Here is a 54,160-nt window from a genome sequence, read left to right as displayed (position 1 = left end):
GGGACGAAGCGCGATCCGGTATCGACGTTCTCGCTCGGGCGCATCTCTTCGAGCGGCGCCCGCTGACCGTAAGCATCCGGGATTTGACGAGCGGTGGATTCCTGATGGAAACATCGATCGACGTACCGATCGATACGCCGCTCTATCTACAATTGCCTGGGTTGCAGATGGCGGCGGCGCGCGTGATCTGGAGCAACAACCATTATACCGGCTGCCAGTTCACGACGCCGCTCAGCGTCTCAGAACTCGGATGGATCGAGGATTCCGCCTGGCGGATCTGAACCCATTGGCAGATGAGGATGGCGATGCGCTTGGTATCGGCTGTTTTCCCGTCCCCTTCGATGCGGAAGGCCCGGAAGAGATCCGGATGCGCAAGATTGGCGGCCATCTGTTCGGCTATATCTAGTGTCGTTACCATGCAGACCGATAGTGCTTGGGTTCCGGCCCGGCCATCAGGGGAGCTTGGATCATGACACTGATGACGGACTTTATCGGCGGACGATCTCCGCCTGAGCTTTACGAGACGTATCTGTCACCCGGCGTGTTCGCGCCGTTTGCCGACGATCTGCTGGCACGCCAGCCACCGACGGGCGACTGTCTCGACATTGCTTGCGGAACGGGTGTGGTATCCCGAAAGCTTGCTCGTCATGACGCAGTCGAACGCGTATCCGCCATCGACGTCGCCGCGCCAATGATCGCGCATGCCACCACGCTCGCGACAGCCGAAGGCCTGGCCGACCGGATCGAGTACAACGTCGCAAGCGCGCTCGACCTGCCCTTTTGCGACGACCGGTTCGACACTGCCTATTGCCAGCAAGGCATCCAGTTCTTCCCGGATCGCGTTCAGGCGCTGCGCGAGGTGCGGCGTGTTCTCAGGCCCGGCGGCCGGTTAGGCGCGGCGGTCTGGACGGCTGCTTCCGATGGCAATCCCGTATTCGCCGCATTTGAAGCGATACTCGCGCGCCGCTTCGGAGACGATCTGGCACCACTCGGGCCATTCGCATTCGGTAGCCGGCGTGCATTGCAATCGATCTTCGAGGAGTCCGGATTGGCGCTGCAATCGCTGGAGCGCCACGAAGCGGATGCCAAGCTGCCGGGCGTCGCCTCCTTCGTCCTGTTCGATCTGATGTTTGTCGGCCGCCCCGGCGCGGACGGCGAGCTTCAACCGATAATCGCGCCTGACGACCCATCCGCCGACGGCGAGATCCGGGAGATAATCGCAGAAATGGAAAATGCGCTGCAGGCCTATGTTCAAAACGACGGGTCGCTACTCGCACCGATGACCGCGCATATCATGCTCGCGGAAGCCTGATATCGGGCAAACAACACTCCTGACACAAGGCTGTCAGGAGGGGTGTGCGATTGGAGCATCGGTCCCAACCCGATAAGGAGAGAACCGATGACCGACCAATATCCGAACCGTATCGTCTGGGCGGAAATTCCCGTGACCGATCTCGATCGCGCGACCGCATTTTACGAAACCGTGCTTGGCGAGAAGCTGACCCGCGACGACACCGGGCCCAATCCGATGGCGATGTTGCCCTATCCGGGCGGCACCGGCGCCGCCGGGCATCTCTATCCGGGGACGCCGGCGAAAAAGGGCGAAGGCATCACCGCGCATCTCGCGGTCGACGCCGAGCTCGACGATGCGATGGCGCGCGTCGGCGAAGGCGGCGGCGAAATCGTTTCCGACGTGATCACCATCCCGGCGGGGTCGTTCTTCTACGCGATCGATACCGAGGGAAACTCTATCGGCGTGTTCAAGGTCTAGTGGATGCGACGCGCCGACCGCCTGTTCCAGATCGTACAGTATCTGCGCGGCGGTCGGCTCGTCACGGCGGCGATACTTGCCGAGCGGCTCGAAGTGTCCGAGCGTACCATCTATCGCGATATCGCCGATCTGCAGTCGACGGGCGTACCGATCGATGGCGAGGCGGGCGTCGGTTACGTAATGCGCGGCGGGTTCGACCTCCCTCCCCTCATGTTCACGCATGACGAGATCGTCGCTCTTGTCGCCGGCGCACGCGTAGTCCGGTCCTGGGGCGGCATAGCCATGGCGCGTGCCGCGGAAGAAGCGCTCGTCAAGATCGAGGCCGTGCTGCCTGAAGCAGAGCGGGCGCGCGTCAACGATGCAAAGATATTCGCGCCCTATATGGGCATCAGCGATTCCGTACGCGCGTTGATCGACCGGTGCGAAGCGGCAGTCGAAAAGCGCGAAGTGCTTACCTTCGACTATCGCGACGAACACGGCACACCGACGCGCCGCGACATTCAGCCGCTCGGGCTCTGGTTCTGGGGCAAGGTCTGGACGGTCATGGCCTGGTGCGAACTGCGCCAGGATTTCCGCATGTTCCGGCTCGACCGGATGTCAGACGTCGAAGCGGCCGGCCGCACCTATCGCCCCGCACCCGAGCGATCACTCGCCGAATGCCTGCGTCAGATCGAAGCCAAATATGGTCCGCAGCGCTAGGCCGCGATTATCCGCCGATCAAACAGGCGTTTTGCCGCGAATCAGGTGCAGCACCAGGAAAACGAGGAACAGGATACCCGCGCCATAGGCAAGGAACATCGCGAAGTCCGCGACCCCGCCAAGCCCGAGCAACGCGGCAATTACCGCAATCGCGAGGAAGATGAGTGCCCAACGTAGCATAATCTGTCTCCTTCTATGCCCCCAACGCGCAGCGCTCGAAAAAGGTCCGATGTTATCGCGTCGTCGGGCGCAACAGTGGGTCAGCGGAAATGGCGGGGCATTAGCTTTTGCTTATGCGAGCGAAGAAGCTGTCGGCTAGCTTTCGAAACATGGCGATCTGTCTGACGCGGGGTTTGCCGGCGTGGAACGGTCGACCATGTGTCGAGAGGAGTAGCCGATCATGGATATCGTCGACCGACTGAAGAGCGATCACCGTACGCTCAAAAATTTCCTGGAGGTCATGACCGATGACGGAACTTCGGCGGATGCACGCCGGCGATCGCTCCACCATTTCGAGAGCCTGTACTACGCGCACACGGTCGCCGAAGAGATGGTCGTCTATAACGCGCTCGACGGTAAGGGCGCGGACTGGGAGGATCTCAGCCATATCGGCCATACCGAGCATAAGGTCGCGACCACGATGATCGCCCGGCTGCTGAAAATGGACGACGCGCAGAGCGAAGAATGGCAGCATGAAGCCTATTTGCTGCGCGACATCGTCGATCATCATATCGATGCGGAAGAAGCGGAAATGATTCCGGAAGTCAGCGCCGTTTTCGGAGCGCCGGAACGGACCTCGATGGTCGGCCGCTACGATGATGCGAAGAAGCGGGCGCTGCTCGAACGCGGCTAGGCCGTCGACGGCGGGAACCAGCTCGAATCCACCGTCCGGTATCGATCCGTAAAGGACGAAATTTCGAGCAGATAGTCCTCGCGCACAATCTCGATGGTCCGCCCGGCGCGGCTGATCGCGCCGTCGTCCTGCTCCAGTTCGCGTAGCAATCGGTTCACATGAATTTTGTTCAGGCCGGTCGCGTCGCCGATATCGGCCTGCGTGAGCCGCATTTCGAAACTTGACAGGTCCGCATTCTGCGAGGCGCGCAACCGGCTGAGCACTTCCAAGATGAAACCGGCCAGCCGCCCCTTGCCGCCCGAGCTGCCCAGCACTTTCAAACGATCGGAGAGCGCGATGTTTTCGAGCATGCCGATCGCGTAGAAAAGTGCGGCGAGCCGCGGATGGTCGTCGAATATCTTGCCGAGCGCGCTTTTCGGGAAACGGCACAAGGTGGCGTCGCCTCCGGCGACCACACTCGAACTCGCCTCGTTGAACGCGATGCTCGCCGTACCCAATATGTCGCCCGGATAATGGAGCAGGAGGATCTGGCGGCCGCCATCGGCAAGATCGTTGCTCGAATGTAGCCAGCCGTCCTGGACGACGTAGAGCGTATCGGCATCGTCGCCTTCCGAGATTATCGTCGTGCCGCTGGAATAGCTTTTCGGCGAGCGCTCCAGAACGGCCAAGGCTGTCTTTTCGGCGTCAGTCAGCGGCAGATAGTTTTCGAGCTTATGGACAAGGCAGGATTCGACCATTTTCCCCTCTCGCTCCGTTTTGCCTGACAATTGCTCCAACTGCGATCGGAACTATGCCCTTGCGGCGAACGGTTTAATCTGATCGCACAATCGACGGCAGCACGATAGTAGAAGTTTCCGGGGCGCGTATACGGGAGGACAGCATAGCCGGACGCAGAATATTTCTTCTGGGCGCGACAGGTACTATCGGTCGAGCCACGGCGCATGCACTAGCGGGCCGAGGGCACGAGCTGACGGCGTTCGTGAGACGCGAGCATGCCGAGGCGCCGCCAGCCGCCATTGCCGAACTGAAGTCATGCACGCAGCTGCGATATGGCGATGTCGGCGATCCGGAATCACTGGAGAAGGACGGCTTTCGCGGCGAGCATTTCGATGCGGTACTATCCTGCATGGCATCGCGCACCGGGGCACCGAAAGACGCCTGGGCCATCGACCATGCGGCGCATATGAATACACTGGCCGCGGCGAAGAAAGTGGGCGTTTCGCACTTCATCCTGCTCTCCGCGATGTGCGTTCAGAAGCCGCTACTCGCCTTTCAACGGGCAAAACTCGCTTTTGAAAATGCGCTCATCGAGTCCGGCCTCACCTATTCCATCGTCCGGCCTACGGCCTTCTTCAAATCCCTGTCCGGCCAAGTCGCGCGTGTGCAAAACGGCAAGCCATTTCTGCTCTTCGGCGACGGCGAACTGACCGCCTGCAAGCCGATCAGCGATGGCGACCTCGCCGCCTATCTTGCCGACTGTATCGATGACTCGGAGCTGCAGAACCGGGTCTTGCCGATCGGCGGTCCCGGCGAGGCGATAACGCCGCGACAACAGGGCGAGCATCTCTTCGCGCTGCTGGGCCGGGAAACTCGCTTCCGACATGTGCCGGTCAAAATGCTCGATGCCATTGCGGGAACGCTGGGCCTGATCGGCAAGCTCGTCCCTGCCGCGGCGGAGAAGGCCGAACTGGCGCGTATCGGCCGCTATTATGCCACCGAGTCGATGCTGCTGCTCGATCCGGAAACCGGACGATACGACGCCGACGCCACGCCCTCCACGGGCACGGAGACCCTTTTCGACTTCTACGCTGAGCTGATCGCCGGCGAAACATCGGTCGACCGTGGCGATCATGCCGTGTTTTGACTAGCGCTATGCGAGGCCAGCTTTGGCAAGATAGGCGCTGCGGTCCGGCATGGCGGCGATCTCATGTGTAAACGTGTCGGTCATCTGTTTGAGCAGCGGTGCGATACGGCGCATATCCATGGCGTCGACCCGCGGGTCGTAACGTTGGGGCACGATGCCGAAAGCAATCATCATGTCGATCCAGCTCTGACGATCGAAAAGCTCGCCGTCGAACGTCACGAAGCGTCCGCGGCTGCGGAATTGTTCGAGCCGGATCGCCAGACTCTCCGGTGGTTCGACCGGCCGAATACCCGACCATGGCGCATCGTTTCGTCCGTTGAGCAGGAACGGTACGGCGATAAAATCGCGCAACTGTTGGGCGGCACCCCGTTGCGCATAATTGAACGCGGTCGCTTCGACCGTCATCTCGCGCCTCGCCGGAATGTAGCGAACGAGGTGGAGCGCCTGTTCGTGCAACAACCGCATGTCCGCCGAAAGATACGGCCCAAACACGGCCGATGCGGGCCCCAGCCGCGCGATATTTCCCGTCCAGGGTGTATGCGAATAGAAGGCGGAGAAAGGCGCCGACGGGTCGCCGGAATTCACCAGCTTCCGCTCCGCGCTCTCCGCTATCGTTTCCGACGAGAAGAGCAGTTCGGAGTAGACCGTGTCGCGAACCGGAGTCTCGAACAGCAGCCCGCCTGCCAGTGCGTGCGCGCTGGCATGGCCTGCTACCGACTGCGCCTGGGCATCCCCGCGCACGATGCGATCGAAAGCGACGATATCGGATAGCGACCGTCCGCCCGCGTCAAAGCTTTCCGGAAGGAGCTCCATGAGAGTGCCCGATACATCGACAAACAAATCGGCGGAAATTTCTTCCCCGCTATCCAAAATGACTTTACCGATATGCCCCGCGCCCGCATCGGTCGATACGCGGACCGGCCGACCGCGCACTACCCTCGCCCTGTCTGCCGGGACCCTGTCTTTCAGCATCGCTGCATAGGCCGCGCGTCCGCACTGCACCGTCGGTCCCAGCATGGCGCGCGGCGAGTCGGCATCGTCAGCCGGATCGGCAAATTTCCCGGCCTCCGCCGCGCGGGCCGCGAAGCGGAAGGGCTGCAACAGATAGTCCAACCGGTCCGCATCCTCGTACATGCACGCCGCGCGCAGCATAACATGGTGAAGCGCGACGCCGTTGATCGCCGGCAATGTGCCGGAGGGCGCGAGGAAGAAGCGGCTGCCCTCGCCCCGCCAGTCGCGCAGCTCGACGCCGAGCCCGAATATGCCGTTGCAGTTTTTCGCCAGATCGTGCGGCGTCAGGCCGATCGCCTCGTGAAACCGGCTCTGCCAAGGCAACACAAGCCCCGCATGATCGACGGTATCGCCCTCTTCCTCGATCAGGATCAGTTCGATCCGATCGGGCAGGTTTTGTGCCAATATGCTCGCCACGGGCCACAGCGCATGGCGGCGGCCGAACACGGCAATCGATGCGAGCGGTTTTTCCTGGTCCGTCATGCGGACACCGGCCCCGCGCCTTCATATCGCGCGCCGTAACCGTCGAGAAAATCCGAATGCCCACTGGTCCGCTGCACGCGATCGGCAATATCCGCGTGGATCCGTTCGAGCGCGGCGCTGCGCGCGCCGTCATCCATAATGTCGGCGCGCGGATCGCAGGTTTCCGGCAGGATATTCTGGCCGATGAACACCGACAGCCAGCTCGGCGGCTGAAAAAGCCCGCTTTCATATTCAGGCACGATTCCACGCCGCCGGAAGGCCTCGATCTTCTCCGCCAGGCTGTCCGGCCAGTCCATCTCGCGCATATCGCGCCAGAGCGGCGTGTCGCGTTCGGTCGCGACATAGTGCAGCATCAGGAAATCACGAATACGCGCGAACTCCAGGTCCATCAGCCGGTTATACTCGGCAACGTCGCTTTGGGCGCAATCGCGTTCGGGCCAGAGTTCGATCAGGTTGGTGATGCCGCTCTGGATCAGATCGATACTCGTCGATTCGAGCGGTTCGAGAAACCCGCCGGACAGGCCGATCGCGACGCAGTTCCGGTTCCACAGCTTTCGTCGCTTCCCGGTCTTGAAGAAAAGCTGCTTGGGATCGGCCAGCGGCTCGCCTTCCAGCGTCGTCATCAGCTGGTCGACGGCCTCCTGATCGCTGATGTACCGATCGCAATAGACATGGCCGTTGCCTACCCGATGCTGGAGCGGAATACGCCACTGCCAGCCGCCATCGCGCGCCGTCGCCCGCGTGTAAGGGCCGACGGTATCCTCGGTCTTGCACGGCACGGCATAGGCGCGGTTGCACGGCAGATAGTCGCTCCAATCCTCATAGCCTGTGGCCATTTCCTGCTCGATGAGCAGACCGCGAAAGCCCGAACAGTCGACGAAGAGATCGCCTGCGATTTTCACGCCGGATTCCAAGGTGACAGCTTCGATGAAGCCGCTTTCGCCATTCGATCGAACGGAGACCACCTTCCCTTCCACGCGCTGGGCGCCGCGCTTCTGCGCGTAATCCGCGAGGAACGCGCCATAGAGGCTCGCATCGAACTGAAACGCATAGGAGAAGGCAGCCAGCGCGGAATCCGGATTCTCTTCCGGCAGCGCGAACCTGTCGTTCCAGGCTGCAACGATCGGATAGCAATAGCTGCCGAACGGCTCGACTTGCCCGGCTTTCTGCTGCTTTACCCAATAATGATGGAAGTCCGCCGCGCCGATATCGTCGCCATGCGCGCCGAACGGATGGATGTAGCGGTCGCCCGGCCTGCTCCAGTCGCGAAACTCGATGCCGAGCTTTATCGTCGCGGCGGTGCGCGCCATCATCTCGGCCTCGTCTATGCCGAGCGCCTGATTGAAATAGCGGATATGCGGCAGCGTGGCCTCGCCGACCCCCACCGTCCCGATTTCGGCGGATTCTATCAGTGTTATGGAGACGCCTGTCGCGGCGAGGCGATGCGCCAGGGCAGCGGCCGTCATCCAGCCGGCCGTGCCGCCGCCTATAATGACGACGGAGCGCACCATCCGATCCGGCGCGCTATCCAACGCCGCACTCAGCGCGATTGCGAAACGCGAACCACGGTTCGTTTAGAAAGGCAGGAAGTCGCTGGTGCATGGACACCGGAACGCTAGTCTCTAATACCGTATCGATACAATCCCATTTCCCTCGGTCCGTAACCTTTTACTAGAGCGGAGCGAAGCTCGGCCATCATATCTCTCCAGCAGGGGCAATTTCATGGATACCACCACTCGTCGCGCTGCCGTCTTCGTTGCCGCAGCCCTGATCCTCAGCGTCGTCACCCAGATCGTCTATATGCTTGCGCTCGGCGGGCCGTCCGCGTCCGATCCCAGCGTCGGGGTCACCAATGCCGATCGCGCGGCCTATTTCACCGATCGCTGGGCCGAAATCGCGATGGTCTGGACCATCGAGCTGGCGCTTTTCACCGGCCTCGCCGCCGCCGCGTTCGTGGCCCTGGCGCGCGGCAATGCGCTGCCGACGACCTGGGCGGCACTCGCGCTGTCAGGCATCTTCAACGTGATCCAGCTTGGCATCGGGCTCACGATGTTCGCGCCAGCCGCAACCGCCGGCGAAGCGCTTTCCCCGCTGCTCACAACCGTTCTGGGCGGCGCCTTTTTCTTCTATTTCCTCGCCAAGGTTCTGATCGGGCTCGCCGGGATCGGCTTCGGACTAGCGCTGCTTGCGAAAGGCAGCACGGCGATAAAGGCTGTCGGCCTGCTGAGTATCCTGGTCGGTCTTGGCGCCGCGGCGATCAACATTCTCGCCATTCCGCAGGGCCTGGCGATGGTCTTCATGGCCGGCGCAGCGGGCACCGTGGCCGCACTGACGACGGGCATCGCGATCTGGCTGGCCGCGCGGACGCAGGACTAAGCGTTCCTTTGCGGGACATCCGGTAAATCTGGATCACCGTCTCGCCTGACGATGCAAAGCGCTGTAAAGCGGGCGCGAAAAGTTTGGCGAAGAGGAACCAGAATACATGTCTGCCGGATTTTACGCGCGGGTCGACGACACATTGCAGGATATCGCGGATCAGGGGCTGACCAAGCCCGAACGGATATTGGCATCGCACCAGAGCGCCGAGATCGAAGTGCAACAGGATGGAGAAACGCACTCCGTCCTCAATTTCTGTGCGAACAACTATCTCGGCCTCGCCGATCATCCCGCGCTGAAGGAGGCCGCCGCGGCGGCGATGGACAGCCGTGGTTACGGCATGGCATCCGTCCGCTTCATCTGCGGGACGCAAGACCTGCATCGCGAACTTGAACAGCGGATAGCCGCGTTCTTCGGCTATGATGACGCGATCACCTTCGCCGCCTGTTTCGACGCGAACGCCGCGGTGTTCGAACCGCTGCTCGGGTCCGAGGACGCGATCATCTCGGACAGCCTCAACCATGCCTCGATCATCGACGGGGTGCGGCTGTGCAAGGCCGCGCGCTATCGCTTCGCGAACAACGATATGGATGATCTGAAGAGCAAGCTCGAAGAGGCGCGGGGCAATGGCGCGCGCACGATTCTGATTGTCACGGACGGCGTATTCTCGATGGACGGCACGATCGCAAATCTCCCCGCCATTTGCGATCTCGCCGAGAGGTATGATGCGCTGACGATGATCGACGATTGCCATGCAAGCGGTTTTCTCGGGGCGAATGGCCGCGGTTCGGCCGAATATCGCGGCGTCGAAGGCCGGATCGATATATTGACGGGCACGCTCGGCAAGGCACTGGGCGGCGGCATGGGCGGTTTTATCTGCGCGCGGCAGAATGTCATCGACCTGCTCAAACAGCGCGCCCGGCCCTATCTCTTCTCCAACGCCATCGCCCCGCCCCTTGTCGCCGCCTCGATCAAGGTGTTCGATCTCGTCGAGCAGGGCGACGATCTGCGCGCAAAACTCATCCATAATTCGCAACGGTTCCGGGCCGGCATGGAGGCGGCCGGATTCACCCTGCTGCCCGGCGAACATCCGATCATCCCGGTTATGCTAGGCGATGCGAAACTCGCGCAGGATATGGCCGCGCGGCTGCTCGAAGAAGGTATTTACGTGATCGGTTTCTCCTTCCCCGTCGTACCCAAGGGCGAGGCGCGTATACGGACGCAGATGTCGGCCGCGCACAGCGACGAGCAGATCGACCGGGCTATCGCTGCCTTCACCAAGGTCGGGCAGGAACTCGGCCTTGTGCCGGAAGGAGCCGCCGCATGAAATCCCTCGTCAAAGCGAAAAGCGAGCCCGGCCTCTGGATGGAAGACAGCCCGATGCCGACTACCGGGCCGAACGACCTGCTGATCCGCGTGAAGAAGACCGCGATCTGCGGCACCGACATGCACATCTATAACTGGGACGATTGGGCGCAGCGGACCATTCCCGTTCCGATGATCGTTGGCCATGAATTTATGGGCGAGATCGTCGAAATGGGCTCCGAAGTGCGCGGCTTTGCCATCGGCGACCGGGTATCTGCGGAAGGCCATATCACCTGCGGCCATTGCCGGAATTGCCGGGCCGGAAACCGGCATCTGTGCCGCAATACCGAGGGGATCGGCGTCAACCGCACGGGCGCGTTCGCCGAATATATCTCCGTCCCCGCCTTCAACGCCTACAAGCTGCCCGACGAGGTGACGGACGATATCGCCGCGCTGTTCGATCCGTTCGGCAACGCCGTGCACACGGCGCTGGCGCAGGACATGGTCGGCGAGGATGTGCTGATCACGGGTGCCGGTCCGATCGGCGCGATGGCTGCTGCGGTCTCGAAGCATGTCGGGGCGCAGAATGTCGTGGTGACGGACGTCAACGATTACCGGCTCGATCTCGCCAAAACGCTGGGTGCCACGCGGACCGTGAACGTCGCGAACGAGGATCTGCGCGACGTGATGGCCGATCTCGGCATGACCGAAGGCTTCGATGTCGGGCTCGAAATGTCGGGCGCGCCATCGGGGTTCGAGCAGATGCTGGACGTGATGAACCATGGCGGACGGATCGCGCTGCTCGGGCTGCTGCCGGAGGGCACCGGCATCAACTGGGATCATGTGATCTTCAAGGGTCTCGAAATCCGCGGCATTTACGGGCGGCGGATGTTCGAGACCTGGTACAAGATGAGCGCTATGATCAAAAGCGGCCTCAATATCGATCCGATCATCACCCACCGGATGGGCGCAGAGGAATTCGAGACCGGGTTCGAAACGATCAATACGGGCAAGTCCGGCAAGGTCATTCTGGACTGGGCGGCCTGACCCGGCGGCTCATGCAGCTTCGCGATTTCGACAGCGATAGCTTTCTGCGCGATCATTGGCAGAAGGCGCCCGCGCTGATCCGCAATCCCTGGACCGCTTGGGAGAATCCACTCGCTCCCGAGGAACTGGCGGGGCTGGCCTGCGAAGAAGAAATCGAGGCGCGGCTGGTCGTGCACGCGGACGGCGACTGGTCCGTCGAGCATGGCCCATTGCCCGAAGCACGGTTCGATACGCTGGGCGAAGCTCCATGGACGCTGCTCGTGCAGGCCGTCGATCATCATGTGCCGGACGTGGCGGCGCTGATCGCACCGTTTCGCTTTGTGCCCAATTGGCGCATCGACGATGTTATGGTCAGCTATGCGAGCGACGGCGGCGGTGTCGGGCCGCATTTCGATCAATATGACGTCTTTCTGATCCAGGGCCTCGGCCAGAGGCGCTGGCAGATCGGGCAGCCATGCGACGACACGAGTGCGCTGCGCCCGCACGACGAGCTCCGCCTGCTCGCGGATTTCGAGACGACGGACGAATGGGTGCTGGAGCCCGGCGATATGCTCTATATACCGCCCGGCATCGCGCATGACGGCTTGGCCGTCGGCGACGATTGCATGACCTATTCGATCGGCTTCCGCGCACCGTCGCGCAGCGAGCTGATCGCGCATTGGGTCGAGGACCGACTAACCGACATGTCCGACGATGAACGCTATGCCGACCCGGACCTGGCCGCGCAGGACAATCCGGGTGAGATTTCCGCCGCGGCCATCGATAGGCTGCACGCCATGGTCGCTGAAACACTGGCCGATCGCGATGCCTTCGCCCGCTGGTTCGGCGAATATAGTTCGGCGCCCAAATATTCCGAGGTCAGTTGGCAACCTGACAAACCGGTCGGTGCCGAAACCGTCCGCGCGAAGATCGCGGAGGGCATCGCGCTGCTTCGCAATCCCGCGAGCCGCTTTTCGTTCGTCCGAAACGATGCAGACTCCCTGTTGCTGTTCGTCGATGGCGAAAGCTTCGAATGTGCGGATGAAAGGATCTCATTTGCAGAGGGGCTTAGCGCGCACGATCAGGTCATTCTGGATGCGAAGGCCGGCAAATCGGACGACCTGGTCGCGCTGGTTGCCGAACTCGTTAGCCGGGGCAGCGTCGCCTTCGATCCCGACGCTCGATAGGCGTCATAGCGCCTGCGCTGCCGCCCATCCGCTGGCCCAGGCCCATTGGAAATTATAGCCGCCTAGCCAGCCGGTGACGTCGACGGCTTCGCCGATTGCGTAGAGCCCCGGCACGCGCTTTGCCTCCATCGTTTTCGACGACAGCTCCGCGGTACTGATCCCGCCGATCGTGACCTCGGCCTTGGCGAAACCTTCCGTTCCGTTGGGGCGAAAGCGCCAGTCGGCGAGCCGCGCCTCGGCCGCCGACAGGATTTTGTCCGGCAGGTTGCCGATATCGCCGTCCACATCCAGCCGCTCCGCCAGCGTCGTCGCCAGCCGATCGGGAAGCGCGTCGCGCAGCAAGCCGCGCACCGTGCCCGACGGATGACTGCGCTTCGCCTCGGACAGCCAGCCCTGCTCCCGCTCCGGTAAGAAGTCGATCCCGATCTCCTCGCCATGCCGCCAATAGGAAGAGATCTGCAGGATGGCCGGGCCCGACAGGCCGCGATGAGTGAAAAGCGCCGCTTCGCGAAACGCGGTCTTGTCGCACCGCGCTTCGACATCGGCAGCAACGCCTGAGAGCTCACGGAACAGCACATCATCGCCGCCCAGTGTCAACGGAACGAGCGCGGGGCGCGGTTCGACGACTTTCAGCCCGAACTGCCGCGCCAGATCATAGGCGAAACCCGTCGCGCCCATCTTGGGGATGGAAGGCCCGCCAGTTGCGATCACGATCGCCGGAGCGTCCACGGCCCGGTCGCCTGTTGTTACACGGAATCGGCCATCGGCATGACCGACATCGGCAATATCCTGACCCAGCGCCAGCTCTACTCCGCCCTTCGCAGCCTCGTCGCGCAGCATCGCGACGATCTGCTTTGCCGAGCCATCGCAGAACAGCTGCCCAAGCGTCTTTTCGTGCCAGGCGATGCCGTGGCGTTCGACGAGGTCGATGAAATCCTGCGCCGTATACCGGCTGAGCGCCGATTTCGCGAAATGCGGATTGGCCGAGAGATAGCGATCGGGCGCGGTATGGATGTTCGTGAAATTGCAGCGCCCGCCGCCCGAAATCAGGATTTTCTTGCCCGGCGCCTCGGCGCGCTCGATGAGCAGCACGCGCCGCCCGCGCTGCCCGGCCAGCGCCGCACAGAACATGCCCGCCGCGCCTGCACCGAGGACGATCGCGTCATAGGTATCAGCCATCCGCGTCGCGCCATTCGCCTGGCGGAATGCCGTCCACGGTCCAGTCGCCGACGCGCCACCGCACGAGCCGCAGCGTCGGGAAACCCACCGCCGCCGTCATCCGCCGTACCTGTCGGTTGCGGCCCTCGCGGATCGTGAGCCTGAGCCAGCTATCGGGCACTGTCTTGCGCACGCGGATCGGCGGATCGCGGGGCCAGAGATCGGGCTCGGCGATACGCTCAGCCTCAGCCGGGCGGGTCACGCCGTCCTTCAGACGCACACCCTTCTGCAACCGTTCAAGGCTCGCCTCGTCCGGCTCACCCTCGACCTGAACGAGATAGGTTTTCGCCATCTTGTGCTTCGGATCGGCGATGCGCGCCTGCAGTTTTCCGTCATCGGTCAGCAGCAACAGCCCCTCGCTGTCCCGGTCCAGCCTTCCCGCCGGATAGACGCGCGGTACGTCGACATAGTCGGACAGCGTCGCGCGGGCGGTTTCGGTCCCGCGGTCGGTGAACTGCGAGAGCACGCCATAGGGTTTGTTGAACAGGATCAGCCGCGCCATCGCAGCCCGACCGATATCGCGATACCGCCGGTCTTGGGCTTAATAGTCGAAACCCGGATTGGTACGGTTCAGTTTGCGCAGGAGCCCCGGCCAGATGAGATTGTCGCCGAGCCCCTTGGTGAAAGCAGGTGACGCCTGCTGGAACACGCGGTGCGCCATATCCTCGCTTTCCTCGTGCAGATGCTCGGCCCCGCCGATCGACTGTGCCAGGATCTGCGTCTTGCAGCTATTCTCCAGCAGATACATGCGCAGGAACGCGATCGGGCAATTCTCGCCGATCGTCAGCGTGCCATGGTTGCGCAGCATCAGCAGGTTCTTGTCGCCGATATCGGCGATGAGCCGCTCGCGTTCGTCGAGATCGAGCGCGATGCCCTCATAATCGTGATAGGCGAGATCGTCATAGACCTGCATCGAGAACTGGGTGTAGCGCCGCAGCCCGTCCTTCTGCACGGAGACGGCCACGCCATAGGGCGTATGGACGTGAATCACGCAGCCCGCATCTTCGCGCGCGCTGTGCACGGCGCTGTGAATGGTGAAACCGGCCGCGTTCACGAAATAGGGCGTTTCCTGCTTCGGATTGCCGTCGAGTCCGATCTTTACAAGCGAAGACGCTGTCATCTCGTCGAACATCACGCCATAGGGATTGATCAGGAAGCGCTCCTCGCCATCCTCGTCCGGCAGGCGGACCGAGATGTGCGTGAAGACGAGATCGGTCCAGCCATAGACCGCGCAGAGCCGATAGGTGGCCGCAAGGTCGCAGCGCAATTTCCATTCGATATCGGATACCTTGCCTTCGAGCCGATCGATTTCCGTCGGATCGGGGATGTTGAAGCCCTGTTCGACTTCCAAGGCGGTCGATGTTTCTTTCACTGCCGTGGCCATGGCTGATCTCCTCGTGATTTCCCCCAGTCTATAGCAGAACAGGCCGGATCGTCATGATAGTATTTTGCGCGCGACGCTGCCTGCGACCCAAATCTCACTCAGCACGGCGGCTATGATGCCTCTACGGCCTCGTCCGGATCGTCGGCCTTGTACGGATGGTCTGCCTCTTCCGCCTCTTCCAGCACGAAGTTGGCCGCGAAGCCGTGCAGGACGATGGAGAACAATATCGTCGCAGCGGCGATCCGCCACACGCTCTCTATACCGTCGAATTCCGCATGGTTTTGCGCGTACGCGATGTAGAACACGGTACCCATGCCCCGTATGCCGAAAAAGGCGACTTTCACGCGTTCCAGATTCTCGCAGGAATAGCCGAGCAGCGAGAGCATGCCGCTGGCCGGGCGGATCGCGAGGATCAAAAGGACGGCGAGCGCGATCTCGGCCCAGCTTATCCCGTCCAGCGCGCCAGAGCCGACGAACATGCCGAACCACAGCAGCAGCAAGGCAAGCAGGATCGCCTCGAGCTGATCGGCGCCATGATGCACATATTTTTCGTATGAGGCATCGTCCGTGCCCCGCGTATTGGCGCGGCCGGCGCGGGTTGCCGCGAACACGGCGAGGAAACCGTAGGCGTTGAAGCTTTCCGCAATACCATAGGACAACAAAGTCGAAGCGAGGATCACGATGATCGAATTCCAGGCGCCCTGCGTCGCATCGCCGAAGCGGCTGAATACGATCCGCGAGATCACATAGCCGCAGCCATAGCCGACGACCCAGCCCGCAATGACACGATAGAGGAAGTCGTAGCCGAACCACGACCATGCCCAGTCGGGCAAACCGGTACTGGCAAAGCCGAGCGTCGCCGCCGTGATCGCGAGGTAGACGAACGGGAAGGCAAGCCCGTCGTTCAAACCCGCCTCGGCCGTGAGCGCGACCTGCATCGGCGTTTCTTTCTTGCCCGGCGGGCCGACCTGTACGGCGCGCGCCAGCACCGGATCGGTTGGCGCCAGCACCGCGGCCAGCAGCATCGCGCTCGCCCAGGGCAGGCCGACAAGGTAGAAGGCTAGCAGAAACACCGCGACTATGGTCAGCGGCATCGATATGAGGAGCAGGCGGAACGACGCCTGCCAGTTTTTCCAGCTTTCCTTGGTATCGATGGCCAGCCCCGCCCCGGCGAGCGAAATGATGACGATCAGCTCGGATATATGTTCGATCAGTTTGGCCGAAAGGCCGCCGTCCAGCGGATTGAGCACCGGCAGGCCGATCAGCGCCAGCCCGGCACCGATAGCTACATAGATCAGCGGAATATTGGCGAATCTGTACTGGGTCAGTGCGGGACGCAGCGTCAGCCCGAGCAGCGCGAGGCCGATGATCGTATAGAAAATGTCGCGCGGATCGAGTTCGGGAAGAAAGGGAATGCCGCCCATCGGCCGGTACATGCGACGAACGGTCTGGATGTGCAACATGTATGCGCGGCCTGTCCTACACCGCTAACTCCATGATATCGTGGCGAAGGTCGTTATCACGCGATTGTCTCAGGAAGATCGCGATCGTGACCGTCATGTTTGCAAGAGAGGTGGTACAGGCGGGCCGCTTACCCCCGGCCCGTGTCAACCAGTGTCAACCGGATCGGGTTTCGCAAATGCAGCATGGCGGCTTGCCATCCGGGCGCAAAACCCCTAAATGGCGCGCTTCCGGGGTGAGACGCGGCGCGTCTTGCCCCTGATTTTTGAAGAAAGCCGGAGGGGCGTTCGCATGGTGCGGCGTCAGCGATCGGCCAGAAAGGTAAAAGAAGCATGGCTCTCTACGAGCATGTCTTCCTCGCGCGTCAGGACCTGGCCCAGGCCCAGGTGGACGGCCTTGCCGAGGAAGCAACCAAGATTATCGAAGCCAATGACGGCAAGGTCACGCGGACCGAGACCTGGGGTCTCAAGTCGCTCGCCTACCCGATCCAGAAGAATCGCAAGGCGCATTATGTGATGCTCCATGTCGATGCACCGGGCACTGTCGTCGAGGAACTCGAGCGCCAGACGCGCATCAACGAAGACGTCATCCGCTATATGACGATCCGCGTCGACGAGCATGAAGAAGGCCCGTCGGTGATGATGCGCAAGAATGAGCGCGATTCGAAGCGGCGCAGCCGCGACGACGACTAGACCGGCGACAAGGAGACATAGATCATGGCACGCCCATTTTTCCGCCGCCGCAAGAGCTGCCCCTTTTCGGGCAAAGACGCGCCGGTCATCGACTACAAGGACGTCAAGCTGCTGCAGGGGTTCCTCTCCGAGCGCGGCAAGATCGTCCCGTCCCGCATCACCGCCGTTTCGGCGAAGAAGCAGCGCGAGCTGGCCAAGGCGATCAAGCGCGCCCGGCATATCGGCCTGCTGCCCTACATCGTGAAATAGGAGCGGATACATGGATATCATTCTGCTCGAACGCGTCGGCAATCTCGGCACCATCGGCGATGTCGTGACCGTCAAGGACGGCTACGCCCGCAACTTCCTGCTGCCGAACAAGAAAGCCCTGCGCGCCAACAAGGCGAACAAGGAAATCTTCGAAGCCAATCGCGAACGGCTCGAAAAGGAAAACGAGGAACGCCGTGCGGCCGCCGCCAAGGAAGGCGAGAAGATCGACGGCATGACCATCGAACTGATCCGCCAGGCCTCGCAGACCGGACAGCTCTACGGCTCCGTTTCGGTGCGCGACATCGTTGCCGAACTCGAAGAGCGCGGCGAAGCGATCACCAAGAAGCAGGTCATTCTCGAACGCCCGATCAAGGAGATCGGCATGCATGAGGTAACGATCACGCTGCACGCGGAAGTCGAAGCGACGGTCAAGGTCAATGTGGCCCGTTCGCCCGAAGAGGCCGAGCGCCAGGCGGAAGGCATCGACGTGATCGCCGAGATGTTCGAGAAAGAACAGGCCGATATCGCCGCCGCCGAAATCGGCGCGGAGGAAGAGGCCGAGGCCGAAGCGGACGCTGAAGAGGCGGCCGTGGAGGCGGCGGACGAAGCCGGCGATGAAGACGCGGAAACCGCCGACGAGGAATCCGCTGAAGCGGAAGCCGAAGCGACGGCCGATGCCGAATCGGCACCGGAAGGCGAAGAGAGCGAAGACAAAGCGTAAATCTTCGCAAGACGCGAACATAGAGGCGGGCGTGGCGCAATGGTCTTCCGGACTGGCGCCGCGCCCGCTTCTTTTTTAGGGGTGGCGGCATCGTGAACGACAGCCCTCCCCTATCACCGCTGGCGCAGGCCTTCTCGCAAGGTCCTGCCTGGTTTCCGCAACAGATGGACGCCGCGACGGATCGCGTCCTGCTCGTCCGGATGAGCGAGGACGCATACCGCACGGCGAGCTTCCTCGATCAGCGCATGCTGACCCAGCAAAGCCAGCCGCAATGGGCCGATTGGGCCGAGCTGGAAACCGCCGATCAGTCCACGCGGCGCGACGCCCATTGGATCTTGCATATCGGCCATGTCGGCTCGACGCTCATCTCTCGGCTGCTCGGCGAGCTGAACGGCCTGTTCGCACTGCGCGAACCGCAGATGCTGCGCAACTTCGCCGATCTTGCCGCGGATCGGGGCGAACCACATGCGATCTGGCCACCCGATCTCCACGATGCGCGACTGGAAACGGCCGTTGGCTGGCTGTCCCGTACATTTTCGCAGGACGACCGCGCGCTGATCAAGGCGAGCAGTTTCGTCAGCGAGATCGCCAAACCGTTGATCGGCACGGAGCGCAAGGCGCTGATGCTCAGCGTGTCGCCGGCGCGCTATATCGAGACGATATTGGCCGGCGACAACTCGCGGCAGGAACTGGCCGTGCTGGCATCGCAGCGTCTGCGCCGCCTGCATGCGCGGCTCGGCAGCGCGGACTGGGAACTTTGGAACCTGTCCGAGCCGGTCCGTGCGGCGATGAGCTGGCTCAGCGAAATCCTCGCACTCGACGAAGCGCGGTCAGGAGTGTCAGACGCGCATGTCCACTGGCTCGATTTCGATGCATTTCTGGCCGATCCTGTCGACAATCTCGCGGAGATCGCCCGTTTCTTCGGCATCGATCCCGATACAATGGCGATCGCAGCGCTCGTCGACGGCCCGATTATGACGCAATATTCCAAGGCGCCCGAACATGGCTATAGTCGCGACGTTCGGGAATCGCTGCTTGCCGAAGCGCGCAAGGCGCATGCGGATGGCATCGCCGACGCCTTGACCTGGCTCAAGGACGCGGCCGACCGGCATGCGGCAGTGGCGGCGGTACTGGACCGGCATATGCCCGTGAATATGGGGACCTGAAGATGTTCAAGATGATTTACGGCCTGCTCAACGGCCAGGATATCAAGGAACTGCGGGAAATCATCGATACCGCCACCTTTGTCGACGGCAAGATCAGCAACCCGCACTCGCTGGTGAAGAACAACCTGCATCTCAACGACCAACAGGCCTATGAGCGTTCCTCGACGATCATGTCCAACGCTCTGCTGCGCAACGAGGAGTTCCGGAGCTTCGCCTTTCCGAAGAAGATCGCGCCGCCGCTCATCACGCGCTACGAGAAGGGTATGCACTACGGGCTGCATCCCGACATGGCCTTCATGCGTACGCATGAGGGACCGATCCGCTCCGACATCAGTTGCACGATCTTCCTCGCCGATCCAAGCACCTATGACGGTGGCGCACTGCACGTGAAGCAGGCTGACGGCCATATGCGCTTCAAGGGAGAACTCGGTTCGGCGATCGTTTATCCCTCGACCACGCTTCACGAGGTCGAGGAGGTCACCAAGGGCGAGCGGATCGTCGGCATCACCTTTATCGAAAGCCAGGTCGCCGATCCGGCGAAGCGCGAGATTCTCCACGAACTCAACGATGTAGCGGCGCTGGAAGGCGCGAACATGTCGGCCGACAATTTCACGCGGATCCAGACCGTCCAACAGAATCTGTTTCGCCGCTGGGGCGAGTGCTAGGCGACGTTCAGGCGCCGCAATGCCATTCGGCGCGCAATTGCGTCTCGCCGTCCTGACCGTCCTCGCGAACGGTAACCGTTGCGGGTTTCACATTCACGGTTTCGAGCATCTCGCCCTCCCCGTCTGCCGGCGCAACCTCGATCGAGATCGCGCCCGCAACGAATGTACCGCCGTCCCATAGCGTTTCGGGTTCGCCGCCAAATTCGAAATGCCGCATCGTCCCGTTGGGCAAGGCGATCGCATCGCCCTCGACCGCGACCAGCAGCGCCTTTCCGTCCTCGACCACGCTACATCCGGCACCGGCCTCAAGCTCGGCCTCGATCACGGCGTTGGAGATCGGAGCAAGCACCGGCTCCTCCGGCGCCGGCGGCGTATCGACCGGCGTCAGCAATTGCGGCGCATCTTCCGCGCTCTCGTCAGCCATTTCGTTTGTCGTCACCTCGGTCTCGCTGAGCTGGCCGTCTCCGCATGCGGCCAGCGCCAGCGCACCCGCCATTATGGCCCAGCCTGTGCCGGCTTTACGCATACAACTCGTCATTCGCAGGTTCGCTTCCCTAATAGCCCATCAACGACATGACTTCCTTACGGCTTCTATCGTCCTCGAGAAAGCATCCCAGCAACCGGCTTGTGGTCATCCCGACGCCGGGAGTGCGCACACCGCGCGCGGTCATACAGCTATGGCTGGCCTCGATAACCACGGCAACGCCGTGCGGCTGCAGATTGTCCCAGATGCATTTGGCGACTTCCGCAGTCAGCCGCTCCTGTACTTGCAGCCGCCGGGCAAAACCGTTGAGCACCCGCGCCAATTTCGAGATTCCGACGACCCGGTTGGTCGGCATATAGGCGATCGACGCCTTGCCGATGATCGGCGCCATATGGTGCTCGCAGTGCGACTGGAACGGAATGTCCTTCAGCAGCACAAGCTCGTCGTAACCGCCGACTTCTTCGAAGGTACGGGAGAGATGCGTGGCCGGATCTTCCTCATAGCCCTGGCAATATTCCCGCCAGGCCCGCGCCACGCGCTTGGGCGTATCGATCAGACCCTCGCGATCCGGATCGTCGCCGGCCCAGCGGATCAACGTCTTGATTGCATCCTGCACATCGTCCGGCACCGGAATCTTCGCCGGCGCCTCGACAATATCGCCGTCCACCAGTGGATCATAGTCGCTCATAATCACCCTTTTCCCAGAAATCGCGAATTTATGCCAGAGCTAGGTACTCTTGACGCGAACGTAAAGCTGGCCGAACGTACAGCAGGAGGGAGGACATGATGACCAGCATCACCATCACACCCTGTACCGGGCCGGGCGCGGAGATCGGCAATGTCGACCTGTCGCAACCGCTGAGCGACGAGGACTTCTCCGCCATTCGCCAGGCTTTTGCCGATCATGGCCTGATCTTCTTTCGCGACCAGACGATCACGCCCGAGCAGCATATCGCGTTCGCTGAGCGCTGGGGCGACATCAACGTCAACCGTTTCTTCACGCCGGTGGACGGCTATCCGCAGATCGCCGAGGTCCGCAAGGAACCGGATCAGAAGACCAATATCGGCGGCGGCTGGCACACCGATCACAGCTACGACCAGGAGCCCGCCATGGGTTCCATCCTCGTCGCGCGCGAACTGCCGCCCAAGGGTGGCGACACGATGTTCGCCGATATGGCAGCGGCGTACGATGCGCTGGACGAGGAGACCAAGGCGAAACTGGAAGGGCTCGAGGCCGTGCATTCCAGCAAGCACATATTCGGCGGCGAGGCCGCCTATCGCAGCGAAAGCGATGCCGGCGAGCGGCTGCATAATGCCGATGCCGCCGATGCGCTCGACGATGTCGTCCACCCTGTCGTCATCACCCATCCGCTGTCGGGCAAGAAGATCCTCTACGTCAACGCCGCCTTCACGACCGACATTGTCGGCATGTCGCGCGAAGAGAGCATGAAACTGCTGATGCCGCTCTACGCTCATGCCGCGCAGGATCGCTTCGTCACGCGATTCGAATGGAAACCCGGTTCCATCGCCTTCTGGGACAACCGCGCAACCTGGCATTATGCGCTCAACGATTATCATGGCGAACGCCGCGTCATGCACCGAATTACGCTGGAGGGCTGCCCGCTGGCGGCTTGAAGACGCGCTCGGTTGCCAGCTCTTCGCGCGGCCCCTAAAAGACATGTGTCGTAAAAATAGACTATCCGGCGGAGATACTCATGGTGTTCGCGCTCCGGCTGCTCGCCACGCTGTTTTGCCTGCTTCCCACAATGGCCAATGCCCAGTTGCACGCGCTCGACTGGGATCGCACTTTATCCCCCTTTCATGGGCCGGAGCGCGACGTAGAGTTTCTGTTGCGGTCGGGCGCTACCGACGAATATCGCGAAATCACGGTGCGCGTGCCCGCCGGATATCGAGAGGGCGATACGCGCTATCCGGTGCTCTATGTGACGGACGCAGACTGGAATTATCATCTGGCTGCCAACTATATCGAATATCTGAGTTATCAGCACCGGATTCCGGAAATGATCGTGGTGGGTATCCGCAACGTCGATCGCAACCGGGACTTCGTGCCCCGGCCTTCGCCGAGTTTTCCGAACACCGGCGGCGCAGACCGGTTTGTGGAGTTCCTTGCCGAGGAACTGAAACCCGCGGTCGACGAACGCTATCGGACGTCCGGGTTCGATATCTTGTTCGGCCATTCCTTTGGCGGCACGATCGCTACGCATGTCCTGCTGACACGGCCCGAAACCTTCGACGCCTATATCGCGCTGAGTACCAGCACCTGGGTTGCGGACCGGGTGTTGTTCGAAGAGGCGGAGGCCTTTTTTGAACGAGGCACGAGCCCAGACGCCTTTGTCTACATGGCGGTCGCCGAGGGAGATGGCGGAGCGACCGTTCCCGACGGAAATGCCTTTGCCGCACTTTTCGAGCGACGCGGACCGGATAGTATCGAGTTCCACTACGAGATCGTGCCGGAGACAAATCATTTTACCGTGGTCATGCCCGCCTTCGCCAACGCGTTGCAGACACTCTATCCCGCCTGGGGCTTCGAGAATGAATTGCGCCAGCGCATAGAAGCGGAGGGCGCGGCGGCAGTGGACAACTGGTTTGCCGAAAAACGGCGTGAACTCGGGCCACGCTTTCACTCGCAGGCGATGGAACTCGGGTTGATGGGTATCGCCTTGGCGTCGGAGGGCAAGCAGGATGCCGTCCGCGCCCTGTTCGGACGGTTGCGCGCCGAACATCCGCGCAACGCCGAAACCTTGCTCATCAATGCGCTTGCCGAAAACGCACTCGGCAATAGGGGCACCGCCGTTGAACGCGTCGAACAGGCCTATGCCCTCGGCCGAGAGACCGGCGTGATGCCCCACCGCCTGATGACTTATCGAAACCTGGCTGAACAATGGCGATCGCAGACCGGTGGCAGTGGAAGCTAGCTGCGGTCGTAAAAATGGTTCAGCCGTAAACAGTCTGGTACGCCCGACAGGGTTCGCGGCTGTGGTAATCGGTAAATGGTAAGGTCAAGCTGAACCGGCTCACTTATCAATCGTTCAAATTCAGCAGACTGCGAGTCTCTGCATCCAGGTCATCCGACCGGGTGATGCAGACGATCCTGTCGGGAAAATGCTCGACAATCCGGACCTTCAGATCCTCGAAATGCTCGACAATCTGGACCGCCATATCGGGTGACGACGAACATGTGCCGACCACCTGCCATCTTTCGTCTTCGAAATGCTCGACGATCCTGATCTGGGTATCCGGAAAATGATCGACGATCTCGACCGCGACATCCGCTATCTGCGCATGCGCTGCACCGGACATGATCGAAATGGCCGCAGCCAGAACCAGATATTTCATCCCGTCCCCCTTCCCGGCCAAAAGTACACCGAGCATAGCGAGGGACTTTTGGACGAAACTCTGGTGCGCCCGACAGGATTCGAACCTGTGGCCCCCGGATTAGGAATCCGATGCTCTATCCGACTGAGCTACGGGCGCTTCCGAGGCGCTGTTAGGCCTGCCCCGGCAACGGGTCAATTGTCGCTTTTTGGCGGGCGGATCGGCAGCGGGAGCGGGGCGACGGGAACGCCGTCTTCGAGCAGCGCTTTTGCTTCCTCGATGGATGTCTGGCCGTGGATCGGACGCTCGTCCTTCTCGCCGTCATGCATGGCGCGGGCTTCGTCCGCGAACTTCTCTCCGACATAATCGGAGTTTTCGAGCGCCTTGGCCTGCTGCTTGGCCAGCGTTTCCAGCATCGCCTTCATCTGCGCGGGATCGGGGTTCGTGTTGGAGACTGACACCAACTTGTCCCCTACCCCGCCCGATGCCTCGGCCTTGCGATTGCCCTTCGTGCCGACCGCCGGGGCCATCGGTGCCTTGCCAATATCCTGCGAACCGCAGATCGGGCAGCTCACAAGGCCCTTCTCGCACTGCTCCTCATAGTCCGCGCTCGAGCCGAACCAGGCTTCGAAAACATGCGCGTCGCCGCATTGCAGGTCGAATACGATCATGCAGCAGGCTCCGGCGCAACAAAGGCGCGGCGGTGGCGCAGGACCGGGATGCGCTTGCGGACCTCGTCGAGGCGGTCCGGATCGATCTCGGCGAAACCCACGCCCGTCCCCTCGCCCATATCGAGCAGTATCTCGCCCCAAGGATCGACGACGAGGCTGTGCCCAAAGGTGTCGCGGCCATCCTCATGATGCCCGTATTGCGCGGCGGCGATCACGAACGCGGCGGATTCGATGGCGCGGGCGCGCATCAGCACGTGCCAGTGCGCCTTGCCAGTCGGCACGGTGAAGGCGGCGGGAATGGCGAGCATGGTCGCGCCGCCATCGCTGAGCGCGCGGTAAAGATCGGCGAAGCGGAGGTCGTAACAGACCGAAAGGCCGAGCGCGCCGAGCGGTGTATAAGCGATCACGGCCCGTTCGCCCGCGTCATAGGTCGAGGATTCGCGCCAGCTTTCGCCGGTATCGAGATCGACGTCGAACAAATGGATCTTGTCGTAGCGCGCGCGGATTTCGCCCGTATCGTCGATCACGAAGCCGCGATTGACGAGGCGGCCGGAATCATTGGCCGGATCATCGTCCGCCCGCAGGGCGAGCGAGCCGAGATGCACCCAGATGCCCTGCTCGGCTGCCGCTTCACACACTGCGGCCAGCACGCGATCCTCGCCTTCCGTTGCGAGGTGCGCAGCGGCGCGCTTCCGCTTCTGGTCGAGCAGGCCGCTCATTTCGGGCGTGAACAGCATCGCCGCGCCGCCCGCCTTCGCCTCGGCGATCGCGTCCACCAGCGTCGCGGCGTTAGCGTCGGGGTCGATCCCGGCGTTCATCTGGAGAAGCGCGATACGCATGGCCCTAGGTCCTGCTTCTAACCCGCGAGCAGCGGGTCCAGCTCCCCGGCGGCGTCGAGCGCGGCGAGGTCGTCCGAACCGCCGATATGGCGGCCGTCGATGAAAATCTGCGGCACGGTGCGCGCGCCGTTGCTTCGGCCGAGCATCTCGTCGCGCTTGGCCGCATTCATGGTGATGTCGGTTTCCTCGAATGCCACGCCCTTAGCGGCAAGCAGATTCTTCGCGCGCGCGCAGTAGCCGCAGAGAAACTTGGTGTAGATTTCGACCTTCGCCATGGCGTTTATGTGTGAAGTACCGCGGAGCGCGTCAATAGTCGGCTTCGTCCGCCGCACAGACCCGCGCCCAGCAGCGCACATGGACTTCCGCCGCGCCCGCGCGTTTCAGCACCTTCGCGCAGGCTCGTGCCGTCGCCCCGCTCGTATAGACATCGTCGACCAGCACGATGTGCTGCCCGCGCAGATCGTCGCGCCGCTTCGGATTGACGGCGAACGCGCCGCGCACGGTGTTTGCGCGCTCCTTTGCGCCCATCGCGCGCAGATACGGCGTCGCCCGTGTCCGTTCCAGCGCATCGAGGCGAAGTCTGTCCCGATTATCGCCGGCGAGCGCCCGGGCTATGAGCGCGGACTGGTTGAACCCACGCCGCCAGAGCCGTCCGCGATGCAGCGGCACGGGCATGATCAGTGCATTCTCCAATCCGTCCATGTGCCGCTGCATCGACCCGGCGATCAGCCGCGCAAGCCCGATCCGCCCGCCATATTTGAGGCGCAGCGCGATCGTCCGGGCAATATCGCCATAGCGGACCGCCGCGCGCATCGTATCGAAAGGCGGCGGATCGGCGAGGCACGCGCCGCAGATCGCGGCATCGTAGCCCAGCGTCACCAGCGGATCGCCACACTGGTGGCAGCCGCGGTCGAGATGATCGAGCTCGCGCCAGCAATCGAGGCAGAAGCGATCGTCACCGTCGACGACCATGCCGCAGGATGGGCAGCGCGACGGCAGCGCGAAATCGAGTACCGGTTTCGCGATGCGCGATGCGATGCCGGATAGGAGAAGGGACGGAGCCGCCATGATCGATCTTGTCCCGCACTGCGCAGGCGGGCACAAGCCCGGCGATGGACTCCGCACCCGCCGATACGCCGTTCGACCGCGCACTGCGCCGCACACGCCGGGACCGGGCGGCGGCGCGCTGGGACGACCATGCCTTTCTGCAGGCGCATATGGCGACGGACCTGCTCGACCGGCTGGCGCTTGTGCAGCGCGATTTCTCACGCGCGTTGATCCTCGGCTATGCGGGCGATGCCCTGCCCCGCGCGCTCGATGCGATGCAGATCGCGAACGTGACGGCGGATGCCGGCTTTCGCCTCGCCCAAGATGCGCGCGGCGTGCAGTGCGACGAGGATCGCCTTCCCTTCGCCGATGCCAGTTTCGATCTCGTCGTCTCGGTGGGCGTGCTCGATACGGTCAACGACCTGCCCGGCGCGCTCGCGCTGATCCGCCGTTCCCTGCGGCCGGACGGCCTTTTTCTCGGCGCCTTCCTGGGCTCGGGCAGTCTCCCCGTTCTGCGCCGCGCGATGATCGAGGGAGACTTAACTGGCAATGTCACCGCGCCGCGCATCCACCCGCAAATCGATATCCGCGCCGCCGGCGACCTGCTCGGCCGTGCGGGATTTGCACTGCAGGTGGCAGATGGCGAACGGCTCGAAGTGCGCTATGGCGGATTGACGCGGCTGGTATCAGATCTGCGCGGTTCGGCGAATTCCAGCCTGCTCCGCGCCCCGCCGCCGACGCGGATGGCGCTCGCGGCCGCGCACGCGATATTCGATGCGCAGCAGAGCGACGGCAAAACCGCCGAGACGTTCGAGGTCGTCTATCTGACCGGCTGGGCGCCCGCCCCGGATCAGCCCAAGCCCGCCGCGCGCGGCAGCGGCACCGCGTCGCTGGCCGATGTGCTGCAAAAGCGAGGCTAGACTAGCGCTTCCAACAGGCCGATCAACGGTTTGTCGGCTGGCGGCATGTCGAGCGCATGGAGCTGTTGTGGGTAGACCCATTTAACCTCCGGCGCCTCGATCGCCCGCACGATCCCGCGCCATTTCCGGCAAACATAGACGAGCAGCAGCAAGTGCCGGTCGCCGAGCGAGTCGCTGGCGAAGCAGGCCGGGGCGAGACAGGATTGCTCGGTCTCGATCCCGAGTTCCTCCTTGAGCTCGCGAATCAGTGCCGACTCGGGCGTTTCGCCCGGCTCGCACTTCCCGCCGGGAAATTCCCACAAGCCCGCCATCGGGCGTCCCTCGGGGCGTTTCTGAACAAGGATGCGGCCATCCCGGTCGACAAGCGCGGCGGCGGCAACGGTCAAAAACGGGGCGCTCATGGCAGTTATTATCACTTTCTTAAACCGGACATGCGATGCCCGCAGATGGGTATGGAAAATTGGGGTATGGCGCCATGAAAAACTGGCTTGGAAGACTCGTGCGCGATCAACGCGGCGCGACGGCTGTCGAATACGGACTTATCGTATCGCTCGTCGTGCTCGCCATGCTGGCCGCGCTGACGAACGTCGCGAACTCGACGACCACCATGTGGAACAACGTGTCGGACAACGTCACGACGAATTCCTGATCGGCCGCTACCGGGCAGCGACGGGCCTGACAATGGTTAATCGCGCGAAAAGGTCCGACTTTAAGGGTTTCGCAAGACCTGCGTCTTAAAACCGCAAAAGTCGGTCCGAAAAAGTTGGACTGGCAGGGTATTTGGAAACCTGCATTTGGAACCTTAAGGAGACCAGAAATGAAAAATTTCCGTAAGATGCTGAAAGACAGCAAGGGTGCCACGGCTATCGAATACGGCCTGATCGCCGCTCTGATCGCTGTTGCTGCCATCACCGCGATGAGCACGCTGGGTAACACCCTCGGCAACACGTTCAACAACGTATCGGATGAAATGGAGTAAACTCCGCTTCATCTTGAAAAGCGAACGGGCGGCGAAGCAATTCGCCGCCCGTTTTCTTTTGTGTGCGGAGGATCGCCTTAGCGGCCGTACACGATGAGCTTCACCCTATCGCCCGCCCGCAGCGTATCGCCGGAGCCGAGCGCGTTGAGCACCCGGAAACGTTCTTCCCGATAATCGCGATAGGCCATGCGCGAGGCGAGACCGCTGATCGTATCGCCGCGCTGTACCGTCACCACGTCGATGACCCGCGGCCGGATCTCCGCCGCTTCGCTTGCCGACAGCCGCGCAACCGATCCCAGCATCGAACCGAACGGCCCGATGCCCTGACCCGCGCGCGTGACCGTCAGGAAATGATATTTGCGGTTGCCGCCGAAATCATAGGCGGTGACCGTCACATCGACCTGGTTCGATCCGCTCGCCACGCGTGCAGTCGCCTGGGCGCTCGGCAGGCCGTTGATCGTGCCGGACCGTACATTGCCATAGTTGATCCGCTGGTTATTGCCGCCGAGCTGGCGGAACACCTCGCCGATATAAGCATCGAGACTGCCCGAACTCTGGCCGCCGCCGAACTGCGCCTGGCCATTGGGCCCCGTCACGACCACCGCGGTCGTGCCGTTCTGCATCGTATAGCCCTGCGGCACGGTAAACTGGAGGCGCAGATCCGGGTGCAGGAAGGTATTGCCGTCGATCACGCCTTGGGCCGGATCGTCGTCGTAGAGCATGCCGTCGATGGCGTTCAGGAACGCATCGCGTCCGCTGACTCCCTGGCCTTCGACCGCGCCCTGCTCGCGCGCCTCGGCGCGGGCGCGCGTGACACGCTGGCCGGGATCGGGGTGGGTGCTCGCCCATTCCGGGAGAGATCGGGCGTTGCGCCCCGCGATTCGCGCGTCGAGCGTCGTCTGGGCCGCGAGCGAGGCGAGCATGTCGGCAGCGGCAAACGGGTTGTAGTTGCCGCGCATCAGATAGGTGATGCCGAGCTCGTCCGCTTCATATTCCTGACTGCGCGAATAGCGCAGCGTGTAGAGTTGGGCGGCCTGGCCAGCGAGGTTCGCAATATCGCCGCTGCCCGTGAGGATACCGAGGCCGAGCGCGAGAATCTGTCCGATCGTGTTCGTGCTCTGCCGCCGCGAAGAGTGACGCGCCGAGACATGGCCGACTTCGTGCCCCATCACCGAGGCGAGCTCCGCCTCGCTGTTCATCAGACCGACGAGGTTGCGAGTGATATACACATAGCCGCCGGGCAGCGCGAACGCGTTGTTCACCGGCGAGTTCAGGAGCGTGACCGTGAAATCGTTCTGCGCGTTGGAGAGGCCTGACTGGACGGCGATGTTCCGGCCCACCCGCACAACATAGGCCGATTGCGGCCCGGAATAGGCGTCGCCGAACTGCTGGAGAAGCTGGGCATGGGCTTGGGCGCCCTGCTGGCGTTCCTGCTGCGAAATCGCTTCGCCGGGCGCGGGCCCGGACCCGGGAAAGGGAAGGCCAGCGCAACTGCCCGTCACAGCGGCGGCCGAAATCAGAAATGCAAGGCGAAGCTTCACGATGGGTCCCTCCATATTATCTCTATGGCAGTACAACCGTGTAGCGGGCGATTTCGTTCCGCGCGACGTACGCTGGCCTATTTTCCCATGTCGAGAAACTTGGCCCGGCGCGAAAGTCGCAGCTTCTCGCCGGGCACGCCGGCCAATTTGCGCAATTCTTCGTTTAGCGCCTTGCCGAGCGTCTCGATGGCCTCTGCCGGCTGGCGGTGCGCGCCGCCGACAGGCTCAGGGATCACGCGGTCGACGACGCCGAGCTTCTTGAGCTCGGACGCGCTGATCCGCATCGCCTCCGCTGCGTCAGCCGCCTTGTCCGCCGTGCGCCACAGGATGGACGCGCAGCCTTCCGGCGAGATTACCGAATAGATCGCATGTTCGAACATCAACACCGTGTTCGCGCTGGAGAGCGCGATCGCGCCGCCCGAGCCGCCTTCACCCACGATCGCGGCGACTATCGGAACGTTCAGCTGCAGACAGGCTTGGGTCGAACGGGCAATCGCTTCGGCCTGTGCGCGCTCCTCGGCCTGGATGCCGGGAAAGGCGCCCGGCGTATCGACCAGCGTGACGACCGGGAGGCCGAACCGGTCGGCGAGCTTCATCAGGCGGATCGCCTTGCGATAGCCTTCGGGCTTCGCCATCCCGAAATTGTGGCGGAGCCGGCTTTCGGTATCGTCGCCCTTCTCATGGCCCATTACGAGTACGCGGTGCCCGTGAATGCGGCCGAAGCCCCCGATAATGGCGAGGTCGTCCGAAAAGGCCCGGTCGCCGGCCAGCGGCATGAAATCCTCGACGAAGCCCGCGACATAGTCTTTGAAATGCGGGCGATCGGGGTGACGGGCGACCTGCGTCTTCTGCCACGGCGTCAATTTCGCGTAGGTCTCGTCAAGCATCCTTTCCGATTTCTTCTCGAGGCGCTTGATCTCCGTGCCGATATTGAGATCGCCGGAATCGGCCGTATCGCGCAATTCGGCGACGCGCGCCTGCAGGTCGGCAATCGGTTTTTCGAAATCGAGGAAATGCTGCATGATCGCGCGGTTAAGCCTCTCCGGAGGGCGCGTCAACGAGAGGATGCCGCGCATTTACGAGCGCAACCAGCCGCGCGCTCTCGACATGAGTGTAGATTTGGGTTGTCGCAATATCGGCATGGCCGAGCAAGGTCTGCAGCGTGCGCAGGTCCGCACCGCCCTCGAGCAGATGTGTCGCGAAGGCATGGCGCAGGACGTGCGGACTGATCCGGTCGGGTGGGATGCCGGCCTTGGCGGCCAGTTCCTTGACCAGTTGATAGAGACGGATGCGGCTCAGATGGCCGGTGCGCGAGGGAAAGAGCCAGCGGCTGTCGGACGGGACATGCGCGCGCCATCGCGCGACAGCCACCTGCGCCCGGTCCGAGATCGGCACGAGCCGCTCCCGGTCGCCTTTTCCGCGCAGGATCAGAAACGGCGAGTCCGTGCGCACCGATGCGCGCGGCAGCGCGACGAGTTCGCTCGCGCGCATGCCGGAGCCGTACAGCAGCTCGACCAGCGCCGCCATGCGCAGCGCCAGCGGCTTGCCGCTCTCCACGCCCTTGTCGAGCGTCTCGAAGATACGTTCGATATCCGCATGGCTCAGCGATTTGGGCAGGTTGCGCGCCGAACCCGGACGCGGCAGCGCGGCTGATGGATCGTCAGTCCGCAATCCCTCATCGGCCAGGAAACCGAAGAAGCGGCGCAACGCCGCCGATTTGCGGGCGACGGTGGAGCGCGCCAGCGAGCGCCAGCTTTCGCCCAGCACTTCCAAATCGGATCGCTGTGCACCCGCCAAGCCGCCCTCGAGCGTCACCGAAGCACCTCGCAAATCCGCTTCGTAAGCTGTCAACGTGTTGCGCGACGCGCCTGCCTCGGCGGCCATCATCTCCAGAAAGCGCGCGATCAGCAGCGCATCGTCACCGGGCGATGGATCGGGATGCGGCGCGGACACGCGATCAGGCGCGGGTGACCGCCTCCGCGGCGATCATCCGGGCTTCGGCATCGCGCCCCGCAAGGCGATAGGCGCGGACGATATGGTAGAGATGATGCGGCGGAATACCCGCCCAGCTATCCGCCTGCATGCCGATCGCCGAAATGAGCGCGACCATACCGACGCGCTCCGCGCGCGCGACACGTTCGAGCTGGCGCGTCCAGACGGACTCGCGCTCCAGGCCGAGATCGAACTCTCCGTCTGCCTGCCGGATTTCGCCGGCATCGAGCCGCCCGAGCCCGGCTAATGCGGCTGCGAGCAACCGTGCGCGATGCCGGCCGTCTTCGCCCGCATTGTCCGCATAATCCTCGACGCGGTCGAGATCGATATCGACCACCGCGCGGGGCGCACCGACGGCGAGCAACGCCCAGGCGTCGTCATTGCCGGAATCGTCCACGAATTCGGACCAGCGCGCCGCCTGGATGTCGAGACCCGCCGTCATCATCGCGGCGATCAGCCCGTCCGCGGAATCGACAAGATCCGCATCGGGCTGGATTCGGGCCGCAGCCCGCGCCGTCAGTATCTGTCCGGCGTACAGGCCGTCGCGGCTGTCATCTTCGGTCCATAGCGTTTCCATCGCCGCGATCCGCTCGCCGGCATCGGGCTCGACATAGGCCGTGCGCAATATGTCGGTCGTGGATCCCGGAATGGCCGACGGATCGAGTTCGGCGAGCAAGGCACTATACATCGATACGAGCGCCTGGTTCGAAAATACACCGATCACAGCAGCCGTTCGCGCGGGCGCGATCCGCTCGGCCAGATCGATCCTGGGTGACCGGGCCCGCCATGCCTGCACCTGCCGCCCGGCCTGCGCATAGAGTTCGTCGGGGATTTCCACGCCGGCCGCATTCGCAATACCGAACCGCCAGGCGTTGAGCCGCTCGACACCCTCCCATTCGATGGGAATGCTGCGGTCGCTGCTCCCGGCATTCACCGCGCGATCGCCCAACAGCATGTCGAAACCGTTGGTCAGTCCGGCATTGCGAACGCTCGCCATCTGGGCCGTGGCGCGCGCGCTCTCCCCAGCAAGCGCTGCGCATATCGCATCCGCCATGATCCAGGCCGGCGATTCCGCGCTTTGCCGCGCGCCACTCACGAGCGGGCAGAAACCGGCAAGATCCGCGCTTGCCAGATTGGCCTGCATCGCGACGGCGTACAGCTTCGGTGTGTGGCGATCGCTGTCGACACGCTGGGCGAGCATGCGCGCACCGTCGACTTCGCCCATGCGGAGCAAGAGCCAAGCGCGCTCGGCGACCCAGTCCGGCGCGACCACGCCGTCCGGCGTCGGTACGCGGCTGAGCAGGGCGCGGCGCAAACTGATGTGCAGCCAGCGCGACGGCACGGGCGCGTCCAACTCGCGCATCAACCGCTGAATATAGCGGCCGTTCACACCCGAGAAGGCATCCTCTCCGTAACCGCCGATATCGGGCGTCAGCGGGCCAACCTCGGCAAGCGAGCGCCGCGCCTGCGGCGGTAATTCATATTCGGGCGGTATGTCTTCGAAACCGAGATCGATATCGCCGATGTCGAACTCGTCGAGCCCCTCTTCGTCTCCGAGCACGATATCGCGGCTGGGGCCGGGCGCAGACGGTGACGGCGCCGCAGAGGGCGCGGCGGGCGCCGCTGGAGCCGGCGCGGGCGGCGGCGGTGGGGGCGCGGGAGCGGGCGGCACGGGATCGCCGAATCCCTCTGGAAGGAGCGATTCCGGAGCGTCCTGACCGAATGCGGGAACGACGAGCGCATAGGCGCTGGCGCCGATCCCCAACGCTATCAGGGACTTAGTTTTCCAATACTTCATCGGCCACGGGTTCTTCGATAAGCTGCGGTTCTACGTCCGTGTCGATGGTCGACAGATAATAGATAAATATCGCCAATCCCACCAGAAACACGAGAAAAAGCAGTAGCGAACGCGACATATTCGACAGTTACCTCGTCATGACCAGCTCTTTTTGAGCTTTTGCTGCGACCGGGCGTCTGTTTATACCGCTAATCCCATGACGCCTACCCCATCCCGAAAAACGCCGGTGACAGCGATAAAACCCCGTATCGACAAGCCGATAGTGCTCGTCGGCCTGATGGGCGTCGGCAAGTCCACGATCGGCAGACGTCTGGCAAGCCGCCTCGGCCTGCCTTTTGTCGACTCGGACGACGAGATAGAGGCCGCAGCCGGCATGACGGTCGGCGAGCTTTTCGAGAATTACGGTGAGGACTATTTCCGCGACGGCGAGCGGCGCGTGATCGCCCGACTGATGGACGGGTCGACGAAGGTGATCGCCACCGGTGGCGGCGCCTTTGTGAACGAAGACACGCGTGCGCTGATCCTCAAGGATGCCATCGCGATCTGGCTCGACGCGGATATCGAGATACTGGCCGAGCGCGTGTCGCGCCGCGATACGCGCCCGCTGGTCCGCGATACCGATCCGAAGATGGTGCTCGGCGAGCTAGCGGCCAAGCGCAACCGCTTCTATTCGCAAGCGCCCATTCACGTGCAGAGCGACGAGGGCGCGCATGAGGATACGGTGGACCGGATAATTGAGGCCCTCGCACAATGACCTTCGGTTCGACCAATGACGTCACCGTCCAGCTCGGCGCGCGGAGCTATACGATCGCGATCGCCGACGGTCTGCTTGATAGCGCCGCGCACCGTCTCGCCGATTATGTCTCGCGCGAAAGGATGATCGTGGTGACCGACGAGAATGTCGCGAAACTCCAGCTGCCCCGGCTTACCGCGTCCGTGCAGGCCGCCGGCATGAGCGTACATCCGATCGTCCTGCCGCCGGGCGAAGCGACCAAGAACTGGCAACAGCTCGAGATGCTGACCGACCAGCTGCTCGCATTCGGCGTCGAGCGTGGCGATCATATCGTGGCATTTGGCGGCGGGGTCATTGGCGACCTTACCGGCTTTGCCGCCGCGATCGTCAAGCGCGGCTGCGGCTTCGTGCAGATCCCGACCACCCTGCTCGCGCAGGTCGACAGTTCGGTCGGCGGGAAGACGGCGATCAACAGCCGCGCGGGCAAGAATCTGATCGGGGCGTTCCACCAGCCGGGCTTCGTCCTCATCGATCCCTCGGTTCTCGATACGTTGCCGCCCCGCGAATTGCGTGCGGGCTATGCCGAGGTCGTCAAATACGGCCTGATCGACGATGCGGATTTCTTCGCCTGGTGCGAAAATCAAGGCGCTGATCTGCTGACCGGAGATCGCACCGCGCAAACCGAAGCGATCCGCCGCAGCGTGACGGCCAAGGCGCGGATCGTCGCCGAGGACGAAACCGAGCGCAGCGGCCGCCGCGCGCTGCTCAATCTGGGCCATACGTTCGGCCATGCGCTCGAAGCCGAAACCGGCTTTTCCGACGCGCTGCTGCATGGCGAAGCCGTGGCCGCCGGCATCTGTCTCGCCTTCGCCTATTCGGCGCGGCGCGGCCTGTGCAGCGCAGCCGACGCCGAGCGCGTGTCCGCGCATTTCGCGGACGCCGGCCTGCCGAACGGTCTGGCGGCAGCCGGCGTGCGAGCCGATGGCGCCACGCTGATCGCGCATATGCGGCACGACAAGAAGATGGAGGGCGGCGCCCTGCCCTTCCTGCTCGCACGTGGCATCGGCGAGACCTTCCTAGCCCGCGATGTCGATCTCAACGATGTGGCGGCATTTCTCGACGGGACGGACTAGCGCGGTTCCGTTCCGTCGAAATCGAGCGATTCCGGACCGCCGAAGCTGAGCTCGGCCCCCGCATGCATGTCGCCCTCTTCCCGCTGCACGGCCAGCCTGTCGCAATCGCGCTTGCGGAACTCCTCTTCCACCCGATCGATCAGCGTCTCGTCGAGATCGATCGTCGCCATCGCCGAACGCGCCATGGAAATGGCCGACTCAAGAACTTCGCGGAACGTACCGTCGATCTGCTGATCACCGAGGGCGAGCAGATGCCGACGGTCGAACATCCGCGCGAATATCTTCGCTTTCGGGAAAGCCATGCGAATGGCGTCGAGCCGGTCCGCATTGAAATCGGTGCCGTCATTGCAGAACAGGATCGCCCGCGCCTCGTCGCCGCCCGCCTCGCGCAACAGATCGACCCGCAAACCGTCGCCATAATAGACCTTGCGTCCGAACTCGCCGGACAGATCGATCTGGTCGGGATTGGAATCGATCAGCGTGACCGGAATGTTGGCGCCCATCAGCATCTGCGAGACGGTCTGGCCGAAACGGCCGTGACCGACGACGATGGCGCCGGCCTGCGGCGCTTCGCCGGGCCCGTCCAGGTCTTCGCGGGTCGCCGCTTTCACGCCGCCGAAGCGCTTCGCGAGCGCCATCAGGAACGGCGTCGTCGCCATCGAGAGCGTCACGACGGCGCCGAACAGGCTTGTCGCGGCGCCCGTAACGAGCAGCGCGCGTTCCGCTTCGGCGAAAAGCACGAACGCAAACTCGCCGCCTTGGCTGAGCAGCAGACCCATGACGAAAGCGGCGCGCGCCTTCACCCCGAACAGCAATGCCAAGCCGAAGATGACGGCGACCTTGGTCGCCACCAGCGCCGCCGCCATGCCGACCACGAACAGGGGCTGAGAGAGCACGACATCGACATCAAGCATCATGCCGACGCCGAGGAAGAACAGCCCGAGCAGGATGGAGCGGAACGGGTCGACGTCCGCTTCGAGCTCGTGCCGATAGGGCGAGTCGGCGAGCATGACGCCCGCGACAAACGCGCCGAGCGCCATCGACAAACCGAGCGCATCCATGAGCGCGGCCGCGGCGAACACCGTGAACAGACCCGTGACGATGAACAGCTCGCGCTCGGCAAAGCGCCCCACCAAGGCGAGCAGCGGGCTGAGGATGTACCGCCCGGCAAGCACCAGCCCGACGATCGCCACAACGGCGTATATGGCCAGCAGCCAGCCCGGCGGTGCGCCCGGATCGGCGGGTGCGCGCGATAGTACGGCGACAAGCGTCAGCAGCGGCACGATCGACAGATCCTGGAACAGCAGCACCGAAAAAGCGCGTTCGCCGAGCGGCGTATTGAGCCGTCCTTCGGACTGGAGGAGCGGCAGCACCTGCGCGGTCGACGACAAGGCGAGCGCCATGCCGATGGCGATCGCTGCGGCAACCGTGAAACTCGTGCCCGCCAGCACCAATCCCGTGATCGCGACGCCGCACAGGAGCACTTGCAACAGGCCGAGGCCGAATATGTCGCGGCGCAACCGCCAGAGCCGCGCCGGCGCGAGTTCGAGCCCGACGAGAAACAGCAGCAGCACGATGCCGATTTCGGCAACAGCGACGATCGATTCGCCGCTGTCGATCAGCCCGAGCCCGAACGGCCCGACGACGATACCGGCAATCAGATAGCCCAGCACCGCGCCAAGCCCGATGCGGCGGAAGAGCAGCACGAAGGCCAAGGCCGCGCCGAGCAGAATGAAACCGTCGAGCAGCAGCTCGCCGGTCAGGCCGTGTCCGCCGCCATGGTCTTCGGCGCTTTCTCCGGCCATCAGGCGGCGATCCGAGCTTGCGCCGCGGCATCCGCCACCGCTTCGAAAGCGAGGCGGATGGATGCGTGGCGCGCCTTATGCGGAAGGGCGGGAGTCAAAACCTCGAGACCAGGCCAGTCGCCAGGATCTTCGCGCTCGCCGGCGAGAAACGCCGTGAGTGCATCGCGTGCCGCGGCGAATTCCATCGCGCTGCGCCCCAGTGCATGCCGCGCCATCAGCGCCGCCGATGCCTGGCCGAGCGCGCAGGCACGCACCTCCTGGCCAAGCGCCGCAATCCGCCCCTCGCTATCGATGCAGACATCGACGATCACGCGACTCCCGCAGACGGGCGAACGCTTTTCGACGCTCGCATGCGGCGCATCGAGCCGCGCCTGATGCGGAATCTCGGTCGCGAGTCTCAGGATTTCGGCATTGTAGAGGGCGGCGGACATGCGCCCGATGTAGCCGGTTCGCCGATAAATGCCAGTAAGCCTTGCGTTACTCGGTCTCTTCGCCGCCTTCCTGACGCATCTCGACGAAATCGACGATGGCGCGGCTGCTGGCGTTGAGCAGCGGATAGGTCCGCGATTCCTGCATCCATGCGGGCCGCTCGGCGTTCCCGCCATACACGATATCGGTCGCCAGATTGGCGAGCAGGAACACCAGCGTCACGACGATCAGCCCTTTCACCGCGCCGAAACCGATCCCGAGCAGCCTGTCGAACGGGCCGATGATAGATTCGCGCAGGCCGATGCCAAGCTTGCGTCCGATAAAGCGGCTGCCGAAAAAGAACGCGCCGAACACCAGCGCGAAGGCGAGGATCGGCGCCGCGCCGCCGGGCCCCGTCAGCGCCTCGAACAATATCGTCGCATCGCCATGGAACAGCCGAAGCGCGATCACCGCGATCAGCCAGGAGAGCAGCGTCATCACCTCGAAGGTGAAACCGCGCATAAAGCCGCGGATCGCGCCGCCGCCGGCCAGAATCAGGACAATCGCATCGAGCGCGGTCATGAAATGCCGCTAGGCGCGGTCCAGCAGATGGTCAACCAGCGCGCGCAGCGTGGAAAAGCCGTTAAGCGTCATGCCGCTCTCCCGGCTATCGACCGCCGATGGCAGCAGCGCCTTGGCAAAACCCAGCTTGGACGCTTCGCGCAGCCTTAACCCCGCATGCGAAACCGTGCGTACCTCGCCCGACAGCGATATCTCGCCGAACGCCACGGTATCGGCATCGACCGGCCGCTCGGCGAGCGCCGAGATCAGCGCTGCCGCGACCGCAAGGTCCGCAGCCGGATCGGCGACGCGATAGCCGCCGGCAACGTTCAGATAGACTTCCGATGTTGCGAAACTCAGCCCGCAGCGCGCCTCCAGCACGGCGAGGATCATCGCCAGCCGCCCAGAATCCCAGCCGACGACCGCGCGGCGCGGCGTCGCCCCGCTCGCCAGCCGCACCACCAGCGCCTGGATTTCGACGAGCACCGGCCGCGTGCCTTCGAGCGCCGGAAAGACGACCGCGCCGCTGACATCGTCCTGCCGGTTCGTCAGGAACAGCGACGACGGGTTGGCGACCTCTTCCAGTCCCTGCTCGGCCATTGCGAACACGCCGATCTCGTCGGTGCCGCCGAAGCGGTTCTTTATCGCGCGCAATATCCGATATTGATGGCTGCGCTCCCCTTCGAAGCTTAGCACCGTATCGACCATATGTTCGAGCACGCGCGGGCCCGCGATCGCGCCGTCCTTGGTGACATGGCCGACCAGCACGACCGCCGTCCCGCGTTCCTTGGCGAAGCGGATCAGTTCCTGGGCCGCGGCGCGCACCTGGCTCACCGTACCCGGCGCGCCTTCGATAAGGTCGCTATGCATGGTCTGGATCGAATCGATCACCAGCAGCGCCGGTGGTTTCGCCCCGCCGTCTCCGAGCGTCGTCAGGATATCGCGGACGGATGTCGCGGCGGCGAGTTTCATCGGCGCTTCGCCAAGCCCCAGCCGCCGGGCTCGGAGCCGGATCTGGTCCGCCGCCTCCTCGCCCGAAATATAGGTGACGTCATGGCCGCGCTTGGCGATGATCGCGCTGGCTTGGAGGAGCAGCGTCGATTTGCCGATGCCCGGATCGCCGCCGAGCAAGGTCGCCGAGCCCTCTACCAGCCCGCCGCCGAGCGCACGGTCGAATTCGGCAATGCCGGTCGTGATGCGCTCGGGCAGCGCGATATCCGCGTCGAGGCCGACGAGATCGACCGCCTTGCCGCCCGATTGCAGATTATGCTTGGCCTGGAACGGCGTGACGACGCCCGACGCATCCTCGACCAGCGTATTCCATTCCCCGCAATCCGCGCACTGGCCCTGCCATTTCGAGGCGACCGATCCGCAGGATTGGCAGACATAGCGTTTTTTTGCCTTGGCCATGATGGTCTCTTAGCGAGAACAAAAGGGGAATACCAGTGCCGTTATCGCGCGGCGAGCTTATCGAGAATATCGGCCGCGAAGGTCGACAGCGTGTCGTCGCGCGCGCCCATCACGATAATCCGGTCGCCGGGCCGCGCCAGTTCCGCCAGCTTCGCGCCGCAATCGGCGCGCGCTGGGATATGCTCGGCCTGCCGCCCGGCTTGCATCACGCCATCGACGATCGCCTCGCTGCCGACGCTGCGGTCCGTTGTTCCACCGAAATAGACCGGATCGCAGAGTATTAGGACATCTTTTTCAGACAAATTATCGGCGAAACAGGCGATCAGTTCATGGCCCATCTGCTTGAGCGGGCCATAGCCGTGCGGCTGGAAGAAGACGAGGAGCCGGCCCTGAAAGGCGTGGAGCGTTTTCAGGGTCGCAGCAATCTTGTCCGGGTTGTGCCCGAAATCGTCGATCACCGTGACGTCATTCGCCGTCCCGACGATCTCGAACCGCCGCCTGAGGCCCAGAAACCGGCCGATCGCGGCAGCTGCCTCGGCCAGTTCGATCCCGCAGGCGCGCGCGGTAGACAGCGCCGCCAGCGCATTCGCCACATTATGCCGCCCGGGCACGGCGAGCTCTACCCTCTGGCTATCGCCGCCATCGAGCACTGAAAATGCAACGGAAAGCGGCTTTTCGGCAATATCGATGGCCCGCATATCGGCATCGGCACCGAAGCCAAAGGTTCGGAGCCGCTCCGGTTCGACACCCCGCGCCAGCGCCGCGCTCTCGCCATCGTCGATATTGACGATCGCATGCCCCGCGCGCTTCAGAAATCCGCCGAACAGCGCACGCAATTCCGCCATCGACTTGTGATCGAGCGAGATATTGTTGAGTATCGCGATATCGGGCGCATAGAGCGCGATCGACCCATCGCTCTCATCAACCTCGCTGACAAAACTGTCCCCCTGCCCCACAAGCGCACTGGCGAAGGGTGTATCGTCCGAAATGAAATTCTTCATCACCGCCCCGTTCATCACGGTCGGGTCATGCCCGCAATCGTGCAGGATCCAGCCGATCATGCCGGTCACCGTCGATTTTCCGCTGGTACCCGCGACACCGATGCTGCGCGGCGCAGCGTTGAACAGCCGCGCGAGCAGCTCGGGCCGCGTAACGCGCTCCAAGCCGAGTTCGCGTGACGCCATGACGTCAGGCACCGTGTCTTCCACGGCGGCGGATGCCACAAGTATCTGATTTTTATCGATCAATCCGCTGCCGTCCTGCGGAAACAGGTCGATACCCTGGGCGCGCAGCCAGTCGAACTTGTCCGCCGTCCGGCCCTGATCGAGCGCCCGGTCAGAGCCGGCAACCGTGAAACCGCGTCCGCGCAGGATGCTCGCCAACGGCAGCATCCCGCTACCGCCAATTCCGCAAAAGAAATAGGATTTGTCCTCTGTCATCCCGCCTCGCTATGGGGAGCCGCACGGTTTTTCAATTTCGGAGATGCAGGCGGTGGCAAAAAAAGCGATGCGCATCGGCATTGTCGCGATCAGCTCGCCGTTCAATCCTAAAACTGCCGACCGCGTGCAGCGCCTTGCCGCATCGATTTTTCCCGAAAACCCGCCGGAACTGGTCGTTCATCCCAACAGCTTTCTGACGCACGGCCATTTCGCCGGCCCCGACAGCGCGCGCATCGACGCTTTTCTCGAAATCGCCAACGATCCCGAGATCGATGCGCTCTGGTTCGCTCGCGGCGGCTATGGCGCCTGCCGCGTGGCCGAAGCCGCACTGCGCGGCCTTGAGCCCGCCGCGGGCGAGAAAGTCTATCTCGGCTATAGCGATGCCGGCGTGATGCTCGCGGCGCTCTACGGACAGGGCTATCGCGTCGCGCACGGGCCGATGTGCCAGGACATCGTGCGTACGGACGGCGACGCGGCGGTTGCGCGCGCGCTGAATTGGCTGGTGAATGCGGATCCGGGTACGCTCGAACCGTCACTGGACGGATCAACGCCTGCCGCGGCGTTCAATATGATAACGCTGAGCCAGATTCTCGGCACGTCGCTCCAGCCGGACCTGACAGCCCATGTGATAATGCTCGAGGAAATATCTGAATATTTGTACAAAATAGACCGGACAATGCACCATGTCACGGCCAATCCAGGTATCCGCAAAGCGGCTGGTATCCGCCTCGGCCGCTGCAGCGACATGCTCGAGAATGATACTGATTTCGGCATGACGGCAGAGGAGATCGTCCGTGACTGGTGCGAACGATCCGGTATCTCCTATCTCGGCACTGCCGATATCGGCCATGACGCCGATAACCGGATCGTGCCCTTTGGTATTTGAAAATTGGGGAAAAACGCCTCGCCCTTTACGCGGAATTAACCATGAACGGCGAAAAGCAATCCGGAGACGACGCAAGATCATCCGGGGATGCATGCATGACGGACCTGTCGGCCGAGGCCACGCTGGATCACAGCCGCGACCGCACTCTGCGCCGGATGTATGCCGAAACGCAGAGTTTCGTGTGCCGCTTCACCGCCGATGCAGGGTTCGAAGGCGCGCAGCCTGACTGGGTGGCACTCACCGGGCAATCGCGGGCCGAGTATGCCGGCGAGGGCTGGTTGAACGCCATTCACCCCGACGATATCGCGATGACCAAGCGCGAATGGTCAGCAGCCGGCAAAAAGTGCCAACCATTCATCCGCACACACCGCATCCGAAACCGCGACGGCGAATGGCGGCGCTTCGCTGTAAAGGGCGTCCCGATCACCGATGATAGTGGCGCAGTTATCCACTGGACCGCGCTGCATTCCGATATCACGGACCTTCGGCCCAACAGCCGCGAAAAAGTCGTACCGTTGGACAGCGCCGACCTACCGCCGCTCGAATATTCGGCAATCATGGATCAGCTCGGCGAAGGCGTGATCGTGACCGACGCGCTCGGCCAGATCGTTTTCGTGAACGACAAGGCGACCGAATTGCACGGCGTCAAAAGCCTGCACGTCGAGCCCGAAAATTACACGGACAGCTACCATCTGTTTACGATAGACGGCGCGCCCTATCCGCCACTGGAGCTGCCGCTGGCCCGCGCCGTGCTGAGGGGCGAAACGGTGGAAGATGCGCGTTGGCGTATCCGGCGGCCCGACGGCACCGAAATACTGGCCATCGGCACGGCACGGCCGCTCTACGATTCCGACGGCAACCAGCAGGGCGGCGTGCTGACGATGAGCGACGACACCGCGCGTCACGGCGCGGAAGAGCAGCTCGCGCTGCTCAACGAAACGCTCGAGACGCGTATTGCCGAAGCGGTCGAGGAACGGGCGATCGCCGAAGAGGCGCTCGTCCAGGCGCAGAAGATGGAGGCGGTCGGCCAGTTGACCGGCGGCATAGCCCATGACTTCAACAATCTGCTGACCGTGATCTCGGGCAGCATGCAGTTGCTCGAACTGCGGTTGAAAGATCTCGATGATGAAAAGGTTCGCCGGCACATGGACGCCATTACGGGTGCGACACAGCGCGCCGCGGCTTTGACGCAGCGCCTCCTCGCCTTTTCGCGCCGCCAATCGCTGAGCCCGCAACCCACGGAACTCAATACACTGATCGGCGAACTGGGTGACATGATCCGGCGCACCATTGGCGAGGCGATCGTTTTCAACACGGAGCTGGCGCCGGACATGCGGCCGGTCTTCGTCGACCGCAATCAACTCGAGAATGTCCTGCTGAACCTGTCGCTAAACGCGCGCGACGCGATGCCGCACGGCGGACAACTCTGGCTCAAGACCGCGGAAAAGCATGTTGGCGAGGAGGACGCCAATCTCTCGGAAGGCGTTTATGCCGTCATTTCTGTTATCGATACCGGCAACGGTATGGATGAGGCCACCATCGCCCGCGCGTTCGAGCCGTTCTTTACGACGAAGGAAGTGGGCAAAGGCACGGGTCTCGGCCTCTCCATGATCTACGGCTTTCTCAAGCAGTCGGGCGGGCATGCCGAAATTGCGTCGGAGCCCGGAGTCGGCACGACCATAAAACTCTACCTGCCAACCTATCCCAAATGCGCGGCTGCGTAGAACGGGCCCGCCCGCGCTCGACAAACGCGGCCTCTCCTGTCACCTAACCGCCCATGCGGGAGAAAGAGCTGCGCCTGGCCCTTGTCTGTTATGGCGGCATCAGTCTCGCAATCTACATGCACGGGATCACGAAGGAAATCTGGCGTCTCCTGCGCGCCAGCAGGGCTTTTCACGACGATCTCGCGCCGACCGATACGTCCCAGCGGCTCTATCGCGAGCTGCTGGAAAAAATCGAGCGCGACTGCGATGTCAAGCTACGCGCCATGGTCGACATCATTGCCGGCGCGAGCGCGGGCGGGATCAACGGCGTGTTCCTCGCCGAAGCCATCGCGTCGGGCAAATCGCTCGATCCGCTGACTCGGCTATGGCTGGAAAAGGCCGATGTCGATATCCTGCTCGCGCCCGACAAGCGGCCGATCTCGCGCTTCACCAAATTCTGGGCGACACCCATCGCCTGGGCCGTGGCGCGACGGCGCGGAGGTACGGTGGCGACGACCGTCGATCCGGCCGCGCAGGACGAAGTCAGCGCAAAGCTTTCCCGCTTCGTTCGCGCGAAATGGTTCCAGCCGCCCTTCGGCGGCGAAGGTTTCACCAATCTCGCACTCGATGCGCTGGAATCGATGGAGACGATGGCGGCGGGTCAGCCGCTCCTTCCCGACGGCCAGCCGCTCGACCTGTTCGTCACGGTCACCGATTTTCATGGGCATCCGCAAAAACTGCGCCTTAACTCGCCGCCCGAAATTATCGAGACCGAGCATCGGCTCACATTGTCCTTCACCGATCATGGCAGCGAGGACCGGAAGCTGGGCAGTATCGCCGAACTCGCTTTCGCCGTGCGCGCAACGGCAAGTTTTCCCGGCGCGTTTCCACCCTTTACGGTGCTAGAGCTGGACAAGGTGCTGGAGCAGCGCGGGATCGCCTGGCCGGGCCGTACCGATTTTCTGAAACGCGTCCTGCCCAAGCAGTTCGCCGCCGGAACCGCGGAAACGACTGCGCTTATCGACGGCTCGGTGCTCGCCAACGCCCCGTTCGGTCCGGCGATCGACGCCCTGCGCGATCGCCCCGCTCATCGCGAGGTCGACCGCCGGTTCGTCTATATCGATCCCAAGCCCGGCATTCGCAGCATCCGGATGGGCGAGAATAGCGACGAGCCGCCCGGCTTCTTCCGGGCGATATTCGGCGCATTATCGGATATCCCGCGCGAGCAGCCGATCCGCGACAATCTCGAAGCGATCGAGCGGCACTCGCGGCGAATCATGCGGATGCGGCGCATAGTCGAGGCGATCCGGCCGCAGGTCGAAACCGCTATCGCCGACGATTTCGGGCGCACTCTTTTTCTGAACCGGCCCACGCCGCAACGGCTTGCGGGGTGGCGCGCCAAGGCGCAGAATTTCGCGGTCAAGGAAGCCGGCTATGCCTATGGCTCCTATGCCCAGCTCAAACTGTCAGGCATTGTCGAGGAGCTGGCCGAGATACTCTCAGATCTTGCCGATGAGGACGCCCGGTCTCGCGACATGCGGCGGGCGATATGGCTCGAGATCGGCAAGAAAGGTTTGGGCAAGGCCGATGCGGCCGCGCTTGACGGGAATAACGACGAGGCCGTCTCCTTCTTCCGCGAGCACGACCTGCTCTTCCGCACACGCCGACTGCGCTTTCTGCTGCGCGCGCTCCACCAGATCGAAGAGAGCGGTCAATGCGATCCCGAGGCGATCAACGCGGCCCGCGACGCAATTTACGATACGCTCGGCGACTATCTCGATCGGGAACGGCCCGAATATTATGATGACGCGATGGTGGACGCGGCCCGCAACGCCTTTGCGGAACCGGGCATCGCATTGGAAAGGCTGGCCGAGGCGCGCGATCTGCAGGCCGCCGACACGCGCGGCGAAGAATTGCTCGCCGGGGCATTGGCGACACTTCCCAAGGCGGAACGCCGGACGATGCTGTTCGCCTATCTGGGCTTTCCCTTTTACGACGTCGCAACATTGCCGCTGCTGCAGGGCGAAGGCCTGGACGAGTTCGATCCGGTCAAGGTCGACCGGATCGCGCCCGAAGATGCGCAATCGATCCGCGAAGGCGGCGCAGAGGCGACGCTCAAGGGCCTCGAGTTCAACAGTTTCGGCGCGTTCTTCAGCCGCAGTTACCGCGAGAACGACTTCCTCTGGGGCCGCCTCCACGGCGCCGAGCGGCTGATCGACATCCTGTTGTCGACAATACCCGAAAAGGAAAGCCTGTCAGAACTCGATGTGGCAGAATTCAAGAAGCGCGCCTTTCGCGCCGTTCTCGAAGAGGAGCGGCCCCGCCTCACGCATATCCAATCGCTGATGGACCAGATCGAAGACGAGATCGGCTAGCTTGCGGGCCGCAGTCTCTTGGCGAGCGCCACGATCCCGTCGAAGCCGCTCAATGCCGCCACAAGCGCGCGATTGGCGAAACTCTTGCGAAGCAACAGCAGGTCCGCGCAATCGAGCTTGCCGGTGGCGAACCGCTGTTTCTGCTCGCCATCGCCTTCGGTGAAGTCGAACCGGCGGAAGCGATTTTCGTCGATGATCTGCCGCAGTGCCTCCATCAGCAGGACCGTGCCCGGTGAATGGCGCGACCATTCCGGATCGTAGCCGAGATAGGCATAGACCAGCGTATCGCCGTCAGCGGGCGCATAGAGATAGCTGACGGGTTTACCGTCGGCGAAGAGAAGCCAGCCGCGCACCTGGTCGCGCGACGCCGCGCGCATCATATCGCTGACAAACTCCGCATCGTCGGGCAGGCCATAGTCGAGCAGTTTTTCCTGATAGGTTTTCGTAGAGAGCCGGCGGGCGAGATCGTGAAATTCGGCCATCTCGTCTTGTGTCCGATAGGTGCGAAAATCGAGGTCGCCGCCGGAAAGCTTGGCAAATTTGCGAACCTTCCGGCGCAGCGTCGAACGGCTCTTGCCGGAGAAAGTTGCAAGATAGTCGTCGAAGCTGCCAGACAGATCGGCATAGCGGCGCGCATAACGCTGGCGGACGAGCGCGATCATGTCGCCGTGCCGCTCCGTAAGCGATGCGAGTTGCCCCTCGGGCAACGATGTCAGGAAATAGCCATCGGCAGCCGGCGGAAGCGGCGGCAGCTCGATGCCCTGCCCGGCCATCGCCTGGTCCAAAGACAAGCCGATACGGACGAGCTTGCGCCGGACGGAAAACATCGTGCGCGCACCGACGCGGAAGCGCAGAGGCAGGGAAACCGCGGCCGTCATGCCGCCCGCCGTTCGATGAGATTGGCCCAAAGCTGCCCGATCATCCGTCCAGCGACCAATGACGCCGAAGCGGACACCGGTTCGATCGCGCGATCCAGCGGTAGATCGTCAAGCTCCGCGAAACGCGCAGTCGGTGCCGCCTCCGCCCGGCGTTCGAGCAACGCGCACAGGCCGTCGAACCGGTTCTTGACGACCGGATTCGGCCGCGCGCCGCCGCGCGTGGCGAGCTCGAAACTATGGCCCACGATCGTGACGACAGGATGATCGTTGGCGACGGCATGATCGAGCGCATGCGCCATCTCCGCCAGCGACACCGCGCAAATCTGCAAATGCCGTAATCCGCCATTGCCGAGCCGCATCTGCGACACCGGAATCTCGATTACGCCCGCATGCTGTAAGGGCGCCACCTGATCCAGCGGCAGCGACAGCGCGCTCGGCCATGGTCCCTCGCAGCCATTATGGCTGGAATCGTAGCGGATACCGATATCGGCGAGCGCCCGCGCGGTGTCGTCGTTGGCCGCATAGCTGCCGGACCGAAAGGCGATCGGCTCGGGCGCACCGGCGGCGACCAGCAGATCGCGCGCCTCGGCGATCAGGTCGCGCTGCTTTTCGTAGGGATGGTCGATCAGCTCGAAGACGGTGTCTTCCGCGACCCTACTGTCGACCCGCGCCTGCTCCCACATCGGATGGAGGTGCAACTGGACCTCCTGACCGGCCGAAAGTACCGTTTCGACCATGCGCTTGACCGGATCGAGGCCGTAAAGCTTCGCGGGCATCGGATCGATGAAAAAGCAGGCGTTCAGCCCATGCCGGTTCACCACTTCGAGCTGATAGGTCAGTCCGACCCCGGCTGGCTCGATGCTGTGCGCATAATTCTCCGCCCAGCCTGAACCGGCCAGATGATGCCGCCAGGTCAGTTCCGTATCGATCGTTAGAAGCACACGCGTTGCCATGCCTATCGCATAGCGGCTTGCCGATAATAATGAGTAAACCATTGCCGCGAGACGCCGCCTAAACGCCATATTAAGCCTGATTGGCTATGCCGCTGCGAACGAAGGACAATCCATCAGCGGAGACCCGCCATCTACATGGAGCGCGTTAACGAAGGCCGGGAACTCGCTGGCCGCTGGGTGCAGCCCGAGCGCGCGGCGCTGGAGCGGCTGACCGAGACGGCTGACCCGCTGCATGCCTTCCTGCGCCCGCGCTGGTATGAGGCGTCGCATGCCGATGTCGCCTTCCATGGCTTCGAAAACGGCGGACGATTGATCGCCGCTTTCCCGCTGACGCAGCGCAAAATGGGACCGTTTGCCGTGCAGGAGGTGGCCGGACCCTATTGGCCATTCCGGAGCGTTCCGCTCGCCCAAGACGCGACGGACGCCGAGATAGCAGCGATGCTGTCCGGAACCGGCGCACGAGAGGCGCTCGGCAAGGCGTGGCGGCTCGGGCCGGTGCAGGATAACGATCCAGCGCTGCAACGGCTGCTGCCGGCCGCGCGCGAGGGCGGATGGACGATCTTCCGCCGCGCCATCGCGCAGAGCTTCGATATCGACGTCGCCACGCTCCGCGAGAAAAAGCCCTGGCCGAGCAAATCCGCGATGCGGCAGACGCGCAACTATGCGAACCGGCTCGCGCGTATCGGCGAAGTCGAATATCGCCACGCGACTGGCGCTGACTGGACCGCCGACGATCGCGACGCGATGGGCGAGATCGAAGCGCATAGCTGGCTTGCCGATCAGGGCAGCGATGCCGACACCAAGTTTCTCGACTCTCATAGCCGGGCGATGTGGGAAGCTGTGGCCGAGGACCCGGTTCTGGCGCCGTTCCTATTCTGCAGCATCGTGCGTGTCGACGGCACACCGGCCGCTTTCACTTTCGGCCTGGAGATCGGCGCGATCCGCTACCAAATCGCCAACAACTTCAATGAACGGTTCAAGGACTGCAGCCCCGGCCGGATCATCCTGACGATGAATTATGCCGATGCGGCCGAGCGCGGGATCTCGACCATCAACTGGGGCGCCGGCGATGCGGGATACAAGGCGCGCTATGGCGCAGAGCCCGCCGCCGAAATCGTCGACCTGCTGTTCCTCGACAAGGGCTGGACGGAGCAACTGGCCGCCGCGATACTGACGCGCCGCGGCTGGCACCGGATATCCTGATCGGCCCGTTACCACCCGACCATCGAGCGCACCGCTGGCGTTAAGCACGTTTCCACGCGACAATCGGCACGTGAAACGGCATTAATAATGTCATGCTTTTGCAACAAGTTAACGAACTTGGTTACCGCGAGGTCCGGATATCGGACGGCGCGGACGACGAACTTGATGCGCTGACCGCAGCCGCGCCTGCCGCCCGCCAGTTTCTGCGATCGGCCTGGTATCGCGCAGCCTCGCCGAGCCTCCAGATTCTGTCGGCCCAGCGGCCGGACGGCAGCCCGATCCTTGCCCTGCCATATTGCGGCCGCCGCGTCGGCCCGCTGCACATCCGCGAGGTCGCGGGCAGCTACTGGCCGTTTCGCAGCTTTCCGCTCGCCGCGGACGCCAGCCTCCCGGAAATCGAAGCCGTGCTTGGGAGCGAGCAGTTTGCGCGCACGCTCGGCCGTGTCTGGCGCCTCGGTCCGGTCTATAGCGACGATCCGACCGCAAGGCGGCTGATCAAGGCGGCGCCGGATACGGGTTGGACGGTCATTCGCCGGCCGACGGCGCGAATATATGAGCTCGACCTCCAGGCGCTGCGGCGGGACGGGCCATGGCCGCGCACAAAGACATTGCGCAAAAATCGCTGGCGGGAGCGCCGCCTGGCGAGCGACGGGGACGTGCGGTACGAATTTCTGACCGGCCGCGACCTGACCGACCACCGCTACGACGCGATGGCGGAGATCGAACGCAATTCCTGGCTTGCCGATCTCGACGATGGCGGGGACACCAAATTTCTCGATCCTGCGATCCGGCAAGTCTGGCAGCGCATCGCTGCGGACACCGAACTCGCGCCCATGCTGTTCGCCAGCGTGATGTGGATCGGCGACCGGCCAGCAGCCTTCTCTTTCGGCATCGAGGCTGGCGATACGCGTTACTATATCGCCAACAATTATGACGAGCGCTTCGCCAAGTTCGGGCCGGGCAAGCTGCTGCTTTACGCGGATCTTGAGCGCGCGGCCGATAATGGCGTCAGGCTCGTCAGCTGGGGCGCGGGCGATGCCGGCTACAAGTCCGAAATGGGAGCGGAACCCGGCCCCGAGAGCACCGACCTGTTTTTCGCGCGCGGACGACTGCTCGCCGCCCTGCTCCGGCCGCTGCTGATGCGCGGCGCGCATTCCGACGAGGAGGTCCGGCCATGACGTCTCACGCCAATGTCACGCAAGAGAACGCAGCAAGTGCGGCGCTCCCGATCCCGATCTGGACGGCGGCCATTTTTGCAGGCGCGATGCTCGTCGCGCTGTGTCTCTACGAATATGTCGCGCTCGACTGGCATCCGGCACGCGAAGAGCCGGCGCTCTACACCGTCTATCACTGGATGCGCATGGCCATATCGGTCGCCCTTGCGGCAATGCTGGCGCGCGCAATCGCCGCGCAGCCTGAACTCGACCATACGCAGCCGCTGACCGATCGCGAGCGCCAGGTGGGCACGCTCAGCCTCGCCATCGCGATCGGCGCGATCGCGCTGCTCGCCGCCAACCGTCCACTGTTCCACGCCATGGCCGCTGAGGATCTGGCGCTCGAATGGGCTTCGGCCTTGCTGATCTTCATGGGCGGTATGCTCTTCCTCGCCGCCGCGGCGGATGGCTGGAAGACCGGCAGGAACCGGATCGATCTGCTCCTCATGCTCGGCTTTGGCGGCCTGTTCCTGCTGATCGCGATGGAAGAGGTTTCCTGGGGCCAGCGCGTCATCGGCTTTGCCACGCCGGAGGCGATGGCCGAGGCGAACTGGCAGGACGAATTCAACTTCCACAATCTGCAGACCGATATCTCGGAGCTCGGCTACTATGCGGGCGCCGGCATACTGTTGATCCTCCTGCCGCTGGTCCGCGACGCGATGCCGAATTGGGCGCCGATACGCCGATTTGCGGCCTTCATCCCGGGCCGCATGGTCGCACTCGTCAGTGCGCCGATGCTCTTCCTGAGCTATGGCCATTGGAACCTGCTGCCGATCCAGTGGCTCGCATTCTTCGGGATCATGGCCATGGCGATCTTCGCGCGATCGGCCTTGCGGCGCGGCGCGCGCGACGAAGCCATGCTGTTCGCGACGATGGGCGCGGCGGTTGCGATCGGACAGCTCGCGGTGCTGACCTTCGGCCCGTCGATGATCGAGATTTTCGACGCCACCGAGTATCGCGAATTCTTCATTGCGCTCGGCCTCGCCTGTTTCGCCTGGCAATTCCATTGCGCGCAGAAATCAGCGCCAGCCAACGTCGAGACCTAAGTCGAACCGTTAGCCGCTAGCGTGGAAATGGTCGTAGATCGTCTGCGCCATCGCTTTCGAGACGCCGGGTACCCGCGCCAGATCGTCGAGACCGGCGGACTTTACCGCCCGCGCTGTGCCGAAATGCAGCAATAGGGCACGTTTGCGCGCCGGCCCGATGCCGGGCACCTGGTCGAGCGGGCTCGTGCCCATCGCCTTGGCGCGCTTCTGCCGGTGCGCGCCGATGGCGAAGCGGTGCGCCTCGTCGCGCAGCCGCTGGAGATAGAAGAGCAAAGGGCTGTTCGCCGGCAGCATCTGCTCGCGCCCGTCGGGAAAATGAAAATGCTCGCGCCCGGCATTGCGGTCCGGGCCTTTGGAAATGCCGATCAGCGCGACGTCTGCGATGCCCATCTCCTCCAGCGTCTCGGCCGCCGCGCTCACCTGCCCCTTGCCGCCGTCGATCAGCACGAGATCGGGCCATTCGCCCTTGCGCCGCTCCGGGTCTTCCTTTTCCGCGCGCGCGAAGCGGCGCTGGAATACTTCCCGCATCATCGCGAAATCGTCGCCCGGCGCGGTTTCCGGGTTCTTGATATTGAACTTGCGATAGTTGGATTTGCGATAGCCTTCCGGCCCCGCGACCACCATCGCGCCGACGGCATTGGTGCCCGAAACATGGCTGTTGTCGTAAATCTCGATCCGGTCGGGCGGCTCGTCCAGTTCGAACAGTTCGGCCATCTGCCGCATGATCTTAGCCTGGGACGAGGATTCCGCCAGCCGCCGCTCCAGCGCTTCCTCGGCATTGCGCGCAGCCTGTTCGCGCAATTTCCGCTGATCCCCGCGTTGCGGGACCTTGATCGTCACCTTGCGGTTCGCCCGTTCGGCCAGCGCTTCAGCGAGCAGCTCCGTCTCGGGCAGCTCGCGGTCGACGAGCACGAGTTTCGGCGGCGGCACTTCCTCGTAGAATTGCATGAGGAAGGCCTGCAGGGCCTCCGCGTCGGGCACATCCTTGGTGTGCGCGGGGAAAAAGCTACGGTGCCCCCAATTCTGGCCGCCACGAATGAAAAAGGCCTGGATGCCGACCGTGCCGCCCTTGCTCGCCAGCGCGAAGACATCGGCATCGGACACGCCCTGCGCGGTAATCGCCTGGCTGCCCTGAATGAAGGTCAGCGCCTTCAGCCGGTCGCGATAGACGGCGGCCATCTCGAAATCGAGCTCCTCGGACGCCTTCTCCATCTGCGCGCCGAGCTTCTGCTGCACACGGGTGCTCTTGCCGGACAGGAACGCCTTCGCGTCCTCGACCAGCTCGTCATAATCCGCCTCGCTGATCCGCCCGACGCAGGGCGCCGAGCAGCGGCGGATCTGGTAGAGCAGGCAGGGCCGGTCGCGATTGGCGAAAAAGCTGTCCGTGCAGTTGCGGATCAGGAACATCTTCTGCAGCGCGTTGATCGTCCGGTTGACCGAGCCGGCACTGGCGAACGGCCCGAAATACTGCCCTTTCGCGCGCCGCGCACCACGATGCTTCATGATCCGCGGGAAGTCGTGATCTTCGCGCAGCAGGATGAAGGGGAAGCTTTTGTCGTCGCGCAGCAGAACATTATAGGGCGGCCGATAGCGCTTGATGAGTTGCGCCTCGAGCAGCAGCGCTTCGGCCTCGGTCTCGGTCGTGACGATGGTCATCGCCCGCGTCTGCGCGACCATCCGCTGCAATCGTTTGGGCAGTTGCGCGATCTGCGTGTAGTTCGGCACGCGCGACTTGAGGCTCGCCGCCTTGCCGACATAGAGAACATCGCTGCGCGCATCGAGCATCCGGTAGACGCCGGGCCGCGCGGGCAGCGTCTTCACGACATCGCGGATCGCCGCGACCCCGGCTTCGAGATCGGGCGCATCGGCACCCTTGACCGTATAGGTCGCCTTTTCTTCGTTGAAGCGCTCGGCGGCACGCGGATGATCGGGGCGGTCGGCTTTCACGGGAGTGATTTAGGCATTGGCGGCGCGCACGGCAAACCGCTAGTCATGGCACCAAACAGATAAAGAGGATCGCCATGACAACCCCTGCCCTGCTGTCCCTCCTTCTTCTCAGTGCCGCCGCGCAAGAGCCGGCAAGCGCGGCGGACGTCCTGCCCGAAGCGTTCGAGGCCGGCTGGCAGGGCCAGGACACATGCGAGCAGCTGTTCGAGAATGACGAGATCCGGGTCGGCCGTTGCACCTTCCCGCCGGGCATCGGCCATGAGCGCCACTGGCACCCGCGCCACTGGGGCTATATCCTGTCGGGCGGAACGATGCGGATCACCGACGCGACCGGCACCGCGGAACGCAGTTTCGAGACGGGCGGCAACTGGTGGAGCGACGGCGTCGAATGGCACGAGGCCGTCAATATCGGCGATACGACGGCCGTCTATCTGATTATCGAACCGAAAGACGATTAGGGCGACGAGCGCCCCGGCGCACGGCTAATTCAGCCGCGCATCCATGTTCGAGATCGTCCGGTCGATCAGCGCTTTGTCCGCTTCCGCGTCATGCTTCTGCTCGATCAGCGCGGCAGCAGCGGCGGTCGCGGCGCTCGCGGCCTTGGCGCGGACTTCGGCGACCGCGCTGCGTTCCGCAGCAGCGATCTTTTCCTCGGCCAGACGCTGGCGGCGCTCGATCAGCGCATCGGCATCGGCTTCGGCCTGGGTAACGATCTGGTCGGCTTCTTC

57 protein-coding genes, 1 tRNA gene and 1 pseudogene (1 of these 59 cut by a window edge) are annotated in these 54,160 nt (G+C 63.3%); 29 read left to right on the top strand and 30 right to left on the bottom strand.

Going from position 1 to position 54,160, the window contains the following annotated elements; genetic code table 11:
• The 4 genes from ACTS1Z_RS06875 to ACTS1Z_RS06860 form a co-directional block, all read left to right on the top strand.
• Positions 1 to 281 carry the 3' portion of a hypothetical protein gene (locus ACTS1Z_RS06875; protein ID WP_442623705.1) on the top strand. 49 nt of this gene lie to the left of the window's left edge, so the window shows 281 of its 330 coding nt (coding positions 50–330); its start codon lies beyond the left edge, outside the window; its stop codon occupies positions 279 to 281.
• A gap of 188 nt (positions 282 to 469) precedes the next feature.
• Positions 470 to 1,312, top strand: a complete 843-nt coding sequence (locus ACTS1Z_RS06870) for a class I SAM-dependent methyltransferase (protein ID WP_442623704.1) — start codon at positions 470 to 472, stop codon at positions 1,310 to 1,312.
• Positions 1,313 to 1,399: 87 nt separating this feature from the next.
• Positions 1,400 to 1,771 (top strand): VOC family protein, encoded by a 372-nt coding sequence (locus ACTS1Z_RS06865; RefSeq protein WP_442623703.1) that lies wholly within the window; start codon positions 1,400 to 1,402, stop codon positions 1,769 to 1,771.
• 3 nt (positions 1,772 to 1,774) lie between these two features.
• On the top strand, positions 1,775 to 2,470 hold the full coding sequence (locus ACTS1Z_RS06860; RefSeq protein ID WP_442623702.1) for a helix-turn-helix transcriptional regulator: 696 nt from the start codon (positions 1,775 to 1,777) through the stop codon (positions 2,468 to 2,470).
• Positions 2,471 to 2,488: 18 nt separating this feature from the next.
• Here ACTS1Z_RS06860 and ACTS1Z_RS06855 read toward each other — a convergent pair whose 3' ends face one another.
• A complete protein-coding gene (locus ACTS1Z_RS06855; protein WP_442623701.1) occupies positions 2,489 to 2,650 on the bottom strand; it encodes a DUF1328 family protein in 162 nt (53 codons plus the stop codon).
• Between the two features lie 220 nt (positions 2,651 to 2,870).
• Between ACTS1Z_RS06855 and ACTS1Z_RS06850 the strand changes: the two genes are divergently transcribed.
• Positions 2,871 to 3,323 carry a hemerythrin domain-containing protein gene (locus ACTS1Z_RS06850; protein WP_442623700.1) on the top strand — a complete coding sequence of 151 codons (453 nt, stop codon included), beginning with the start codon at positions 2,871 to 2,873 and terminating at the stop codon, positions 3,321 to 3,323.
• Here ACTS1Z_RS06850 and ACTS1Z_RS06845 read toward each other — a convergent pair.
• On the bottom strand, positions 3,320 to 4,060 hold the full coding sequence (locus ACTS1Z_RS06845) for a Crp/Fnr family transcriptional regulator (RefSeq protein WP_442623699.1): 741 nt from the start codon (positions 4,058 to 4,060) through the stop codon (positions 3,320 to 3,322). The two genes, ACTS1Z_RS06850 and ACTS1Z_RS06845, sit on opposite strands and share 4 nt — an antisense overlap.
• A gap of 104 nt (positions 4,061 to 4,164) precedes the next feature.
• Here ACTS1Z_RS06845 and ACTS1Z_RS06840 point away from each other — a divergent pair, with 104 nt between their 5' ends.
• Positions 4,165 to 5,187, top strand: coding sequence for an NAD(P)H-binding protein (locus ACTS1Z_RS06840; protein ID WP_442623760.1), 1,023 nt, complete (start codon positions 4,165 to 4,167; stop codon positions 5,185 to 5,187).
• A gap of 6 nt (positions 5,188 to 5,193) precedes the next feature.
• Here the strand turns inward: ACTS1Z_RS06840 and ACTS1Z_RS06835 are convergent, their stop codons facing one another.
• Both ACTS1Z_RS06835 and ACTS1Z_RS06830 read right to left on the bottom strand, forming a co-directional pair.
• Positions 5,194 to 6,681 (bottom strand): tryptophan 7-halogenase, encoded by a 1,488-nt coding sequence (locus ACTS1Z_RS06835; protein ID WP_442623698.1) that lies wholly within the window; start codon positions 6,679 to 6,681, stop codon positions 5,194 to 5,196.
• Positions 6,678 to 8,192 carry a tryptophan halogenase family protein gene (locus ACTS1Z_RS06830; RefSeq protein WP_442623697.1) on the bottom strand — a complete coding sequence of 505 codons (1,515 nt, stop codon included), beginning with the start codon at positions 8,190 to 8,192 and terminating at the stop codon, positions 6,678 to 6,680. The genes ACTS1Z_RS06835 and ACTS1Z_RS06830 overlap by 4 nt, the downstream gene beginning before the upstream one ends.
• A 211-nt stretch (positions 8,193 to 8,403) precedes the next feature.
• On the opposite strand from ACTS1Z_RS06830, the gene ACTS1Z_RS06825 reads away from it, so the two are divergent.
• The 4 genes from ACTS1Z_RS06825 (at position 8,404) to ACTS1Z_RS06810 (ending at position 12,575) form a co-directional block, all read left to right on the top strand.
• Positions 8,404 to 9,057, top strand: coding sequence for a hypothetical protein (locus ACTS1Z_RS06825; RefSeq protein ID WP_442623696.1), 654 nt, complete (start codon positions 8,404 to 8,406; stop codon positions 9,055 to 9,057).
• 106 nt (positions 9,058 to 9,163) lie between these two features.
• Entirely contained in the window at positions 9,164 to 10,384 is a 1,221-nt protein-coding gene (locus ACTS1Z_RS06820) for a glycine C-acetyltransferase (protein WP_442623695.1), read from the top strand.
• Entirely contained in the window at positions 10,381 to 11,409 is a 1,029-nt protein-coding gene (tdh, locus tag ACTS1Z_RS06815) for an L-threonine 3-dehydrogenase (RefSeq protein WP_442623694.1), read from the top strand. Before ACTS1Z_RS06820 ends, tdh begins: the two co-directional genes overlap by 4 nt.
• Before the next feature lie 11 nt (positions 11,410 to 11,420).
• Positions 11,421 to 12,575, top strand: coding sequence for a JmjC domain-containing protein (locus ACTS1Z_RS06810; protein WP_442623693.1), 1,155 nt, complete (start codon positions 11,421 to 11,423; stop codon positions 12,573 to 12,575).
• 3 nt (positions 12,576 to 12,578) lie between these two features.
• On the opposite strand, the gene ACTS1Z_RS06805 is transcribed toward ACTS1Z_RS06810, so the two are convergent.
• The 4 genes from ACTS1Z_RS06805 to ACTS1Z_RS06790 form a co-directional block, all read right to left on the bottom strand.
• Positions 12,579 to 13,754 carry an NAD(P)/FAD-dependent oxidoreductase gene (locus tag ACTS1Z_RS06805; RefSeq protein WP_442623692.1) on the bottom strand — a complete coding sequence of 392 codons (1,176 nt, stop codon included), beginning with the start codon at positions 13,752 to 13,754 and terminating at the stop codon, positions 12,579 to 12,581.
• A complete protein-coding gene (locus ACTS1Z_RS06800; RefSeq protein WP_442623691.1) occupies positions 13,747 to 14,295 on the bottom strand; it encodes a pseudouridine synthase in 549 nt (182 codons plus the stop codon). Before ACTS1Z_RS06800 ends, ACTS1Z_RS06805 begins: the two co-directional genes overlap by 8 nt.
• Before the next feature lie 39 nt (positions 14,296 to 14,334).
• Complete coding sequence (locus ACTS1Z_RS06795) at positions 14,335 to 15,177, bottom strand: class II aldolase/adducin family protein (RefSeq protein ID WP_442623690.1); 843 nt, start codon at positions 15,175 to 15,177, stop codon at positions 14,335 to 14,337.
• A 110-nt stretch (positions 15,178 to 15,287) separates the two neighbouring features.
• The gene (locus tag ACTS1Z_RS06790; RefSeq protein WP_442623689.1) at positions 15,288 to 16,640 is read right to left on the bottom strand and encodes a cation:proton antiporter; all 1,353 of its coding nucleotides are present in this window, start codon (positions 16,638 to 16,640) and stop codon (positions 15,288 to 15,290) included.
• 330 nt (positions 16,641 to 16,970) lie between these two features.
• On the opposite strand from ACTS1Z_RS06790, the gene rpsF reads away from it, so the two are divergent.
• The 5 genes from rpsF to ACTS1Z_RS06765 all read left to right on the top strand — a co-directional run bounded on the left by rpsF (position 16,971) and on the right by ACTS1Z_RS06765 (position 20,131).
• On the top strand, positions 16,971 to 17,330 hold the full coding sequence (gene rpsF, locus ACTS1Z_RS06785) for a 30S ribosomal protein S6 (protein ID WP_442623688.1): 360 nt from the start codon (positions 16,971 to 16,973) through the stop codon (positions 17,328 to 17,330).
• 24 nt (positions 17,331 to 17,354) lie between these two features.
• On the top strand, positions 17,355 to 17,579 hold the full coding sequence (gene rpsR / locus ACTS1Z_RS06780; RefSeq protein ID WP_442613739.1) for a 30S ribosomal protein S18: 225 nt from the start codon (positions 17,355 to 17,357) through the stop codon (positions 17,577 to 17,579).
• 10 nt (positions 17,580 to 17,589) lie between these two features.
• On the top strand, positions 17,590 to 18,300 hold the full coding sequence (rplI, locus tag ACTS1Z_RS06775; protein ID WP_442623687.1) for a 50S ribosomal protein L9: 711 nt from the start codon (positions 17,590 to 17,592) through the stop codon (positions 18,298 to 18,300).
• 92 nt (positions 18,301 to 18,392) lie between these two features.
• Positions 18,393 to 19,466: a hypothetical protein gene (locus tag ACTS1Z_RS06770; protein WP_442623686.1), complete on the top strand. Its 1,074-nt coding sequence runs from the start codon at positions 18,393 to 18,395 to the stop codon at positions 19,464 to 19,466.
• A 2-nt stretch (positions 19,467 to 19,468) separates the two neighbouring features.
• Entirely contained in the window at positions 19,469 to 20,131 is a 663-nt protein-coding gene (locus ACTS1Z_RS06765; protein WP_442623685.1) for a Fe2+-dependent dioxygenase, read from the top strand.
• 7 nt (positions 20,132 to 20,138) lie between these two features.
• On the opposite strand, the gene ACTS1Z_RS06760 is transcribed toward ACTS1Z_RS06765, so the two are convergent.
• Both ACTS1Z_RS06760 and folE read right to left on the bottom strand, forming a co-directional pair.
• Positions 20,139 to 20,657 (bottom strand): hypothetical protein, encoded by a 519-nt coding sequence (locus tag ACTS1Z_RS06760; protein ID WP_442623684.1) that lies wholly within the window; start codon positions 20,655 to 20,657, stop codon positions 20,139 to 20,141.
• A gap of 28 nt (positions 20,658 to 20,685) precedes the next feature.
• On the bottom strand, positions 20,686 to 21,303 hold the full coding sequence (gene folE, locus ACTS1Z_RS06755; protein ID WP_442623683.1) for a GTP cyclohydrolase I FolE: 618 nt from the start codon (positions 21,301 to 21,303) through the stop codon (positions 20,686 to 20,688).
• Between the two features lie 95 nt (positions 21,304 to 21,398).
• Between folE and ACTS1Z_RS06750 the strand changes: the two genes are divergently transcribed.
• On the top strand, positions 21,399 to 22,250 hold the full coding sequence (locus tag ACTS1Z_RS06750; protein ID WP_442623682.1) for a TauD/TfdA dioxygenase family protein: 852 nt from the start codon (positions 21,399 to 21,401) through the stop codon (positions 22,248 to 22,250).
• Between the two features lie 80 nt (positions 22,251 to 22,330).
• The gene (locus ACTS1Z_RS06745; protein WP_442623681.1) at positions 22,331 to 23,551 is read left to right on the top strand and encodes an alpha/beta hydrolase; all 1,221 of its coding nucleotides are present in this window, start codon (positions 22,331 to 22,333) and stop codon (positions 23,549 to 23,551) included.
• A gap of 106 nt (positions 23,552 to 23,657) precedes the next feature.
• Here the strand turns inward: ACTS1Z_RS06745 and ACTS1Z_RS06740 are convergent, their stop codons facing one another.
• The 6 genes from ACTS1Z_RS06740 to ACTS1Z_RS06715 form a co-directional block, all read right to left on the bottom strand.
• A complete protein-coding gene (locus tag ACTS1Z_RS06740) occupies positions 23,658 to 23,972 on the bottom strand; it encodes a hypothetical protein (protein ID WP_442623680.1) in 315 nt (104 codons plus the stop codon).
• A 61-nt stretch (positions 23,973 to 24,033) separates the two neighbouring features.
• Positions 24,034 to 24,110: transfer RNA gene (locus ACTS1Z_RS06735), tRNA-Arg, on the bottom strand.
• A 35-nt stretch (positions 24,111 to 24,145) separates the two neighbouring features.
• Entirely contained in the window at positions 24,146 to 24,622 is a 477-nt protein-coding gene (locus ACTS1Z_RS06730) for a DUF1178 family protein (RefSeq protein WP_442623679.1), read from the bottom strand.
• Positions 24,619 to 25,461: a carbon-nitrogen hydrolase family protein gene (locus tag ACTS1Z_RS06725; RefSeq protein ID WP_442623678.1), complete on the bottom strand. Its 843-nt coding sequence runs from the start codon at positions 25,459 to 25,461 to the stop codon at positions 24,619 to 24,621. Before ACTS1Z_RS06725 ends, ACTS1Z_RS06730 begins: the two co-directional genes overlap by 4 nt.
• Before the next feature lie 17 nt (positions 25,462 to 25,478).
• Entirely contained in the window at positions 25,479 to 25,736 is a 258-nt protein-coding gene (gene grxC / locus ACTS1Z_RS06720; protein WP_442623677.1) for a glutaredoxin 3, read from the bottom strand.
• Positions 25,737 to 25,767: 31 nt separating this feature from the next.
• Positions 25,768 to 26,529 (bottom strand): double zinc ribbon domain-containing protein, encoded by a 762-nt coding sequence (locus ACTS1Z_RS06715; protein WP_442623676.1) that lies wholly within the window; start codon positions 26,527 to 26,529, stop codon positions 25,768 to 25,770.
• A gap of 44 nt (positions 26,530 to 26,573) precedes the next feature.
• Between ACTS1Z_RS06715 and ACTS1Z_RS06710 the strand changes: the two genes are divergently transcribed.
• Entirely contained in the window at positions 26,574 to 27,428 is an 855-nt protein-coding gene (locus tag ACTS1Z_RS06710) for a class I SAM-dependent methyltransferase (protein ID WP_442623675.1), read from the top strand.
• Here ACTS1Z_RS06710 and ACTS1Z_RS06705 read toward each other — a convergent pair.
• Positions 27,425 to 27,829, bottom strand: coding sequence for a (deoxy)nucleoside triphosphate pyrophosphohydrolase (locus ACTS1Z_RS06705; protein ID WP_442623674.1), 405 nt, complete (start codon positions 27,827 to 27,829; stop codon positions 27,425 to 27,427). The two genes, ACTS1Z_RS06710 and ACTS1Z_RS06705, sit on opposite strands and share 4 nt — an antisense overlap.
• Before the next feature lie 74 nt (positions 27,830 to 27,903).
• Between ACTS1Z_RS06705 and ACTS1Z_RS06700 the strand changes: the two genes are divergently transcribed.
• Positions 27,904 to 28,077, top strand: a complete 174-nt coding sequence (locus ACTS1Z_RS06700; RefSeq protein WP_442623673.1) for a Flp family type IVb pilin — start codon at positions 27,904 to 27,906, stop codon at positions 28,075 to 28,077.
• Between the two features lie 168 nt (positions 28,078 to 28,245).
• Complete coding sequence (locus ACTS1Z_RS06695) at positions 28,246 to 28,407, top strand: Flp family type IVb pilin (RefSeq protein ID WP_299326596.1); 162 nt, start codon at positions 28,246 to 28,248, stop codon at positions 28,405 to 28,407.
• A gap of 77 nt (positions 28,408 to 28,484) precedes the next feature.
• Here the strand turns inward: ACTS1Z_RS06695 and ACTS1Z_RS06690 are convergent, their stop codons facing one another.
• The 4 genes from ACTS1Z_RS06690 to ACTS1Z_RS06675 all read right to left on the bottom strand — a co-directional run bounded on the left by ACTS1Z_RS06690 (position 28,485) and on the right by ACTS1Z_RS06675 (position 33,738).
• Positions 28,485 to 29,963 (bottom strand): M48 family metalloprotease, encoded by a 1,479-nt coding sequence (locus ACTS1Z_RS06690; protein WP_442623672.1) that lies wholly within the window; start codon positions 29,961 to 29,963, stop codon positions 28,485 to 28,487.
• A 62-nt stretch (positions 29,964 to 30,025) separates the two neighbouring features.
• Positions 30,026 to 30,970, bottom strand: a complete 945-nt coding sequence (locus ACTS1Z_RS06685) for an acetyl-CoA carboxylase carboxyltransferase subunit alpha (protein WP_442623759.1) — start codon at positions 30,968 to 30,970, stop codon at positions 30,026 to 30,028.
• A gap of 10 nt (positions 30,971 to 30,980) precedes the next feature.
• Positions 30,981 to 31,835 (bottom strand): tyrosine-type recombinase/integrase, encoded by an 855-nt coding sequence (locus ACTS1Z_RS06680; RefSeq protein ID WP_442623758.1) that lies wholly within the window; start codon positions 31,833 to 31,835, stop codon positions 30,981 to 30,983.
• Positions 31,836 to 31,905: 70 nt separating this feature from the next.
• Entirely contained in the window at positions 31,906 to 33,738 is a 1,833-nt protein-coding gene (locus tag ACTS1Z_RS06675) for a hypothetical protein (protein ID WP_442623671.1), read from the bottom strand.
• A gap of 196 nt (positions 33,739 to 33,934) precedes the next feature.
• Here ACTS1Z_RS06675 and ACTS1Z_RS06670 point away from each other — a divergent pair, with 196 nt between their 5' ends.
• Entirely contained in the window at positions 33,935 to 34,492 is a 558-nt protein-coding gene (locus ACTS1Z_RS06670) for a shikimate kinase (protein WP_442623670.1), read from the top strand.
• The gene (gene aroB, locus ACTS1Z_RS06665) at positions 34,489 to 35,604 is read left to right on the top strand and encodes a 3-dehydroquinate synthase (protein WP_442623669.1); all 1,116 of its coding nucleotides are present in this window, start codon (positions 34,489 to 34,491) and stop codon (positions 35,602 to 35,604) included. Before ACTS1Z_RS06670 ends, aroB begins: the two co-directional genes overlap by 4 nt.
• On the opposite strand, the gene ACTS1Z_RS06660 is transcribed toward aroB, so the two are convergent.
• The 5 genes from ACTS1Z_RS06660 to ACTS1Z_RS06640 are packed head-to-tail and all read right to left on the bottom strand — an operon-like array spanning position 35,601 to position 41,227.
• On the bottom strand, positions 35,601 to 37,409 hold the full coding sequence (locus ACTS1Z_RS06660; protein ID WP_442623668.1) for a monovalent cation:proton antiporter-2 (CPA2) family protein: 1,809 nt from the start codon (positions 37,407 to 37,409) through the stop codon (positions 35,601 to 35,603). The genes aroB and ACTS1Z_RS06660 overlap by 4 nt on opposite strands.
• Positions 37,409 to 37,840, bottom strand: a complete 432-nt coding sequence (locus ACTS1Z_RS06655; RefSeq protein ID WP_442623667.1) for an iron-sulfur cluster assembly scaffold protein — start codon at positions 37,838 to 37,840, stop codon at positions 37,409 to 37,411. Before ACTS1Z_RS06655 ends, ACTS1Z_RS06660 begins: the two co-directional genes overlap by 1 nt.
• A gap of 46 nt (positions 37,841 to 37,886) precedes the next feature.
• On the bottom strand, positions 37,887 to 38,399 hold the full coding sequence (locus ACTS1Z_RS06650; RefSeq protein ID WP_442623666.1) for a CvpA family protein: 513 nt from the start codon (positions 38,397 to 38,399) through the stop codon (positions 37,887 to 37,889).
• Positions 38,400 to 38,408: 9 nt separating this feature from the next.
• The gene (radA, locus tag ACTS1Z_RS06645; RefSeq protein ID WP_442623665.1) at positions 38,409 to 39,788 is read right to left on the bottom strand and encodes a DNA repair protein RadA; all 1,380 of its coding nucleotides are present in this window, start codon (positions 39,786 to 39,788) and stop codon (positions 38,409 to 38,411) included.
• 41 nt (positions 39,789 to 39,829) lie between these two features.
• Positions 39,830 to 41,227, bottom strand: a complete 1,398-nt coding sequence (locus tag ACTS1Z_RS06640; RefSeq protein ID WP_442623664.1) for a UDP-N-acetylmuramate--L-alanine ligase — start codon at positions 41,225 to 41,227, stop codon at positions 39,830 to 39,832.
• Positions 41,228 to 41,279: 52 nt separating this feature from the next.
• Between ACTS1Z_RS06640 and ACTS1Z_RS06635 the strand changes: the two genes are divergently transcribed.
• From ACTS1Z_RS06635 to ACTS1Z_RS06625, 3 genes are all read left to right on the top strand, one after another.
• Positions 41,280 to 42,113, top strand: coding sequence for an LD-carboxypeptidase (locus tag ACTS1Z_RS06635; RefSeq protein WP_442623663.1), 834 nt, complete (start codon positions 41,280 to 41,282; stop codon positions 42,111 to 42,113).
• 95 nt (positions 42,114 to 42,208) lie between these two features.
• Positions 42,209 to 43,837 (top strand): PAS domain S-box protein, encoded by a 1,629-nt coding sequence (locus ACTS1Z_RS06630; protein ID WP_442623662.1) that lies wholly within the window; start codon positions 42,209 to 42,211, stop codon positions 43,835 to 43,837.
• 53 nt (positions 43,838 to 43,890) lie between these two features.
• On the top strand, positions 43,891 to 46,191 hold the full coding sequence (locus ACTS1Z_RS06625) for a patatin-like protein (protein WP_442623661.1): 2,301 nt from the start codon (positions 43,891 to 43,893) through the stop codon (positions 46,189 to 46,191).
• Here the strand turns inward: ACTS1Z_RS06625 and ACTS1Z_RS06620 are convergent.
• Both ACTS1Z_RS06620 and ACTS1Z_RS06615 read right to left on the bottom strand, forming a co-directional pair.
• Positions 46,188 to 47,069 carry a GNAT family N-acetyltransferase gene (locus ACTS1Z_RS06620; protein WP_442623660.1) on the bottom strand — a complete coding sequence of 294 codons (882 nt, stop codon included), beginning with the start codon at positions 47,067 to 47,069 and terminating at the stop codon, positions 46,188 to 46,190. The two genes, ACTS1Z_RS06625 and ACTS1Z_RS06620, sit on opposite strands and share 4 nt — an antisense overlap.
• Entirely contained in the window at positions 47,066 to 48,022 is a 957-nt protein-coding gene (locus ACTS1Z_RS06615; protein ID WP_442623659.1) for a polysaccharide deacetylase, read from the bottom strand. The genes ACTS1Z_RS06620 and ACTS1Z_RS06615 overlap by 4 nt, the downstream gene beginning before the upstream one ends.
• Positions 48,023 to 48,157: 135 nt before the next feature.
• Between ACTS1Z_RS06615 and ACTS1Z_RS06610 the strand changes: the two genes are divergently transcribed.
• From ACTS1Z_RS06610 to ACTS1Z_RS06600, 3 genes are all read left to right on the top strand, one after another.
• A complete protein-coding gene (locus ACTS1Z_RS06610; protein WP_442623658.1) occupies positions 48,158 to 49,225 on the top strand; it encodes a GNAT family N-acetyltransferase in 1,068 nt (355 codons plus the stop codon).
• A 92-nt stretch (positions 49,226 to 49,317) separates the two neighbouring features.
• Complete coding sequence (locus ACTS1Z_RS06605; protein WP_442623657.1) at positions 49,318 to 50,403, top strand: GNAT family N-acetyltransferase; 1,086 nt, start codon at positions 49,318 to 49,320, stop codon at positions 50,401 to 50,403.
• Positions 50,400 to 51,485: a hypothetical protein gene (locus ACTS1Z_RS06600; RefSeq protein WP_442623656.1), complete on the top strand. Its 1,086-nt coding sequence runs from the start codon at positions 50,400 to 50,402 to the stop codon at positions 51,483 to 51,485. Before ACTS1Z_RS06605 ends, ACTS1Z_RS06600 begins: the two co-directional genes overlap by 4 nt.
• Before the next feature lie 9 nt (positions 51,486 to 51,494).
• Here the strand turns inward: ACTS1Z_RS06600 and uvrC are convergent, their stop codons facing one another.
• On the bottom strand, positions 51,495 to 53,432 hold the full coding sequence (uvrC, locus tag ACTS1Z_RS06595; RefSeq protein WP_442623655.1) for an excinuclease ABC subunit UvrC: 1,938 nt from the start codon (positions 53,430 to 53,432) through the stop codon (positions 51,495 to 51,497).
• A gap of 74 nt (positions 53,433 to 53,506) precedes the next feature.
• On the opposite strand from uvrC, the gene ACTS1Z_RS06590 reads away from it, so the two are divergent.
• The gene (locus tag ACTS1Z_RS06590) at positions 53,507 to 53,890 is read left to right on the top strand and encodes a cupin domain-containing protein (RefSeq protein ID WP_442623654.1); all 384 of its coding nucleotides are present in this window, start codon (positions 53,507 to 53,509) and stop codon (positions 53,888 to 53,890) included.
• A gap of 24 nt (positions 53,891 to 53,914) precedes the next feature.
• On the opposite strand, the pseudogene ACTS1Z_RS06585 reads toward ACTS1Z_RS06590, so the two are convergent.
• Positions 53,915 to 54,160: pseudogene (locus ACTS1Z_RS06585) on the bottom strand (F0F1 ATP synthase subunit B); the annotation flags it as partial.

It is taken from the genome of Parasphingopyxis sp., from assembly GCF_052168295.1.
Classification (GTDB): Bacteria; Pseudomonadota; Alphaproteobacteria; order Sphingomonadales; family Sphingomonadaceae; genus Parasphingopyxis.
Note: the sequence above shows the minus strand (reverse complement) of the source record. Positions and strands in the feature narration are given on the sequence as shown.

What these genes read in the sequence shown, in the direction of transcription:
- ACTS1Z_RS06760 (WP_442623684.1), bottom strand. Translation starts at nt 20,657, where the DNA reads ATGCGTAAAGCCGGCACAGGCTGGGCCATAATGGCGGGTGCGCTGGCG.
- tdh (WP_442623694.1), top strand. Translation starts at nt 10,381, where the DNA reads ATGAAATCCCTCGTCAAAGCGAAAAGCGAGCCCGGCCTCTGGATGGAA.
- ACTS1Z_RS06670 (WP_442623670.1), top strand. Translation starts at nt 33,935, where the DNA reads ATGACGCCTACCCCATCCCGAAAAACGCCGGTGACAGCGATAAAACCC.
- ACTS1Z_RS06795 (WP_442623690.1), bottom strand. Translation starts at nt 15,177, where the DNA reads ATGGCCACGGCAGTGAAAGAAACATCGACCGCCTTGGAAGTCGAACAG.
- ACTS1Z_RS06855 (WP_442623701.1), bottom strand. Translation starts at nt 2,650, where the DNA reads ATGCTACGTTGGGCACTCATCTTCCTCGCGATTGCGGTAATTGCCGCG.
- ACTS1Z_RS06660 (WP_442623668.1), bottom strand. Translation starts at nt 37,409, where the DNA reads ATGGCCGGAGAAAGCGCCGAAGACCATGGCGGCGGACACGGCCTGACC.
- ACTS1Z_RS06835 (WP_442623698.1), bottom strand. Translation starts at nt 6,681, where the DNA reads ATGACGGACCAGGAAAAACCGCTCGCATCGATTGCCGTGTTCGGCCGC.
- ACTS1Z_RS06860 (WP_442623702.1), top strand. Translation starts at nt 1,775, where the DNA reads ATGCGACGCGCCGACCGCCTGTTCCAGATCGTACAGTATCTGCGCGGC.
- ACTS1Z_RS06600 (WP_442623656.1), top strand. Translation starts at nt 50,400, where the DNA reads ATGACGTCTCACGCCAATGTCACGCAAGAGAACGCAGCAAGTGCGGCG.
- ACTS1Z_RS06700 (WP_442623673.1), top strand. Translation starts at nt 27,904, where the DNA reads ATGAAAAACTGGCTTGGAAGACTCGTGCGCGATCAACGCGGCGCGACG.
- ACTS1Z_RS06850 (WP_442623700.1), top strand. Translation starts at nt 2,871, where the DNA reads ATGGATATCGTCGACCGACTGAAGAGCGATCACCGTACGCTCAAAAAT.
- ACTS1Z_RS06680 (WP_442623758.1), bottom strand. Translation starts at nt 31,835, where the DNA reads ATGATGGCCGCCGAGGCAGGCGCGTCGCGCAACACGTTGACAGCTTAC.
- ACTS1Z_RS06655 (WP_442623667.1), bottom strand. Translation starts at nt 37,840, where the DNA reads ATGTCCGCCGCCCTCTACAATGCCGAAATCCTGAGACTCGCGACCGAG.
- folE (WP_442623683.1), bottom strand. Translation starts at nt 21,303, where the DNA reads ATGAGCGACTATGATCCACTGGTGGACGGCGATATTGTCGAGGCGCCG.
- ACTS1Z_RS06865 (WP_442623703.1), top strand. Translation starts at nt 1,400, where the DNA reads ATGACCGACCAATATCCGAACCGTATCGTCTGGGCGGAAATTCCCGTG.
- ACTS1Z_RS06750 (WP_442623682.1), top strand. Translation starts at nt 21,399, where the DNA reads ATGATGACCAGCATCACCATCACACCCTGTACCGGGCCGGGCGCGGAG.
- ACTS1Z_RS06825 (WP_442623696.1), top strand. Translation starts at nt 8,404, where the DNA reads ATGGATACCACCACTCGTCGCGCTGCCGTCTTCGTTGCCGCAGCCCTG.
- ACTS1Z_RS06730 (WP_442623679.1), bottom strand. Translation starts at nt 24,622, where the DNA reads ATGATCGTATTCGACCTGCAATGCGGCGACGCGCATGTTTTCGAAGCC.
- ACTS1Z_RS06870 (WP_442623704.1), top strand. Translation starts at nt 470, where the DNA reads ATGACACTGATGACGGACTTTATCGGCGGACGATCTCCGCCTGAGCTT.
- ACTS1Z_RS06690 (WP_442623672.1), bottom strand. Translation starts at nt 29,963, where the DNA reads ATGGAGGGACCCATCGTGAAGCTTCGCCTTGCATTTCTGATTTCGGCC.
- ACTS1Z_RS06675 (WP_442623671.1), bottom strand. Translation starts at nt 33,738, where the DNA reads ATGAAGTATTGGAAAACTAAGTCCCTGATAGCGTTGGGGATCGGCGCC.
- ACTS1Z_RS06640 (WP_442623664.1), bottom strand. Translation starts at nt 41,227, where the DNA reads ATGACAGAGGACAAATCCTATTTCTTTTGCGGAATTGGCGGTAGCGGG.
- ACTS1Z_RS06615 (WP_442623659.1), bottom strand. Translation starts at nt 48,022, where the DNA reads ATGGCAACGCGTGTGCTTCTAACGATCGATACGGAACTGACCTGGCGG.
- rplI (WP_442623687.1), top strand. Translation starts at nt 17,590, where the DNA reads ATGGATATCATTCTGCTCGAACGCGTCGGCAATCTCGGCACCATCGGC.
- aroB (WP_442623669.1), top strand. Translation starts at nt 34,489, where the DNA reads ATGACCTTCGGTTCGACCAATGACGTCACCGTCCAGCTCGGCGCGCGG.
- ACTS1Z_RS06745 (WP_442623681.1), top strand. Translation starts at nt 22,331, where the DNA reads ATGGTGTTCGCGCTCCGGCTGCTCGCCACGCTGTTTTGCCTGCTTCCC.
- ACTS1Z_RS06620 (WP_442623660.1), bottom strand. Translation starts at nt 47,069, where the DNA reads ATGACGGCCGCGGTTTCCCTGCCTCTGCGCTTCCGCGTCGGTGCGCGC.
- ACTS1Z_RS06605 (WP_442623657.1), top strand. Translation starts at nt 49,318, where the DNA reads ATGCTTTTGCAACAAGTTAACGAACTTGGTTACCGCGAGGTCCGGATA.
- rpsF (WP_442623688.1), top strand. Translation starts at nt 16,971, where the DNA reads ATGGCTCTCTACGAGCATGTCTTCCTCGCGCGTCAGGACCTGGCCCAG.
- ACTS1Z_RS06830 (WP_442623697.1), bottom strand. Translation starts at nt 8,192, where the DNA reads ATGGTGCGCTCCGTCGTCATTATAGGCGGCGGCACGGCCGGCTGGATG.
- ACTS1Z_RS06625 (WP_442623661.1), top strand. Translation starts at nt 43,891, where the DNA reads ATGCGGGAGAAAGAGCTGCGCCTGGCCCTTGTCTGTTATGGCGGCATC.
- grxC (WP_442623677.1), bottom strand. Translation starts at nt 25,736, where the DNA reads ATGGCGAAGGTCGAAATCTACACCAAGTTTCTCTGCGGCTACTGCGCG.
- ACTS1Z_RS06725 (WP_442623678.1), bottom strand. Translation starts at nt 25,461, where the DNA reads ATGCGTATCGCGCTTCTCCAGATGAACGCCGGGATCGACCCCGACGCT.
- ACTS1Z_RS06810 (WP_442623693.1), top strand. Translation starts at nt 11,421, where the DNA reads ATGCAGCTTCGCGATTTCGACAGCGATAGCTTTCTGCGCGATCATTGG.
- ACTS1Z_RS06590 (WP_442623654.1), top strand. Translation starts at nt 53,507, where the DNA reads ATGACAACCCCTGCCCTGCTGTCCCTCCTTCTTCTCAGTGCCGCCGCG.
- ACTS1Z_RS06820 (WP_442623695.1), top strand. Translation starts at nt 9,164, where the DNA reads ATGTCTGCCGGATTTTACGCGCGGGTCGACGACACATTGCAGGATATC.
- ACTS1Z_RS06805 (WP_442623692.1), bottom strand. Translation starts at nt 13,754, where the DNA reads ATGGCTGATACCTATGACGCGATCGTCCTCGGTGCAGGCGCGGCGGGC.
- ACTS1Z_RS06710 (WP_442623675.1), top strand. Translation starts at nt 26,574, where the DNA reads ATGGACTCCGCACCCGCCGATACGCCGTTCGACCGCGCACTGCGCCGC.
- ACTS1Z_RS06650 (WP_442623666.1), bottom strand. Translation starts at nt 38,399, where the DNA reads ATGACCGCGCTCGATGCGATTGTCCTGATTCTGGCCGGCGGCGGCGCG.
- ACTS1Z_RS06715 (WP_442623676.1), bottom strand. Translation starts at nt 26,529, where the DNA reads ATGGCGGCTCCGTCCCTTCTCCTATCCGGCATCGCATCGCGCATCGCG.
- ACTS1Z_RS06740 (WP_442623680.1), bottom strand. Translation starts at nt 23,972, where the DNA reads ATGAAATATCTGGTTCTGGCTGCGGCCATTTCGATCATGTCCGGTGCA.
- ACTS1Z_RS06790 (WP_442623689.1), bottom strand. Translation starts at nt 16,640, where the DNA reads ATGTTGCACATCCAGACCGTTCGTCGCATGTACCGGCCGATGGGCGGC.
- ACTS1Z_RS06685 (WP_442623759.1), bottom strand. Translation starts at nt 30,970, where the DNA reads ATGCAGCATTTCCTCGATTTCGAAAAACCGATTGCCGACCTGCAGGCG.
- ACTS1Z_RS06630 (WP_442623662.1), top strand. Translation starts at nt 42,209, where the DNA reads ATGACGGACCTGTCGGCCGAGGCCACGCTGGATCACAGCCGCGACCGC.
- ACTS1Z_RS06845 (WP_442623699.1), bottom strand. Translation starts at nt 4,060, where the DNA reads ATGGTCGAATCCTGCCTTGTCCATAAGCTCGAAAACTATCTGCCGCTG.
- ACTS1Z_RS06695 (WP_299326596.1), top strand. Translation starts at nt 28,246, where the DNA reads ATGAAAAATTTCCGTAAGATGCTGAAAGACAGCAAGGGTGCCACGGCT.
- rpsR (WP_442613739.1), top strand. Translation starts at nt 17,355, where the DNA reads ATGGCACGCCCATTTTTCCGCCGCCGCAAGAGCTGCCCCTTTTCGGGC.
- ACTS1Z_RS06705 (WP_442623674.1), bottom strand. Translation starts at nt 27,829, where the DNA reads ATGAGCGCCCCGTTTTTGACCGTTGCCGCCGCCGCGCTTGTCGACCGG.
- ACTS1Z_RS06610 (WP_442623658.1), top strand. Translation starts at nt 48,158, where the DNA reads ATGGAGCGCGTTAACGAAGGCCGGGAACTCGCTGGCCGCTGGGTGCAG.
- ACTS1Z_RS06800 (WP_442623691.1), bottom strand. Translation starts at nt 14,295, where the DNA reads ATGGCGCGGCTGATCCTGTTCAACAAACCCTATGGCGTGCTCTCGCAG.
- ACTS1Z_RS06765 (WP_442623685.1), top strand. Translation starts at nt 19,469, where the DNA reads ATGTTCAAGATGATTTACGGCCTGCTCAACGGCCAGGATATCAAGGAA.
- radA (WP_442623665.1), bottom strand. Translation starts at nt 39,788, where the DNA reads ATGGCCAAGGCAAAAAAACGCTATGTCTGCCAATCCTGCGGATCGGTC.